The 55,310-nt window shown below is 73.1% G+C and carries 53 protein-coding genes and 2 pseudogenes (1 of these 55 running past the window's edge); 24 read left to right on the top strand and 31 right to left on the bottom strand.

The features are described from left to right. Positions 1-145 precede the first annotated feature (145 nt). The 4 genes from ABD879_RS11210 (at position 146) to ABD879_RS11225 (ending at position 2,772) form a co-directional block, all read left to right on the top strand. Positions 146-502, top strand: coding sequence for a hypothetical protein (locus tag ABD879_RS11210; RefSeq protein WP_345020222.1), 357 nt, complete (start codon positions 146-148; stop codon positions 500-502). 86 nt (positions 503-588) lie between these two features. Then, on the top strand, positions 589-909 hold the full coding sequence (locus tag ABD879_RS11215; RefSeq protein WP_345020224.1) for a hypothetical protein: 321 nt from the start codon (positions 589-591) through the stop codon (positions 907-909). Beyond that, positions 888-1,454: a hypothetical protein gene (locus tag ABD879_RS11220; RefSeq protein ID WP_345020227.1), complete on the top strand. Its 567-nt coding sequence runs from the start codon at positions 888-890 to the stop codon at positions 1,452-1,454. Before ABD879_RS11215 ends, ABD879_RS11220 begins: the two co-directional genes overlap by 22 nt. Before the next feature lie 169 nt (positions 1,455-1,623). Continuing rightward, positions 1,624-2,772, top strand: a complete 1,149-nt coding sequence (locus ABD879_RS11225) for a protein-L-isoaspartate O-methyltransferase family protein (protein WP_345020229.1) — start codon at positions 1,624-1,626, stop codon at positions 2,770-2,772. On the opposite strand, the gene ABD879_RS11230 is transcribed toward ABD879_RS11225, so the two are convergent. The 3 genes from ABD879_RS11230 to ABD879_RS11240 all read right to left on the bottom strand — a co-directional run bounded on the left by ABD879_RS11230 (position 2,766) and on the right by ABD879_RS11240 (position 5,866). Then, on the bottom strand, positions 2,766-3,875 hold the full coding sequence (locus ABD879_RS11230) for a winged helix DNA-binding domain-containing protein (protein WP_345020231.1): 1,110 nt from the start codon (positions 3,873-3,875) through the stop codon (positions 2,766-2,768). The genes ABD879_RS11225 and ABD879_RS11230 overlap by 7 nt on opposite strands. Before the next feature lie 91 nt (positions 3,876-3,966). Next, entirely contained in the window at positions 3,967-4,950 is a 984-nt protein-coding gene (locus tag ABD879_RS11235; RefSeq protein ID WP_345020233.1) for a TIGR04222 domain-containing membrane protein, read from the bottom strand. Between the two features lie 70 nt (positions 4,951-5,020). Continuing rightward, entirely contained in the window at positions 5,021-5,866 is an 846-nt protein-coding gene (locus tag ABD879_RS11240; protein WP_345020236.1) for a helix-turn-helix transcriptional regulator, read from the bottom strand. A 153-nt stretch (positions 5,867-6,019) separates the two neighbouring features. Between ABD879_RS11240 and ABD879_RS11245 the strand changes: the two genes are divergently transcribed. Continuing rightward, positions 6,020-7,036, top strand: a complete 1,017-nt coding sequence (locus ABD879_RS11245; protein ID WP_345020352.1) for an aldo/keto reductase — start codon at positions 6,020-6,022, stop codon at positions 7,034-7,036. On the opposite strand, the gene qcrB is transcribed toward ABD879_RS11245, so the two are convergent. Next, positions 7,033-8,679, bottom strand: a complete 1,647-nt coding sequence (gene qcrB, locus ABD879_RS11250) for a cytochrome bc1 complex cytochrome b subunit (RefSeq protein WP_345020238.1) — start codon at positions 8,677-8,679, stop codon at positions 7,033-7,035. The two genes, ABD879_RS11245 and qcrB, sit on opposite strands and share 4 nt — an antisense overlap. Before the next feature lie 332 nt (positions 8,680-9,011). On the opposite strand from qcrB, the gene ABD879_RS11255 reads away from it, so the two are divergent. Then, positions 9,012-10,286: a PucR family transcriptional regulator gene (locus tag ABD879_RS11255; protein WP_345020240.1), complete on the top strand. Its 1,275-nt coding sequence runs from the start codon at positions 9,012-9,014 to the stop codon at positions 10,284-10,286. Between the two features lie 27 nt (positions 10,287-10,313). Here the strand turns inward: ABD879_RS11255 and ABD879_RS11260 are convergent, their stop codons facing one another. From ABD879_RS11260 to ABD879_RS11270, 3 genes are all read right to left on the bottom strand, one after another. Beyond that, entirely contained in the window at positions 10,314-11,387 is a 1,074-nt protein-coding gene (locus ABD879_RS11260; protein WP_345020242.1) for a HAMP domain-containing sensor histidine kinase, read from the bottom strand. Next, complete coding sequence (locus ABD879_RS11265; protein WP_345020244.1) at positions 11,384-12,079, bottom strand: response regulator transcription factor; 696 nt, start codon at positions 12,077-12,079, stop codon at positions 11,384-11,386. The genes ABD879_RS11260 and ABD879_RS11265 overlap by 4 nt, the downstream gene beginning before the upstream one ends. 70 nt (positions 12,080-12,149) lie before the next feature. Then, positions 12,150-13,631 carry a glutamate-cysteine ligase family protein gene (locus ABD879_RS11270; protein WP_345020246.1) on the bottom strand — a complete coding sequence of 494 codons (1,482 nt, stop codon included), beginning with the start codon at positions 13,629-13,631 and terminating at the stop codon, positions 12,150-12,152. Between the two features lie 333 nt (positions 13,632-13,964). On the opposite strand from ABD879_RS11270, the gene ABD879_RS11275 reads away from it, so the two are divergent. Beyond that, a complete protein-coding gene (locus ABD879_RS11275; protein ID WP_345020248.1) occupies positions 13,965-15,359 on the top strand; it encodes a sensor histidine kinase in 1,395 nt (464 codons plus the stop codon). Positions 15,360-15,383: 24 nt separating this feature from the next. On the opposite strand, the gene ABD879_RS11280 is transcribed toward ABD879_RS11275, so the two are convergent. Both ABD879_RS11280 and sigE read right to left on the bottom strand, forming a co-directional pair. Next, the gene (locus tag ABD879_RS11280; protein WP_345020249.1) at positions 15,384-15,935 is read right to left on the bottom strand and encodes a YceI family protein; all 552 of its coding nucleotides are present in this window, start codon (positions 15,933-15,935) and stop codon (positions 15,384-15,386) included. A gap of 197 nt (positions 15,936-16,132) precedes the next feature. Continuing rightward, complete coding sequence (gene sigE / locus ABD879_RS11285) at positions 16,133-16,678, bottom strand: RNA polymerase sigma factor SigE (RefSeq protein ID WP_378272674.1); 546 nt, start codon at positions 16,676-16,678, stop codon at positions 16,133-16,135. A gap of 333 nt (positions 16,679-17,011) precedes the next feature. On the opposite strand from sigE, the gene ABD879_RS11290 reads away from it, so the two are divergent. Further along, on the top strand, positions 17,012-18,595 hold the full coding sequence (locus ABD879_RS11290) for an acyl-CoA synthetase (protein ID WP_345020252.1): 1,584 nt from the start codon (positions 17,012-17,014) through the stop codon (positions 18,593-18,595). A 164-nt stretch (positions 18,596-18,759) separates the two neighbouring features. Further along, positions 18,760-20,304 carry a serine/threonine-protein kinase gene (locus tag ABD879_RS11295; protein WP_345020254.1) on the top strand — a complete coding sequence of 515 codons (1,545 nt, stop codon included), beginning with the start codon at positions 18,760-18,762 and terminating at the stop codon, positions 20,302-20,304. A gap of 10 nt (positions 20,305-20,314) precedes the next feature. Here the strand turns inward: ABD879_RS11295 and rho are convergent, their stop codons facing one another. Further along, a complete protein-coding gene (rho, locus tag ABD879_RS11300) occupies positions 20,315-21,583 on the bottom strand; it encodes a transcription termination factor Rho (RefSeq protein ID WP_378271234.1) in 1,269 nt (422 codons plus the stop codon). Positions 21,584-21,936: 353 nt separating this feature from the next. Between rho and ABD879_RS11305 the strand changes: the two genes are divergently transcribed. Next, positions 21,937-22,698, top strand: coding sequence for an enoyl-CoA hydratase/isomerase family protein (locus ABD879_RS11305; RefSeq protein WP_345020255.1), 762 nt, complete (start codon positions 21,937-21,939; stop codon positions 22,696-22,698). Between the two features lie 28 nt (positions 22,699-22,726). Here the strand turns inward: ABD879_RS11305 and ABD879_RS11310 are convergent, their stop codons facing one another. The 4 genes from ABD879_RS11310 to ABD879_RS11325 form a co-directional block, all read right to left on the bottom strand. Beyond that, positions 22,727-23,617, bottom strand: a complete 891-nt coding sequence (locus tag ABD879_RS11310) for a hypothetical protein (protein ID WP_345020256.1) — start codon at positions 23,615-23,617, stop codon at positions 22,727-22,729. A 140-nt stretch (positions 23,618-23,757) separates the two neighbouring features. Beyond that, positions 23,758-24,405, bottom strand: a complete 648-nt coding sequence (locus tag ABD879_RS11315) for a LuxR C-terminal-related transcriptional regulator (protein ID WP_345020258.1) — start codon at positions 24,403-24,405, stop codon at positions 23,758-23,760. A 13-nt stretch (positions 24,406-24,418) separates the two neighbouring features. Next, complete coding sequence (locus ABD879_RS11320; protein ID WP_345020259.1) at positions 24,419-25,699, bottom strand: sensor histidine kinase; 1,281 nt, start codon at positions 25,697-25,699, stop codon at positions 24,419-24,421. 178 nt (positions 25,700-25,877) lie between these two features. After that, the gene (locus ABD879_RS11325; RefSeq protein ID WP_345020261.1) at positions 25,878-27,158 is read right to left on the bottom strand and encodes an MFS transporter; all 1,281 of its coding nucleotides are present in this window, start codon (positions 27,156-27,158) and stop codon (positions 25,878-25,880) included. Positions 27,159-27,246: 88 nt separating this feature from the next. On the opposite strand from ABD879_RS11325, the gene ABD879_RS11330 reads away from it, so the two are divergent. Beyond that, entirely contained in the window at positions 27,247-27,624 is a 378-nt protein-coding gene (locus tag ABD879_RS11330; protein ID WP_345020263.1) for an ArsR/SmtB family transcription factor, read from the top strand. Between the two features lie 118 nt (positions 27,625-27,742). Here ABD879_RS11330 and ABD879_RS11335 read toward each other — a convergent pair whose 3' ends face one another. Then, entirely contained in the window at positions 27,743-28,417 is a 675-nt protein-coding gene (locus tag ABD879_RS11335) for a polysaccharide deacetylase family protein (RefSeq protein WP_345020265.1), read from the bottom strand. A gap of 279 nt (positions 28,418-28,696) precedes the next feature. Here ABD879_RS11335 and ABD879_RS11340 point away from each other — a divergent pair, with 279 nt between their 5' ends. The 4 genes from ABD879_RS11340 (at position 28,697) to ABD879_RS11355 (ending at position 32,749) form a co-directional block, all read left to right on the top strand. Next, positions 28,697-29,473, top strand: coding sequence for an ABC transporter permease (locus tag ABD879_RS11340; RefSeq protein ID WP_345020267.1), 777 nt, complete (start codon positions 28,697-28,699; stop codon positions 29,471-29,473). Between the two features lie 31 nt (positions 29,474-29,504). Continuing rightward, positions 29,505-30,818 carry an alanine racemase gene (locus tag ABD879_RS11345; RefSeq protein ID WP_345020269.1) on the top strand — a complete coding sequence of 438 codons (1,314 nt, stop codon included), beginning with the start codon at positions 29,505-29,507 and terminating at the stop codon, positions 30,816-30,818. Between the two features lie 141 nt (positions 30,819-30,959). Beyond that, on the top strand, positions 30,960-31,526 hold the full coding sequence (locus ABD879_RS11350) for an RNA polymerase sigma factor (RefSeq protein WP_345020272.1): 567 nt from the start codon (positions 30,960-30,962) through the stop codon (positions 31,524-31,526). A 2-nt stretch (positions 31,527-31,528) separates the two neighbouring features. Further along, positions 31,529-32,749, top strand: coding sequence for a CU044_5270 family protein (locus tag ABD879_RS11355; protein ID WP_345020275.1), 1,221 nt, complete (start codon positions 31,529-31,531; stop codon positions 32,747-32,749). 289 nt (positions 32,750-33,038) lie between these two features. Here ABD879_RS11355 and ABD879_RS11360 read toward each other — a convergent pair whose 3' ends face one another. From ABD879_RS11360 to ABD879_RS11390, 7 genes are all read right to left on the bottom strand, one after another. Next, positions 33,039-33,881 (bottom strand): helix-turn-helix transcriptional regulator, encoded by an 843-nt coding sequence (locus tag ABD879_RS11360; RefSeq protein WP_345020277.1) that lies wholly within the window; start codon positions 33,879-33,881, stop codon positions 33,039-33,041. A 41-nt stretch (positions 33,882-33,922) separates the two neighbouring features. Next, the gene (locus ABD879_RS11365) at positions 33,923-35,581 is read right to left on the bottom strand and encodes an AMP-binding protein (RefSeq protein WP_345020279.1); all 1,659 of its coding nucleotides are present in this window, start codon (positions 35,579-35,581) and stop codon (positions 33,923-33,925) included. After that, entirely contained in the window at positions 35,578-37,263 is a 1,686-nt protein-coding gene (locus ABD879_RS11370; protein ID WP_345020282.1) for an AMP-binding protein, read from the bottom strand. The genes ABD879_RS11365 and ABD879_RS11370 overlap by 4 nt, the downstream gene beginning before the upstream one ends. Positions 37,264-37,370: 107 nt before the next feature. Then, positions 37,371-38,489: a TetR/AcrR family transcriptional regulator gene (locus ABD879_RS11375; RefSeq protein ID WP_345020284.1), complete on the bottom strand. Its 1,119-nt coding sequence runs from the start codon at positions 38,487-38,489 to the stop codon at positions 37,371-37,373. Positions 38,490-38,833: 344 nt separating this feature from the next. After that, positions 38,834-39,400, bottom strand: a complete 567-nt coding sequence (locus tag ABD879_RS11380) for a copper resistance CopC family protein (protein ID WP_345020286.1) — start codon at positions 39,398-39,400, stop codon at positions 38,834-38,836. After that, complete coding sequence (locus tag ABD879_RS11385; protein WP_345020288.1) at positions 39,397-40,107, bottom strand: YcnI family copper-binding membrane protein; 711 nt, start codon at positions 40,105-40,107, stop codon at positions 39,397-39,399. Before ABD879_RS11385 ends, ABD879_RS11380 begins: the two co-directional genes overlap by 4 nt. 115 nt (positions 40,108-40,222) lie before the next feature. Further along, entirely contained in the window at positions 40,223-40,819 is a 597-nt protein-coding gene (locus ABD879_RS11390) for a hypothetical protein (RefSeq protein WP_345020290.1), read from the bottom strand. 320 nt (positions 40,820-41,139) lie between these two features. On the opposite strand from ABD879_RS11390, the gene ABD879_RS11395 reads away from it, so the two are divergent. From ABD879_RS11395 to ABD879_RS11405, 3 genes are all read left to right on the top strand, one after another. After that, on the top strand, positions 41,140-41,286 hold the full coding sequence (locus ABD879_RS11395) for a hypothetical protein (protein WP_345020292.1): 147 nt from the start codon (positions 41,140-41,142) through the stop codon (positions 41,284-41,286). Between the two features lie 113 nt (positions 41,287-41,399). Then, entirely contained in the window at positions 41,400-41,558 is a 159-nt protein-coding gene (locus tag ABD879_RS11400) for a hypothetical protein (protein WP_345020294.1), read from the top strand. Between the two features lie 114 nt (positions 41,559-41,672). After that, positions 41,673-42,089 carry an acyl-CoA thioesterase gene (locus ABD879_RS11405; protein ID WP_345020295.1) on the top strand — a complete coding sequence of 139 codons (417 nt, stop codon included), beginning with the start codon at positions 41,673-41,675 and terminating at the stop codon, positions 42,087-42,089. A gap of 19 nt (positions 42,090-42,108) precedes the next feature. Here ABD879_RS11405 and ABD879_RS11410 read toward each other — a convergent pair whose 3' ends face one another. Both ABD879_RS11410 and ABD879_RS11415 read right to left on the bottom strand, forming a co-directional pair. Continuing rightward, positions 42,109-43,566, bottom strand: a complete 1,458-nt coding sequence (locus tag ABD879_RS11410; RefSeq protein ID WP_345020297.1) for an amino acid permease — start codon at positions 43,564-43,566, stop codon at positions 42,109-42,111. Positions 43,567-43,659: 93 nt separating this feature from the next. Then, positions 43,660-44,451: a PaaX family transcriptional regulator C-terminal domain-containing protein gene (locus ABD879_RS11415; RefSeq protein ID WP_345020299.1), complete on the bottom strand. Its 792-nt coding sequence runs from the start codon at positions 44,449-44,451 to the stop codon at positions 43,660-43,662. Between the two features lie 121 nt (positions 44,452-44,572). On the opposite strand from ABD879_RS11415, the gene ABD879_RS11420 reads away from it, so the two are divergent. Continuing rightward, a complete protein-coding gene (locus tag ABD879_RS11420; RefSeq protein WP_345020301.1) occupies positions 44,573-45,340 on the top strand; it encodes a crotonase/enoyl-CoA hydratase family protein in 768 nt (255 codons plus the stop codon). 63 nt (positions 45,341-45,403) lie between these two features. Continuing rightward, on the top strand, positions 45,404-46,657 hold the full coding sequence (locus ABD879_RS11425) for a cytochrome P450 (protein WP_345020303.1): 1,254 nt from the start codon (positions 45,404-45,406) through the stop codon (positions 46,655-46,657). A 29-nt stretch (positions 46,658-46,686) separates the two neighbouring features. Here ABD879_RS11425 and ABD879_RS11430 read toward each other — a convergent pair whose 3' ends face one another. Together ABD879_RS11430 and ABD879_RS11435 are read right to left on the bottom strand one after the other, a co-directional pair. After that, entirely contained in the window at positions 46,687-47,121 is a 435-nt protein-coding gene (locus ABD879_RS11430) for a type II toxin-antitoxin system VapC family toxin (protein WP_345020304.1), read from the bottom strand. Next, a complete protein-coding gene (locus ABD879_RS11435; RefSeq protein WP_345020306.1) occupies positions 47,103-47,492 on the bottom strand; it encodes a hypothetical protein in 390 nt (129 codons plus the stop codon). The genes ABD879_RS11430 and ABD879_RS11435 overlap by 19 nt, the downstream gene beginning before the upstream one ends. 93 nt (positions 47,493-47,585) lie before the next feature. On the opposite strand from ABD879_RS11435, the gene ABD879_RS11440 reads away from it, so the two are divergent. After that, positions 47,586-48,608 carry a nitronate monooxygenase gene (locus ABD879_RS11440; RefSeq protein WP_345020308.1) on the top strand — a complete coding sequence of 341 codons (1,023 nt, stop codon included), beginning with the start codon at positions 47,586-47,588 and terminating at the stop codon, positions 48,606-48,608. Positions 48,609-48,817: 209 nt separating this feature from the next. Here ABD879_RS11440 and ABD879_RS11445 read toward each other — a convergent pair whose 3' ends face one another. Beyond that, the gene (locus ABD879_RS11445) at positions 48,818-49,882 is read right to left on the bottom strand and encodes a YihY/virulence factor BrkB family protein (protein WP_345020310.1); all 1,065 of its coding nucleotides are present in this window, start codon (positions 49,880-49,882) and stop codon (positions 48,818-48,820) included. A 185-nt stretch (positions 49,883-50,067) separates the two neighbouring features. On the opposite strand from ABD879_RS11445, the gene ABD879_RS11450 reads away from it, so the two are divergent. Beyond that, complete coding sequence (locus tag ABD879_RS11450; protein ID WP_345020312.1) at positions 50,068-52,197, top strand: catalase; 2,130 nt, start codon at positions 50,068-50,070, stop codon at positions 52,195-52,197. 259 nt (positions 52,198-52,456) lie between these two features. On the opposite strand, the gene ABD879_RS11455 is transcribed toward ABD879_RS11450, so the two are convergent. Both ABD879_RS11455 and ABD879_RS11460 read right to left on the bottom strand, forming a co-directional pair. After that, positions 52,457-53,920, bottom strand: a complete 1,464-nt coding sequence (locus tag ABD879_RS11455; RefSeq protein ID WP_345020314.1) for an aminotransferase class I/II-fold pyridoxal phosphate-dependent enzyme — start codon at positions 53,918-53,920, stop codon at positions 52,457-52,459. A gap of 57 nt (positions 53,921-53,977) precedes the next feature. Further along, the gene (locus ABD879_RS11460) at positions 53,978-54,172 is read right to left on the bottom strand and encodes a hypothetical protein (RefSeq protein WP_345020316.1); all 195 of its coding nucleotides are present in this window, start codon (positions 54,170-54,172) and stop codon (positions 53,978-53,980) included. A gap of 237 nt (positions 54,173-54,409) precedes the next feature. Here ABD879_RS11460 and ABD879_RS11465 point away from each other — a divergent pair. Both ABD879_RS11465 and ABD879_RS11470 read left to right on the top strand, forming a co-directional pair. Then, positions 54,410-54,502: pseudogene (locus ABD879_RS11465) on the top strand (hypothetical protein); the annotation flags it as partial. Between the two features lie 79 nt (positions 54,503-54,581). Continuing rightward, a complete protein-coding gene (locus ABD879_RS11470) occupies positions 54,582-54,893 on the top strand; it encodes a hypothetical protein (RefSeq protein WP_345020318.1) in 312 nt (103 codons plus the stop codon). Positions 54,894-54,897: 4 nt separating this feature from the next. On the opposite strand, the pseudogene ABD879_RS11475 reads toward ABD879_RS11470, so the two are convergent. Both ABD879_RS11475 and ABD879_RS11480 read right to left on the bottom strand, forming a co-directional pair. Continuing rightward, positions 54,898-55,152, bottom strand: a pseudogene (locus tag ABD879_RS11475) (hypothetical protein); the annotation flags it as partial. 19 nt (positions 55,153-55,171) lie between these two features. After that, positions 55,172-55,310, bottom strand: the 3' portion of a protein-coding gene (locus ABD879_RS11480) for an arylamine N-acetyltransferase family protein (RefSeq protein WP_345020320.1). Its footprint extends 737 nt past the window's final position; only the last 139 of its 876 coding nucleotides appear in the window; the start codon falls outside the window, past its right edge — the gene reads right to left on this strand; the stop codon is at positions 55,172-55,174.

Below are 55,310 nucleotides of genomic sequence, written 5' to 3' on the forward strand. Positions count from 1 at the left end.
CAGGCGATCCTCACCCTCCACCACCAGGCCCAATGAGGATGGAAACAGTTCAGTGATTCGGGCCCGCAGTAGAAGCGGCAGTCGATCACGTCGGGTCGGCTGTCAGGGCGGGCGGATCAAGCGATCAGAAAGAGGAGGACTGCCGGTGGAGTCTGAGTTCGTCCAGTCGGTTGGACCGGCGATGGCGGAGGAGATACCGCCCCGGCTGGTGGACACGTTCGCCGAGATGCCACAGCTGCCGGGGGTTGTGCACGACGCAGTGGCCCACCTTGAGGAGTTGCGCCACGAGCTGATCAGTCGTGGCTGGAAGGCAGACATCCGCAGGACCGACCGCCGGGTCGCGCTGCGCGTGAGGAACCCGAAGCAACCCCGGCTCAACGACGACGTCGTCTGTGACGGGGAGGTGTTCCGGTGGCCGTGGGGGCAGGGCATCGGGGCGGTGGGTGAGGTGGCGGGGGTCGCGGAGCGTGTCATGTACGTGCTGCGCGAGGTCGGCGAGTGAACGGCGCGGGCTCGCTGCGGCGGGACTTTCCCGGGTGGCTCATCACCCATGACGGCGACGGGTGGTCGGCCGAAAGAGCGGATGGCTTGCGGCTTTCCGCGCTGGCGGTCACGCAGGTGCGGGCGGCGACCTTCGAGGCGCTGCGGGCGGCGCTGGAGATCATCGCCCGTGGTGACGCCGAGATCCTGCTGCGACGTCTGGCGCGGGCGTTGGGCAAGCGGGGACGTCAGACCCGGGTGTGCGGCGGCTGCCTGACGGTGCGTGCGCCCGACGGGCGGGAGAAGGTCGTCACCTGCAACGGTGGCCGGTTCCGATGGGAGGGCGGCTGGGCGGTCGGGTCGGTCACCGACGTGGAGGAGACGGCCGCTCTCATCGACAGGGCGTTGTGGAAGGCCTGCTCGCGATGAGCCGCGACGCGGTGTGCCACGCGCTGGCGGAGGACGTCCAGAGGAGGTTCGCGGGCACCGGCGTGCTCACCTGGTACGGGAACGCCACGGGGAGCTATTGGGCCTATTTGCCGCCGCCGCTGTATCGGCTGCTGGAGGCCGATGACCCGGAGCAGCCCGCCGCCTGGATCGCGCATATCCGGAGAATGGGCGGGCCGTCGATGAATGATCGTCCGCAGGTGCGGAGGGGAGGCGCCGGAAAGGGGCGGCGGGGCGTCACGGGGGCGTGCGGTGGAATCCATGTCCATCCGATGCGCGTGCGGGCCCTGAAAATGCACTGGTACCGGATGTGGGCGCCGGAGCGGGCGCGGGTGCTGGAGTCCACATGCTCGTTGTGCGGCCCGGTGTCGTACGAGCTCGTCACGGTCGGCGGCGCGTACGCGATCAGGCGCATCGAGGCCGGGGCGGGGGAGGCCAGGGTGTGGATGACGCCGCGCGGCGTGCGGCGCAGGACCGTCCTGAAATGGTGGCGTGCGCTGGTGGGCGCAGGAACGCAACGCAGGTAAAAGCCGCCGGGGAGCGGTGGCGGAGAAGTGCGACGGCAAGGAGGATGACGATGGGAAAGCACGAGGACAAGGACCAGAAGGAGAGCCAGGGCGACGGCCAGCAGAAGGGGCGCCCGATTCCACCGGCGGACCCCGGCAAAGGAAGCGGGAAACGAGGTAAGTGATGGACGTGGACGCACGAATCGACGCGTTGGTCGATCAGCTCGTCGCTCGGGGCGATCTGGCGGACGACTCCTGGCGCGCCGTACTCCACGCGGTTCCCCGGCACCTGTTCGCCCCGCCGGTGGCGTGGGCCGCGCCGCTCGGCGGTCCGCGGCACAAGATCGACGTCCGGGAGGACCCCGCGGGCTGGTGGCAGGCGGTGTACGACCCCGGCGCGGCCATCCTCACCCGGTTCGGCGACGACGAGCCGCGCGCTCCCGTCTCGTCGCTGTCGGCGCCGAACATCGTGCTGCCCTTCCTGGAACTGCTGCACCCGATCGGCGGTCAACGGACGCTGGACGTCGGAACGGGCACGGGCTGGACCGCCGCCCTGCTGAGCGAACGGGTCGGCGCCCACAACGTGGTTTCCGTGGAGATCGACGAGCAGGCGGCCCGGCAGGCGGCGGCGAACCTGGAGGCGCTCGGTGTCCGCCCGACCCTGATCACCGGAGACGCCGTCACCTGCCTCCCCGAACAGGAAATGTTCGATCTCGTGCACGTGACGTGCGGCGTCACCGAATTGCCCTACGCGTGGGTGCGGCAGACCCGTCCGGGCGGCGCCCTGGTGTTCCCCTGGATGCCGGACTTCTCCTACGGGTACCGGGTCCGCCTCGACGTGCTTCCCGACGGGGTGGCGACCGGACGTCTCGCCGGGGCGGCCGGGTTCATGATGCTGCGGTCCCAACAGGGCCACCGCACCACCCCCATGGGCGAGTGGGTCGCCGCGGTCAAAGACGCCGCGGCGTCCACCACACGCCTGGACCCCCGGTTGCTCTGGCACACCCCCGGCGGCGGGCTGGAGGCCGCCATGTCCGCCCTCGTCCCGGGCGTGCGCGCCGACCTGGTGTACGACCCCGAACCCACGGGCGAGGCCACCCTGTGGCTGCTGGAGGCCACCGGCCCCGGAGGTTCCTGGGCCTCGGTGGACTACGTCCCCGGCGAGGACGAGTTCGCCGTGGAGCAGGCCGGCGACCGGCGCCTGTGGGACGAGGCCGAGGCCGCCTACTTCCAGTGGATCCGCTGGGGACGCCCCGATCTCGAACGCTTCGGCCTCACGGTGACCCCGGACGGGCAGCAGGTCTGGCTGGACGACCCCGGCAACCCCATCGCTCACTGAGGCGCGGCGATCTCCACGCGGTCGCTGTCGCCGTCGGAGAGGAACGCCGCCAGCTCGCTCCCCTGTTCGGCGACGGCGGCGTGCTCGGCCCGGGTGAGGCGGCGCAGCGGCGTGACGGTCACGGTGTCGGCCGTGACGGTCCAGGTGGCGGAGACGCGGCCGTCGACCAGGACGACGCGGGCCCCGGCGACCGACAGGCCGCGGTGGGCGTCGTCGATGATCCGGCCCCGGTCGTGGTAGCCGAGGATCGCGTTGTCGAACGCGGGCAGGAACCGCACCGGGGCGGGCGTGTCGGGGTCGGGACGCGGCGCGTCGGGCAGATCCAGCAGCTCCCGGCCGCGTTCGTCGCGGAAGGAGACCAGCTCGTCCCGTATCGCCGCCACCGCCGCCGGCAGCCCGGCCAGTCCGCACCAGGCGCGCAGGTCGGCCGTGGCGGCGGGCCCGTACGCGGCCAGGTAGCGCCGCACCAGCGTCTGCCCGACGGGGTCGGTGCCGTCCGGGGCCGGGGGATCGATCTCGCGTCCCAGCCAGGACGACAGCAGCACGCTGCGCACGCCGCCTTTCGCGCGCCACAGCCCGCGCGGCGGCGTCTGCACCGTCGGGAGGAGGGCGGTGACCAGGAGTTCGCCCAGCACCCGCGGCCGCAGCGCGGGCCGGCGGTCGGCGAGCGTCCGCGTGAGCTCGGCCGTCGTGCGGGGCTCGCCGTCGGCCATCACCGCCCGTCCCGCCGCCGCGAGCTCGTCCAGGTCGATCCCGTTGAGTTCGCGGCGGTAGACCCCGAGCACCCGCCGGCGCAGCATGGGGTCGTGCCGGGCCCGCCAGGCGAGCGCGTCGTCGGCGGTGACCAGGTGGACGGTCCGGCGCATGAGGTGGGTGCGCACCACGCGCCGCCCGGTCAGCAGGTCCGACAGCGCCGCCGGGTCGAAGGCGCGCAATCGCGACCACAGCCCGACGAACGGTTCCTGCGGTTCCTGCGCCTGCAGGCCGCACAGGTGCGCGACGGCGTCCGGCACCGGCAGGTCGGCGCGGTCGAGCAGCAGTTGCCGGGCGAGCGTCGCGCGGTTGAGCGCACGGGTGTCGAGGACGGTCGCACCGGCGGGCATGGCGGCTCCTCGGGGGCTCGGTTCACCTCGGCGACCAGAGTCGCAGGAGAAGCGGTCAGAAAATGACCGCTTCTCGCGCGCGGACAGGTTGTCAGCTGCCGCCGCTGCCGCAGGACGATCCGCAGCTGCTGCCGCAGGAGCTGCCGCAGGAACTGCCGCCGCTGCAGCCGCTGGACGAGCAGACCGACGCGGAGGACGAGCACGACGGTCCCGAGTAGCCGATGCCGCCCGACGACGACGCCGCCCCCGCCATCTGCATGAGCCGTCCCAGCCCTGCGGCCTGCGAGAACATCGGGTCGATGCTCATCAGGGCGGCTGTGCCGAACAGGGCCACGCCCATGGCGGCCGCGGGGGTTCCGTAGGTGGACCAGGCGGGGAACACGCGCGGGTCCAGGTGGCCGTGCCGCTGCCGGGTGTCGTTCAGGGCGGCCTTGACGGCGCGGGTCTTCTCGGTGCCACCCTGCACCAGGGCGTACACGACCAGCAGCGCGATGACCAGCGGCACGGCCAAGACCCCGCCGAACGGGACGGAGGGGCCGTCGAACCACTTGTGCTCGGCTATGTACCAGGCCAGGCGGGCCATGCTGACGCCGCACACCAGGAACACCGGCACGGCGGCGAGCCGGGCCAGGCGGCGGCCCCGCTCGTCCATGATCATGCCCTGCCGGACCAGGCCGTCGCGCAGGCCCTTGATCGCCTCCTGGACGGCCTCATGCGCGGTCACCCCCGCCACCGTCCGGGCCTCGCGGCTGCGGATGGCCTCGTGCACGATTTCGTCCAGCGGCGTGTTCGCCGACCGCCGCTCGCCGGTGACGCGCAGGTCGCCGCCGGGGTGGTCGGCCCGGATGGCGCCGTCCAGACGCAGCGAGAGCAGCACCGCCGCGATGGCGTGGCGGCCGCCGCCGGTGAGGTAGGCGACCTCGTACGGGTGCAGCGGCCGCGTCGGCGGGTGGCCGCGCCGCAGTCTGAAGCGCACGACGCCCGCGACCACGACGGACAGCACGCCCAGGATCGCGGCGACCTTCAGGAAGGTGAAGTCGGAGACACCCCACAGGTGGCCTTGTGGCAGCGGCATGGCACCCTCCCGTCAGGCGTTGCGCATCTGGGTAGACGCGACGGCGCGGCCGCCGGTTCTGGCCAAGACGCTAGCCCCTTACCGCGTGCAGGGCACCGGGGCGGTGGGCGAGATGGTCCAGGGCGGCGGAGGTGGCGTCGTCGGCGGGGAGGTGGACGACCAGGCGCTGCCCCTCGGAGTCGAGCGTCTCGTAGGACAGCCGCAGCTCCCCCGCCTCGGGGTGGACGAGGCGTTCGACGCCGGTGCGGCGCGGAGGGGTCGGCGGGGCCTGCAACCGCCGGGTGAAGGGCGCTCCGGCCAGGACGGTCAGCTCGTCGACGAGGTGGGCGAAGTACGGGTCGTTCGGGGAGGAACCGGCCCGCAGGGCGGCGACCCGCTCGTCGGCGACGCGGTCCCAGTCGGGGTAGGCGGCGCGGGCCCGCTGGTCGGTGAACACGAACCGGAGCTGGTTCGGCGGCCCGCCGTCCAGCAGGCCGATGGGCCCGGCGAGGCGCTCGTAGGAGGACGTGTGGGCCAGGATGTCGCCGAGCCGGTTGAGCAGCACCGCCGGGGTGGAGTCCAGCCGGTCCAGCAGCGCCCGCATCGTGGGCCGCACCCGCCGTTCGGGCGGCACGGACCCGGGGCACAGGGCGTCGACGCCGGAGGCCGCCTTGGCCAGGTCGCGGAGCTGCACGCGCTCGTCGACGGACAACCGCAGCGCGTCGGCGAGCGCGGCCAGGATCTGCGGCGACGGGTGCCGGTCGCGGCCCTGTTCCAGCCGCGTCAGGTAATCGACGCTCACCCCGGAGAGGGTGGCCAGCTCGGCGCGCCGGAGTCCGGACGTGCGGCGGCGCGGCCCGGCGGGCAGCCCCACCTCGCCCGGGGTGACGGCCTCCCGGCGGCTGCGCAGGAACGCGCCCAGCTCGTTGTCGCTCACGGCGCCGAGTGTACGGACCGCGCCGCCGCATCCTGGCCCTGCCGGGGCCAGCCTCGGCCCGGCCTCCCCGCGCCCGGCCCGCCCGCGCACAGTGGACGCATGACCTCCACCGCCGACGAGATCGACACGGGCGCCGCCGGGGGACGCGGCGTGATGCGCGACCGGCTGTTCGGGCCGACCGGGCTGCGCGTCTCGGAGCTGTTCCTGGGCGCCATGGCCTTCGCCGGGCCGGACGAGGCGGACGAGATGATCGGGCTGTACGCGGACGCGGGCGGCAACGTCATCGACACCGCCTCGGCGTACGGCGACAGCGAGGAGGTGCTCGGGCGCCTCCTGGGGCACCGCCGCGACCGGTTCGTGCTGGCCACCAAGTTCACGCTGACCCGCGACGCCCGGGACCCCAACGCGGGCGGCGGCCACCGCAAGAACCTCACCCGGTCCCTCGAGGCGAGCCTGCGGCGGCTGCGCACCGACTACATCGACCTGTTCTGGGTGCACGCCTGGGACGAGCACACCCCGATCGAGGAGACCATGCGCGCGCTGGACGACGCCGTCCGCGCCGGGAAGGTGCTGTACGTCGGCGCGTCCAACCTGCCCGCGTGGCTCGTCTCCCGCGCGAACACCCTCGCCGAATGGCGCGACTGGACCCCGTTCGCGGGCATCCAGGTCCCCTACAGCCTGCTCAAACGCGACATCGAACGGGAACTGCTGCCGATGGCCGAGGCGTACGGCATGAGCGTCGCCACCTACGGCGCGCTGGCCCACGGTGTGCTGTCGGGCAAGTACACCGGACGTGCCCCGTCCGGCGGCAGGCTCGACCCCGCCTCGCTCACCGAACGCGACCACAAGGCCGCACGCGCCGTCCGGCAGGTGGCCGAGGAGCTGGGCGTCACCGCATCGCAGGTCGCGATCGCCTGGGTCCGCACCCGCTCGCCGGCCGTGCACCCCATCATCGGCGCCCGCGACGCCGCGCAGCTCCGCGACGACCTGGGCGCCCTCGGCGTCACCCTGCCGGCGGACGCCGTCGCCCGCCTGGACGCGGCGGTGGAGTTCGACCCGGGCTACCCGACCGACCTCAACACCGGCCCCCGCCCCTGGATCTTCGGCGACCGCGGCCCCCTCCTGGACGGCCGCGCCCATCGGGAGGGCGGGGCGCGCCGAGGCGGCTAGCGCTTCTCGTGTTCCTTGAGGGTGCGGCGCAGGCCGGGGGCGCCCTCCTCGGGCTCGCGGGTCGGGACGGGCGCCAGGTCGCTCCGGAAGCGGCGGTTGAGCGCGATGCGGACCCGGCTCAGGCGCCCGCGGGCCTCGGGCGACACGACGCCGTCGCCTTCCGGGCGGCCGATGGGCAGGGCGGCGGGCGGACGCGGGTCGGTGATGGCGGCGAGGTCCTCGTCGGAGAGCTTCTGCTCGATCTCGGTGTACTTGCCGGTCGTCGAACGGCGGATGATGCCGGTCTCCAAACCGTGTTCGAGGAGGGCGCGGTCGCGGCGCTGCAGGCCGAGGCAGATCCGGTAGGTGATCGAGAACGCCGCGATCGGGCCGAGCAGGAAGGCGAACCGGAAGAACCAGGTCGTCCAGAACAGCGGGATGTCGAAGGTCTTGGCGATGATGTCGTTGGCGCCGGCCAGCCACAGCGAGCCGTAGGCCACCACGCCGGCCATGCCGATGCCGGTGCGCGCCGGGACGTCGCGGGGCCGGTCGAGCAGGTGGTGGATCTGGTGGTCGCCGGTGACCCAGCGTTCCAGCCACGGGTAGACCGCCAGGCCGACGAACAGCAGCCCGGGGATGGCCAGCGCGGGGATCAGCACGCTCATCGGCAGCGTGTGGCCCCATGCGTTGATCTCCCAGGACGGCATGATCCGCAGCGAGCCCTCCAGGAAGCCCATGTACCAGTCGGGCTGCGAGCCGGCGCTGATCGCGCCGGGGTCGTACGGGCCGAACAGCCAGATCGGGTTGATCTGGAAGAACGTGGCCATCAGCGCCGTGATCGCGAACACCCACAGGAAGAACGCGGTGGTCTTGGCGATGAACACCGGGAAGAACGGGCCGCCCTGCACGGTGGTGTTGGTGCTGCCCTTGCCCGGGAACTGGGTGTGGGTCTGCCGCCAGGTCAGCACGACGCCGTGCAGCGGGATGAGCGCCAGCAGGATGCCCGGGATCAGCAGGATGTGGGTGACGTACAGCCGGGGAATGATCTCGGTGCCGGGGAACTCGCCGCCGAACACGAACATCAGCAGGTAGGAGCCGACCAGCGGGATCGCCTCGATCACGCCCTCCAGGATCCGGATCCCGGTGCCCGACAGCAGGTCGTCGGGCAGCGAGTAGCCGAACAGCCCGTTCAGCATGACGAGCATGAACAGGATCACGCCGATGACCCAGTTCAGCTCGCGGGGCTTGCGGAACGCGCCGGTGAAGAAGTTGCGCAGCATGTGGACGACGATCGCGCCGAGGAAGATCAGCGTCGACCAGTGGTGGATCTGCCGCATGAGCAGTCCGCCGCGCACGTCGAAGCTGATGTGCAGGGTGGAGGCGTACGCCTCGCTCATCCGCACGCCGCGCAGCGGTACGTACGAGCCGTTGTACACGGTTTCGGACATGCTGGGCTTGAAGAAGAGGGTCAGGTAGACCCCGGTGATCAGGACGATCGCGAACGAGTACAGCGCGATCTCGCCCAGCAGGAAGCTCCAGTGGTCGGGGAACGCCTTGCGCATCGCCTTGCGGCCGAACCCGGCGCCGCCGAAGCGGTCGTCGACGGCCCGGCCCGTCGCGGCCAGCGCCTTCTCGGTCCCGGTGGGTCTGGGTGGCGTGGGCACGGCCGACCTCCCCGCATCCGGCGGCCCCGGCCGCCTGTCGCGTACGACCGGACGGCGTGCCCTGGTCCGGGTGACACGCCCCGGTTCTGACCAACGTGGCAACTACCCCTGGAGGCGGACGGAACGCCCCCGTTGGGACAGCATGCGCCCACACCCGGTGTCCATGTAACAAACCCATATTTCGCTTGGCCGAAATTGGTCGAACCCTGACCGGTGCTTGGCGGACGGGTGTCCAGCAGGACATGATTTGCACCACACGGGTCGCGTAAGTGAGTAATTGCCCCTCGTGTCCGGAAGGTAACGGAGGGGCGCGGACGACGGGGAGGCACATCGTGGCCGACGACGGGTCCACCGCTGCTCACGGACGCCCCTGGGCCGACCTGCCACGGGAGCTCGCCGAGCACATGCGGCCCCACCTGGACGAGGTCGCCGACGACATGATCGAGGAGATCCGCACCCGGGTGCGCGAGTACGACCGGCCCGGCGACGGGGCCTACTCGGGCACCCTGCGGCTGGCGGTCGAGCGGGTCCTGCACTACTTCGTCGACCGGGTGGCCGACCCCGGGCACGAGGCCGCGCAGGTCACCGACTTCTTCCGCGCCATCGGCCGCGGCGAGGCCGGGGAGGGCCGCAGCCTGGACGCCATGCAGTCCGCGATGCGGGTCGGCGGCGTGGTGGCCTGGCGGCGCCTGGCCGAGGGCGCCGAGCACCTGGGCGTGTCCCCGCGCACACTGGGCGCGGTCGGCGAGGCCGTGATGCTGTTCCAGGACGAGCTGGCCGCGGCCGCCGCCGAAGGCTACGCGCAGGCCCAGGCGGCGGTGGCCGGGGAGATGCAGCGGCGCCGCAAGCGCCTGATCGACCTGATGTTCGCCGACCCGCCCGCCACCCTGGAGGCGATCGCCGACCTGGCCGCCGCCGCGCACTGGCCGGTGCCGCGCACCGTCGCCGCGGTGGCGCTCGGCCGGACCGGTGGGAAGTCGCGGCAGTCGGCGCTGCCGCCCGACATCCTGGCCGACCTGGAGCGGCGCACGCCCAGCCTGATCATCCCCGACCCGGACGGGCCGGGCCGGGCCAAGCTGGTGGACCGGGCGCTCAGCGGCTCGCTGGCCGTGGTGGGCCCGACGGTGCCGGTGACCGAGGCGGCCCGCTCGTTCCACTGGGCCCGCAAGACGCTCAACCTCGTGGAACGCGGCGTGATCGAGGCCGACGGCGTGGTGCGCAGCGTCGAGCACATGTCCACGCTGATCCTGTTCCAGGACGAGGAACTGATCATGTCGCTGGCCCGGCTGCGGCTGGCGCCGCTGGCGCACCTGCGCGCCGGCCAGCAGGACCGGCTGGCCGAGACGCTGCTGGCGTGGCTGCAGTCCGGCCGCAACGCCAACGAGGTCGCGATGCGGCTGCACGTCCACCCGCAGACGGTGCGCTACCGGCTGCGGCAGCTTGAGGAGCTGTTCGGCGACCAGCTGCTCGACCCGGACCTGCGGTTCGACCTGGAGATCGTGCTGCGGGCGCGGGCGCTGCTGGCGGACGGGGCGGGCCGCACGCTGCTCCCGGCGGCCAAGGAGGCGGTCGGCGAGTCCGCCGAGGTCGTCACCTTCCGCCGCTAGCCGCGGCCCCCGCCGGCCGCGCCCCCGCTAGACACGGCCGCTGCCCGCCTCGGCCGCCGCGGCGGGGTCGGCGGGGATCGCCACGCGGATCCGGCAGCCGCGCGCGGTGTCGACGACGTGGATGTCGCCGCCGTGCAGCTCGACCGCCCAGCGGGCGATGGCCAGGCCCAGCCCGGTGCCGCCGTCCCGGGCGCCGACCTGCCCCCCGTAGGAGCCGGCGCCGCGCGAGAAGCGCTCGAAGACGCGGGCGCGCTCGCTGGGCGGGATGCCGGGCCCCTCGTCCGCCACCTCCAGCACCAGCCCGCCGTCGCCGCCCGGCCGCGCGGTGACCGCGACGGGCCGTCCGGGCGGGCCGTGCCGGGCGGCGTTGTCCAGCAGGTTGGCCAGCACCTGGTGCAGCCGGTCCCGGTCGGCCAGCGCCCGCAGGCCGGCCGGCACGTCGGTGTCGACGCGCACGCCCGGGTGGCCCGCCTCCGCCTCGGCCGCCACGTCGGCCACGAACGCGGCGACGTCGAACTCGGCGAGGTCCAGGGCGGCGGCCCCCGCGTCCACCCGCGACAGGTCGAGCAGCTGGGTGACCAGGCGGCCCAGCCGCTCGGTCTGCTCCAGCGCCGACTCCAGCACCTCGGGGGTGGCGGGGGTGACGCCGTCGGCGACGTTCTCCAGCACCGCGTGCAGGGCGCTGATCGGCGTGCGCAGCTCGTGCGAGACGTTGGCGACGAACTCGCGCCGCTGCCGGTCCGCCTCGGCCAGGTCGGCGGCCATCGTGTTGAACGCGGTGGCCAGCTCGCCCACCTCGTCGCGGGACGTGGCCCGCACCCGGCGGCTGTAGTCGCCGCGCGCCATCGCCCGCGCCGCCGCCGTCATCTCGCGCAGCGGGGAGGTCATGCCGTGCGCGATGAGCTGGGTGACGCCCAGCGAGATCAGCATGCCGACCGGCAGGGTGTGCCGGGTGCGGAAGCCCAGCGCGTACCCCCACACCACGATCAGGATGGCGGTGCACGCGGTCACCACCGCCACCACCCCGAACTTGATCTTGATGGAGCGCAGCGGGTCGAGGGGGCGCGGCAGCCGGGCCCGCAGCCCCTCCAGCGCGCTCACGGCCGCCCCTCCGCGGGCGCCTCCAGCGCGTAGCCGACGCCGTGCACCGTGCGGATGAGCCCGGCGCCCAGCTTGCGGCGCAGCGCCTTGACGTGCCCGTCGACGACGCGGGTGCCGCCCGCGCCCGCCCAGTCCCACACCTGCTCCAGCAGGACGGCGCGGGTCAGCACCGTCCGCTCGTTGCGGGCCAGGCACACCAGCAGGTCGAACTCGGTGGGCGTCAGGTGCACCTCGCGGCCGTCCACCCGCACGCGCCGCGACCGCCGGTCCACCTCCAGCGGGCCGACGCGCAGGATGTCGTGCCGCGCCGGGTCGTCCCCCGACCGGCCGACCCGGCGCAGCACGGCCCGGATGCGCGCCACCAGCACCCGCATGCTGAACGGCTTGGTGATGTAGTCGTCGGCGCCCACGCCCAGCCCGACGAGCAGGTCGGTCTCGTCGTCGCGGGCGGTGAGCATGAGCACCGGCACCGGCCGCTCCGCCTGGACGCGGCGGCACACCTCCAGGCCGTCGAAGCCGGGCAGCATCAGGTCCAGGACGATCAGGTCGGGCCGGCCGGTGCGGGCCTGCTCGACCGCCGAGGGGCCGTCCACCGCGATGTCCACGGCGAACCCCTCGGCGGTCAGCCGGTCCGCGACGGCCCGCGCGATCGTCGGCTCGTCCTCCACGACGAGGATCCGCTGTCGGTTCACGCTCCGCACTCTAGGAGCGGACCGGGTGTGCGGTCGCGGGTGAAATGTGTGGATTATGTATGGATTGCGGTCAGGCTGCGACCGGCCAGGTGTGGACGGGCTCGTTGGAGCGCATCGCCTCCACGTAGTCGCGGACCATCGCGCGCAGCGCCTCGGGCCGCGCGGCGCCGTTGCGCTCCTCCAGCGCGCGGACGGTCTCGACCTGCCAGCGCGCGCCGGTGCGCCGGGTCAGGCAGCGCTGCTCGATGATGCCGAGCAGGCGGTCGCGGCGGGCCGGGTCGACGCCCCACCGGTCCAGGCCCTCGTACGCCAGCGGCAGCAGCCGGCGCAGCACCAGGTCGCTCGCGTGGACCTCGCCCATGCCGGGCCAGTACAGGCGGGCGTCCAAGCCGCGGCGGGCGGCGCGGTGCAGGTTCTCCTCGGCCGTGCCGAACGACATGCGCGTCCACACGGGGCGCTCCTCCTCGGCCAGCATCCGCACCAGGCCGTAGTAGAACGCGCCGTTGGCGATCACGTCGGCGACCGTGGGGCCGGCGGGCAGCACCCGGTTCTCCACCCGCAGGTGCGGTCTGCCGTCGACCACCGCGTACACCGGGCGGTTCCAGCGGTAGACCGTCCCGTTGTGCAGCATCAGCTCGCCGAGCTGGGGGATGCCGCCGCGCTCCAGCACGTCGAGGGGGTCCTCCTCGTCGCACAGCGGCAGCAGCGCGGGGAAGTAGCGGGTGTTCTCCTCGAACAGGTCGAACACCGAGGTGATCCAGCGTTCGCCGAACCACACCCGCGGCCGCACGCCCTGCGCCTTCAGCTCCTCCGGCCGGGTGTCGGTGGCCTGCTCGAACAGCGTGATGCGGGTCTCGTCCCACAGCCGGTGCCCGAACAGGAAGGGGGAGTTGGCCGCCAGCGCCACCTGCGGGCCGGCGATGGCCTGCGCCGCGTTCCAGTAGGCGCCGAACTGCTCCGGGCTGACCTGCAGGTGGAACTGCACGCTGGTGCACGCCGCCTCCGGCAGGATGCAGTCGGCGTGCATGCGCAGCGGCTCGGGCCCGTCGATATCGATGCGCATCTCCTCGCCGCGGGCCGCGAAGATCTGGTCGTTGAGCATCTTGTAGCGGTCGTTGGCCGACATCGACTCCTCGCCGATGTCCGAGCGGCGCAGCGTGGGCAGGATGCCGATCATCACCAGCCCGGCGCCGACCTCGTGGGCGCGCGCGTCGGCGTGCTCCAGATGGCCGAGCACCTCGTTCTCCAGCTCGCCGGTGCCGGTGCCGCCCAGCGTCCGCGGCGGGATGTTGATCTCGAGGTTGAACTGGCCCAGCTCGGTGGCCCAGGCCGGGTCGGCGATGGCCTTGAGCACGTCGGCGTTGCGCATCTGCGGATCGCCGCAGCCGTCGATCAGGTTGAGCTCGATCTCCATTCCGATGTGCGGGCGTTCGAACTCGAACTGCGACTCGCCCAGCATGCGCGCCAACACGTCCAGACAGCGCCGCACCTTCTCCCGGTACCGGCGCCGGTCCTCGCCGCTGATCCTGGCCGCTGCCACGTCCCTGCCCATGTGTGTCCGCCCTAGGTGTCGCTCGGCGTGTCCAACATGCGGATGTCCGATATGGCCGCTCGTGAAACCATCTGAACTGGAATAAGGCGTATTGGATGGGGGTGCCCGTTCTGGCGCGCCACTAGCGCCCGGCGGAGCGGTTTTCCGGCTCCTGTGGGTATTGACCCTGGTCAGTGCCCTGGCGTGCGCGCCGGGCCCGGCGGGGCCGCCCGGACCCGCGGCGGTACGTTGGGCGAGTGCCGGACGCGGATCCGGAGGTTCGTGACACTCTGTAGTGGGACGCGTCCGCAAGGAGGACGGGCCGTCCGCGGCGCGGTGATCAAGGGGAGCTTCATGCGGCTGCGGCCCAGGTCGATTCGGGCACGCGACACGCTCGTCGCCGCCGTGCTCGCCGCCATGGCGTTCGGGCTGGTCGCCGTCGGCATGGACCTGGTGCTGCGCGCCTCCACCGAGAACCGGCTGCTGCAGGAGACCCAGCTGGCCGGGCGCCGCATCAGCGCCATGGTGCGCGACGGGACGCTGGTCGGCCAGGTGCCGGACGAGACCGGCGGCCGGGTGCTGATCCAGGTGGTCGCGCCCGGCGGCAACGTCCTGGGCGCCACCAAGGCGGCCGCCCGCTATCCGCGGCTGAGCCAGACCTGGCCGCCGCCCGACCAGCGCGTCCAGGACATGGTGCAGTGCCCGGGCGACCCCCGGCTGCCGCGCTGCATGGTCGTCGAGGCGATCCGGGTGGACACCTCGCCGGAGTCGGTGGTGGTGTACGCGGCCCGGCAGCTGCCCGGCTACCTGGTCAACGGGCTGCTGGAGGCGGGGCTCGCCGCGGCCGTGCTGGCGCTGACCGCGGCGGCCGCCTGGATCACCTGGCGGATCGTCGGCCGCACCCTGCGCCCGGTCGAGCAGATCCGCCTCCAGCTCGCCGAGATCAGCGCCACCGACCTGAGCCGCCGGGTGCCGCAGCCGCCCGGCCAGGACGAGATCGCCGAGCTGGCCCGCACCGCCAACGGCACGCTCGACCGGCTGGAGCGCGCGGTGACCCGGCAGCGCCAGTTCGCCTCCGACGCCTCGCACGAGCTGCGCACTCCGCTCGCCGGCCTGCGGGCCAACCTGGAGGACGCGGCGATGCACCCCGACGACACCGACATGCGGCAGGCGATCCGGTCGGCGCTGCGCGACATCGACCGGCTCCAGACGATCGTCACCGATCTGCTGCTGCTCGCCCGGATCGGCACCGGCGGCGCCGCCCAGGAGACCATCGACCTGGCCGAGCTGGCCGCCGCCGAGCTGGCCCGGCGCTCCTCGCGGCTGGAGGTCACCTCCGACCTGGCGCCGGACGTGCGGGTGCGCGGCGTGCGGATGCAGCTGGAGCGGCTGCTGGGCAACCTGCTGGACAACGCCGAGCGCTACGCCGCGTCCCGCGTGCACGTGGAGGTGGCCCGCAGGGGGACGACGGCGCTGCTGCGGGTCACCGACGACGGCTCGGGCATCCCCGACGTCGACCGCGAACGGATCTTCGAGCGGTTCACCCGGCTGGACAGCGCCCGCAGCCGCGGCGCCGGCGGCACCGGCCTCGGGCTGGCGATCGCCCGCGAGATCGCCCAGGCGCACGGCGGGTCGCTGCGCGTGGAGGACTGGCCGCGCGGCGCCCGCTTCGCCCTGCGCATGCCGCTGGACCCGGGCCGGCCCGCCGAAACGGAGTCAGGGCCGCCCGCGGAGCGCGGACGGCCCTGAGAAGGCCGGCGGTGGCGGTCCGGGTCAGGCGCGGACGGCCTGGACCTCCAGCTGGATGTCCACCTTGTCGCCGAGCAGCGCGCCCTCGCCCTTCAGCGGCACGTTGAACTCGATGCCCCAGTCCTTGCGGTTGATCGTGGTGGTGGCGGAGAAGCCGGCGCGGGTGCCGCCCCAGGGGTCCTCGCCGACGCCGTGGAACTCGACCTTCAGGGTGACGGGACGGGTGACGCCGCGGATGGTCAGGTCGCCGTCGAGCAGGTACTCGCCGTCCTCGGCCCGCACGCCCTTGGTGGCGAACGTCATCGTCGGGTGGTTCTCGACGTCCAGCACGTCGGAGGAGCGCACGTGCGCGTCGCGGTCGGCGTTGCGGGTGTCCAGCGAGGCCACCTTGATCTCGGCGGTGGCGGTGGAGTCGGCCAGCTCCTCGGCGATCTGGATGGCACCGGAGAACTCGGTGAAGCTGCCGCGCACCTTGGTCATCAGGTGCCGGATGCTGAAGGTGACCTCGGAGTGGGCGGGGTCGATGTTCCAGGTCCCGGCGGTCAGGCCGGGGGCGACGGTGGCGATGCTGCCCATGGCGGACTCCCCTAATGCTTGAAGATTCAACGACCGTGGCCGAGATTAGTTGAGCCTTCAAGCGCTGTCAAACGATGCCGGTGCCCTCTGCCGCCATCTCACCCGTGCCCGGCAGGGCGCCCCTGCGTACACCCTCCCGCGGCGTGATGCCCCTCGTGCCCGCCGTGTGCTGACCGCGCGCCCCGGCCGGGAGCGGATCAGGAGGAGGTGACGGCGGGGACGGAGGCGTCGGCGGGACGGCGGTGCTCCAGGGCGGCGCGCAGCTGGGCGCGGCCCCGGTGGATGCGGCTGCGGACGGTGCCGATCTTCACGCCCAGGGTGACGGCGATCTCCTCGTACGTCAGGCCCTCGATGTCGCACAGCACCACGGCGGCGCGGTACTCGGGGGGCAGCGCGTCCAGCGCCTTCTGGATGTCGGCGTCCAGGTGCCGCTCGTCGTAGGACTGGGCGGGGCTGGGCTCGCGGCCCTGCAGCCGCTCGGCCGCGTCGTCGCCGAGCGAGTCGAAGCGGATGCGCTGCCTGCGGCGGGCGCGGTCGAGGAACAGGTTGGTCGTGATGCGGTGCAGCCAGCCCTCGAACGTGCCGGGGGTGTAGGAGGACAGCGACCGGAAGACCCGCACGAACACGTCCTGGGTCAGGTCCTCGGCGTCGTGCCGGTTGCCGGTCAGCCGGTACGCCAGCCGGAACACCCGCGTGGAGTGCTCGTTGACGATCTCCTCCCACGTCGGAGGCGTCCAAGCCATCGCGCCTGCGCTCACCACTACCCCCGTCTGATGCCAAATCGTTACGGTCAAGAATGCCGATGCCCGGATAAGAGCCGCGTAAGGACGCCGGGGGTGGCCGGATGCGGCAGCGCGCGTGCGGGCCTGCTGAGCTGGGGCGTTGACGAGGCGGGATGCGGAACGCCGCGGACGCCGGTGTGACGGATCGTACATCCCGCCCGGAGGCCGATGGCGCGGCGCGGCCTGTGACCGATGTCATTGGACGAGTTGTCAGCAAGTATTGAGCGTCCCGGTGCCGCTGGCGATGATCGAGGCACTGGAGCTCGTCCACCCCCGAGTCCGCGAGGTAGTGCCATGGCGCGCAGCTACAACCTGGCCGATCTGCTCGAAATCCTGGCGCAGGCGGGGCCGGACCGCCCGGCCCTGGTGGCGGGACGCGCCCGCCTCACCTACGGCGAACTGGACGAACGGGCGTCCCGCGTCGGCCGGCACCTGGCGGCGGCGGGGGTGCGGCCCGGCGAGCACGTGGCGATCCTGTCCTACAACCGGGCCGAATGGCTGGAGAGCATGTTCGGCGCCTTCAAGATCAGCGCCGTGCCGATCCCGGTGAACTACCGGTACGTCGCGGGCGAGCTGCGGCACGTGCTCGCCGACTCCCGGTCCGTCGCGCTGATCGGGGAGCGCTCCCTGCTGGCCCGCGTCGAGGAGATCCGCGCCGACCTGCCCGACCTGCGGCACGTGGTGGTGCTGGAGGACGGCTCCGCCGACGAGGTGCCCGGCGCCGTGGAGTACGAGCAGGCCCTGGCGGACGCGCCCGAGATCGACTTCCCCGAACGGTCCAGCGACGACCGCTACATCATGTACACCGGCGGCACCACCGGCCACCCCAAGGGCGTCGAGTGGCGCTGCGAGGACATCTTCTACGGCGCGCTCGGCGGCGGCAACGTCCTGGGCGACCCCGTCGGCAGCCCCGAGGAGCTCGCCGCCAACGCCGAGCAGCCGCCCATGGCCGTGCTGGTCTGCGCGCCCGTCATGCACGGCGCCGGGCAGTGGGTGGCGCTCATGGGGCTGTTCTTCGGCGCCAAGGTCGTGCTCTACACCGACCACGCCTTCGACCCGGAACTGGCGCTGCGGATGCTCGCCGAGGAGCAGGCCAACGTGCTGATGGTCGTCGGCGATGTGATGGCGCGCCCCATCGCGCGGGAACTGGCCACCGGTCGCCATGACACCTCCGCGCTGTTCGCGATCGCCTCCGGCGGCGCGCCGCTGACCGAGGCCGCCCGGCAGGAGCTCACCGCGCACCTGCCGAACATCGTGTTCCTCGACAACTACGGCGCGTCCGAGACCGGCGCGTGCGGGCCGTCGGTGGAGTCCAAGGAGGGCACCGCCCGGTTCCAGATGAAGCCGGGGATCACCGTGCTCGGCGACGACCTGCGGCCCGTGCGGCCGGGCGAGGTCGGCAGGCTGGCGCGCAGCGGCCACATCCCGCTCGGCTACTACAACGACCCGAAGAAGACCGCGGAGACCTTCCACACCGACCCCGACGGCGTGCGCTGGTCGGTGCCGGGCGACTACGCGGTGCTGGAGGAGGACGGCACCATCACGCTGCTCGGCCGCGGCTCGCTCGTCATCAACACCGGCGGCGAGAAGGTGTACCCGGAGGAGGTCGAGGTCGCGCTGAAGGACCACCCCGACGTGTACGACGCGGTGGTGGTGGGGGTGCCGGACGAGCGGTTCGGGCAGCGGGTGGCGGCGGTGGTCGCGCCGCGTCCGGGCGCCGCGCCCACGCTGGAGGAGCTGACCGAGCACTGCCGGGGCCGCCTGGCCGGGTACAAGCTGCCGCGCAGCCTCACGCTGGTGGACGAGGTGCGGCGCACCGCCGTCGGCAAATCGGACTACAAGTGGGCGCGGAGCGTACTCGCCGACAAGGCTTCCTAGCCGTTCGGACCGCCGCCTTGTATGTCGCATTTGCGTGGATCGTCCGTTGTAAGGGACGGCAATGATATCGGCAATGGCGGCGGTTCTCCGGGTAGGACACCGGTCAAAAAATCCTTCCGGCGCGGGGGGAATGCCTTGGTGCGGTTCGCGCGCATAACCACCCCATGGGGGGAGATCGGTGGATTCCGCTCGCGCAGCGGTATCACCTGCTCTCGGTGCTGGGCCGGGGCGGCATGGGCACGGTGTGGCGCGCCTACGACGAGATGCTCGACCGGGACGTGGCCGTCAAGGAGGTGCGGCTGCCCGAGGGGCTGACGCTCGGCGAACGCCGCGTGCTGTGCCGGCGGCTCATCGACGAGGCGCGCGCCACCGCGGCACTGCGCCATCCCGGGGTGGTCGTGGTGCACGACGTCGTCATCGAGGACGGCCGCCCCTGGATCATCATGGAGTACCTGCGGGCCCGGTCGCTGCACCACGTCATCGCCGAGGACGGGCCGCTCAGCCCGCGCCGCGCCGCCGAGGTCGGCTACGCCGTGCTGTCGGTGCTGCGCGCCGCGCACGACGCCGGCATCCTGCACTGCGACGTCAAGCCCAGCAACGTGCTGCTGTGCGACGACGGCCGCATCCTGCTCGCCGACTTCGGCCTGGCCGTCTATCTGCAGGGGGGCCGCGACGCCGACACGCTGGTGTCGGGCATCCAGGGGTCGCCCGCGTACCTGTCGCCCGAGCGGGTGCGGGGGGACCGCGGTACCGAGGCGTCGGACATGTGGTCGCTGGGCGCGACGCTGTACGCGGCGGTCGAAGGGGACTCGCCGTTCCTGCGCTGCCACGCGCTGGCGTCCATGGTGGCGGTCCTGCTGGGCGAGTACGAGCCGCCCCGGCGCGCCGGCCCGCTGACACCCGTCATCGAAGGACTGCTGCGGCAGGACCCGGAGGAGCGCCTCTCCCCGGCGGAGACGGCATGGCTGCTGCGATGCGCGCGCAGCCCGGACGGAGACGCGGTGACGTTGCGCGTGGGAAGGAACCTGTGGGCCGCCCTGCGCAGGACGCTGGCCGCCAGAGGCGCCGCCGCCGTCCTCGGCACCCGGCCGCGCATCGGGCTGGTGACGGCCTGCGCGGTCGCGATGGTGACGCTGGGCGTGCTGGCGACCCGGTGGCACACCGTGGAGAAGACCGACGCCGCCGTGAAGACCGACGCCGCCGTGAAGACCGACGCCGCCGTGATGGCCGGGCACGACACCGCCGCTGCGCCTGTGGCGCCCGTGGCGCCCTTCCGGGGGGCCGCGCCGGTCGAGACCCCGCCGCGCACCGTGCGCTATCACGAGAGCGACGGATACAGCCTCGCGGTGCCCGAGGCATGGAAGCGCCAACGCGACGGGGCCGCCGTGCAATGGTTCGACCCCCACGCCCAACGCGGCCTGACCATCACCCCCGTTACCGGGGAGCCGCTCAGCGGTCTGCGTGCCGCGGAACGTCTGGCCCTTGCGGCGGACGAGTTCCCCGGCTACCGCAGGCTTCGCCTGGGAAAGGCACGTGACGTCGCCGGGCAGGCCGCGGAATGGGAGTTCACCTGGGGGAGGACGGACGCCGTGCACGTGCTGCGCACCCGCACGGCCGGTTTCGAGTTCTCCTTCTTCGCCCCCGCCGCGCATTGGGCGCCGAGCCGGCGCCTCTACGGAGACATCCTCAGAACGTTCCAGACGGAGTGAACGCCCGCGCTCAGGCGGCGGCGTCGCCCTGCCGCATGCGCAGCAGGAGCTCGGCGTTGGACGAGGTGCCCTTCATCCGCTCCATGAGCACCTCGACGGCCTGCTGCCGGTCGAGCCCCTGCAGGGCCCGGCGCAGCCGCCACGACAGCTCCAGCTCCTCGGGGGACATCAGCAGCTCCTCGCGCCGCGTACCGGACGCCTCCACGTCCACGGCGGGGAACACGCGCTTGTCGGCCAGGCCCCGGTCCAGCTTGAGCTCCATGTTGCCGGTGCCCTTGTACTCCTCGAAGAACACCTCGTCCATGCGGGAGCCGGTCTCGACCAGCGCGGTGGCCAGGATCGTCAGGGAGCCGCCGTTCTCGATGTTGCGGGCGGCCCCGAAGAACCTCTTGGGCGGGTACAGGGCGCTCGTCGCCACACCGCCCGCCAGAACGCGCCCGTTGGACGGGGCCAGCAGGTTGTAGGCGCGGCCCAGGCGCGTGATGGAGTCCAGCATCACCACCACGTCCAGGCCCTGCTCGACGAGCCGCTTGGCCCGTTCGACGGCCAGCTCGGCCAGGGCCACGTGCTCCTCGACGGGGCTGTCGAACGTGGAGTGCAGCACCTCCCCGCGGACGGACCGCCGCATGTCGGTGACCTCCTCGGGCCGCTCGTCGATGAGCAGCACCATCAGGTGGCACTCGGGGTTGTTGACGGAGATGGCGTGCGCGAGCGCCTGCAGGATCATCGTCTTGCCGACCTTGGGCGGCGACACGATGAGGCCGCGCTGCCCCTTGCCGATGGGCGCGACCAGGTCGATGACGCGGGTGGCCATGGCGCCGGTGTCCAGGCGCAGCCGCTCGTTCGGGAACAGCGGCGTCAGCTCGGCGAACCTGGGCCGCCGCGCCGCCTCCCGGGCGGGCATGCCGTTGACGGTGTGCACCTCCACCAGGGACGGGTGCTTGTCGCGGCCCTCCTGCCGGGGCGGCCGCGCCGTCCCGGAGACGATGTCGCCGGGGCGCAGGTGGTGGGCCTTGACCTGGGCGAGCTGGACGTGCACGTCGCCGGGGCCGGGCGTGTAGCCGGCGACCCGCACGAACGCGTGCTTGTCGCGCACGTCGAGGACGCCCTGGAACGGGACGGCCGGCTGGTCTTCGGTCTGCCGGGGGACGCGGGTCCGCCTCGCCGTGCGGGGCGCGGGACGCCGTGCGGCGGCGGGCGTGCTCTGGGCGGTGCGGGTTTCTGAAGTGCGGGTTTCTGAAGTGCGGGTTTCTGAAGTGAGGGTTGCGGTTGCGGGCATGAAATTCCCTTCTGGGTGGGTGTCGGCGCACGGGCCGCGTCACCCGGAGACGGCTCCCGTCATCTCGGTTCTACGCATCTGCGGGAGCGGAAGGAGGAACCGACCCGTCAAATCGGGCCGTTCGACAACAACACCGGACTCTCAGATGGCCCGGGCGGAGAAGAACGCTGGGTGCCGCCAGTCGAACATCGGGCGGAAACACAAGTCTCCTTCTCATTAAAGCACACGCGGCCCCGCCGGCATTCCCGCCGAGCGGGCGGGCGGGCCGCCCGCCGGGGGAACGGCTCGTCCCGGAGGCGGCGCCGGGCACCGGGATCCGTACGATTGCCCGGGGCCGACACGGAAGGTGAAGGATGGGACTGCGGCATGCCGTCGACGCCGCCGCGGGCGTCGGGACGATCACCATCGACCGTCCGGACAAGCGCAACGCCATGACGCGCGACATGTGGCTGGAGCTGCCCCGGCTGCTGGACGGGCTGGCCGCCGACCCGGCCGTCCGCGCCGTCGTGGTCACCGGCGCGGGCGGCGACTTCTGCGCGGGCGCCGACATCTCCGAGCTGACCGACGCCCGGCACCGCGGCCACCCCTCCACGGTGGCCGAAACCGCGCTGGCCGCCTTCCCCAAGCCCACGATCGCCGCGATCGAGGGCTTTTGCGTCGGCGGCGGCTGCCAGCTCGCCGCCGCCTGCGACCTGCGCTTCGCCGCCTCGTCCGCCCGGTTCGGCGTCACCCCGGCCCGGCTCGGCCTGGTCTACCCGGCCTCGGCCACCGCCCGCCTGGTCCGCCTGGTCGGCCCGTCCGCCGCCAAGTACCTGCTCTACTCGGCGGACCTGGTCGACGCCGCCCACGCCCTGCGCATCGGGTTCGTCGACGAGGTCGTCGCGGGCGACGTGCACGCCCGCGTGGCCGAGTTCGCCGCGACCCTGGCGTCCCGCTCCCTGCTCACCCAGCACGCCGCCAAGCAGATCGTCGACGCCGCCGCCGTCGGCGAACCCATCGACGAGCTGACGCGGACCTGGCAGGCGGAGGCCGCCGCCTCCGGCGAGGCGGACGAGGGCGTCGCCGCCTTCCTGGAGAACCGCCCTCCTCACTTCACCTGGACCCCCACTCGCTGAGCACATCGGGCCGCGGGCGCGGGGCGCGTCAGGGGACGGGCAGGCGGCAGAACCGGCCCTGCGGGAGTCTCCGCAGCTGGGCGGCCGCCTCGGGAAGGTCGTGCAGCATGTCGACGACCGTGCCGTGACGCAGCTCGGCCAGCGACAGCACACCGCACAGCAGACCGTCCCGGTCCCGCACGACGACCAGCGGCCCGAGCTGCACGCCCCCGGAATCCAGCGAGCCCAGGCAGGCGAGCATCTGCCGGGCGGTCTCCAACAGCGGTCGCAGAGCATGCGGGCCTTCGTCCGCGCCGCGGTCGGTGCCGCGGCGCTGTGCGGTCTCGTCTCGGAGCGTGTTGAGCAGGTCGAAGAAGTCGCGTTCCAGGGCGCGGGGGCTGCGGCCTGACAGGTGGTAGCGGGTGCCGTCGTCCAGCGGAGACCGCAGCTCGACGCCCAGGCCGAGGTGGCGGGCGAAGCGCTCGTAGGTGTCGGCGAGGTCGGGCGGCGACGGGGTGACGGTGCCCGCGACGGTGTCCACCGGGTCGGCGCCGAGGGAGGCGGCCACCGCCTGGTCGAGGCGGGCCACCAGGTGGCCGCGCAGCCGGGCGACCTCGTCCGCGAGCCGGTCGACGGTCTCGCGCTGCTCGGTCAGGCGGGCGGTGACCTCGGGCAGCACCCGTTCGTTGATCTGCGCGACGAGGGAGCGGATGCGCGCGTCGGCGTCCTGCAGCGCTTGGTCGTGCGCGGCGTGGCCGTCGGCGAGCCGGTCCAGGTCGGTGCGCAGGCGCGTCAGGTCGTCGCGGGTGTGCTTGAGCGCCGACAGCCGGGTGCGGATGTCGGCGAGCTCGGGTGCGGACGACGGACGCCTGCGTTCGAAGGCCAGGTACAGTTCGAGGCCGGCGATCGCCAGGCAGAGCAGGACGAGAATCGCGGTCATGGCGGCCCCCCAAAGGGCTTTGCTCGCCTGAAAGATAGTGCACCGTCTGTCGGCCGCGACAGCCCGAAACCACGTCGGGGCCGGTCTGCCTGCCAAAATTTACGGTCCTGGCGCACGGCCGGACGCGCCCGACGGGGGGTTCAGCGGCTGTCGAGGTAGGCGAGGACGGCCAGCACGCGGCGGTTGTCGTCGTCGGACACCGCCAGGCCGAGCTTGCCGAAGATGTTGGCGGTGTGCTTGACGACCGCGCGTTCGGTGATGACGAGCCGCTGGGCGATCGCGGCGTTGGAGCGGCCCTGCGCCATCAGCTCCAGCACCTCCAGCTCGCGGGGGGTGAGCCGGGCCAGCGGGTCGTCGTCGGCGCCGCGGGCGACCAGCCGCGAGATGACCTCCGGGTCCATCGCGGTGCCGCCGGCCGCCACCCGCCGGACCGCGTCGACGAACTGGGCCGCGTCGAACACCCGGTCCTTCAGCAGGTAGCCGATGCCGCCCGTCCCGTCGGCCAGCAGCTCGCGCGCGTACAGCCGCTCCACGTACTGCGACAGGACGAGCACCGGCAGACCGGGGATGTGGCGGCGCGCCTCCAGCACGACCCGCAGCCCCTCGTCGGTGAAGGACGGCGGCAGCCGCACGTCCACCACGGCCACGTCGGGCCGGTGCTCCAGCAGCGCCTTGAGCAGCGACGGGCCGTTGTCGACCGCGGCGGCGATCCGCAGGCCGCCGGCTTCCAGCAGGCTGACCAGGCCCTCCCGCAGCAGGGCCTGGTCTTCGGCGAGTACGACCCGCATCAGCGGGCCGCGGTCACGTCAGCGTGCACGGCAGCTCCATCGTCACGATCGTCGGACCGCCCGCGGGCGAGCTGAGGGCGAGGACGCCGTCGAATGTACCGAGTCGGCGCTCGATGCCGCGCAGTCCCGAGCCGTTCTCCGGGGACGCGCCGCCCCGCCCGTCGTCGGTGATGGTGATGCGCAGCATGCCGTCGTTGTACCGCATGTCCAGCCAGACCCGGCTTGCGCCCGAGTGCTTGACCGCGTTGGCGAGGACCTCCGAGACGGCGAAGTAGGCGGCCGACTCCACCGGCGGTTCGGGCCGCCCGGCCAGCTCGATGTCGGTCTCCACCTTCAGCGGCAGGTCCAGGGCGAGGGCGCGCACCGCGTCGGCCAGGCCCCGGTCGGCCAGCACGGGCGGGTGGATGCCGCGCACCAGGTCGCGCAGCTCGCGCAGCGCCGTCGCCGACGCCTCGCGCGCCTCGGCCAGCAGGACGCGGGCCTTCTCCGGGTCCTTGTCGAGCAGGTGCTCGATCGCGCCGAGGCTCATGCCCATGGCCACGAGCCGGGCCTGCGCGCCGTCGTGCAGGTCGCGTTCGATGCGGCGCAGTTCGGCGGCGGAGGCGTCCACGGCGTCCGACCGGGTCTCGGTGAGGTGCTGGACGCGCAGCTTGAGCCGCGACGCCTCGGTGGGGCCGAGCATCGCCCGCGCCCACCGCCCGTGCACGTCGAGCAGCTTCGGCCCGGTCAGGAAGCCGGCGGCGATGAAGACCGTGCCGAGGACCGCGGTGGCCGGCTCCACGGAGGCGTCGAAGGCGCTCGCGTCGTCGATCCGGACGAAGCCGTACCACTCCTGGCCGCCGTGGGCGGTGATGACCTCGGCCATGCCTCCGGCGAGCAGCCAGCCCCACGCCCCGTACAGGATGAGCAGGGCGGGCAGCGCCGCGGTGACCACCCCCGCGAACGGGGCGACGGTCAGCCACAGCAGGTCGCGCCATGTGGCCGGATCGGACACCAGCCACTTGAGCCGGTGCAGCAGCCCCATGAGGCCGGGCTCCGGTTCGGGCGCGGGCAGGTAGGGGCGCTCGATCCGGGTGTCCGTCCACTTGTTGATCTCTTTGCGGTAGAGGTCGGCCAGCGACCGCGCCCAGACCAGCACGGGCACCATCAGCAGCAGACCGATGCCGACGGGTATCAGCGTCAACGCGCTGTTGAGCGTCGTCAGCAGCAGTAGGCCGGGGAGCCACAGCAGCCATGTCCACAGTCCGCGCCAGGGCGCCATGGCCCACCGGGCCCACCAGGTGCGTTGCCTCACTTCGCCGTCCACCGGAATCCCTCCGCATTCGCCGTATGGCTCAAGTGTCCGGCAGGACGGCCGTCGGCACAGTGTCTCCGAGCCCCGAACCGGGGGTGTACCTAGGTGCACCGCCGCGGTCAACATACGCGAGGGCCGGCCCGCACGGCTTCGTGCCGGTGCCGGGCGGAAAGGGAGGTCAGGGCCTGTCGGCCTTCCTGGAGGGCTGACCGCCGCCCCGCGCGTTCGTCGGTGACGGGTCGGCCGCGGGCGACGCGACCGAACGGCGCAGGAGCACGCAGACCCCGCCGGCGACGGCGAGCGCGGCGAGGACGGCGGCGAAGACGGTCGCGCCGGCCGTCAGCCCCACGGCGTCGCTGAGGTAGCCGGACGCCACCGGCAGCAGCCCGGCGGGCACGTAGCCGCCGACGTTGAACGCCGCGTTAGCCTCGGCCAGGCGGCTCGGCGGGACGCTGGAGTTCAGCAGCGACAGCCCGCCGAGCTGCCCCATGCCCTGGCCCGCCCCCGCCAGCAGCGCGGCGGCGACCAGGGCGGCGACCGATGCGGTGTGCACGGCGACGGCCAGCGACGCCATGCCGAGCGTCGTGCTCGCCGCCCCGGCCGCCAGCACCGCGTGCCTGCGCAGGCCCCGCACCGCGAACTGCACGCCGGTCGCGGCGGCGAACATCACGAACGCGGTCAGCCCGGCGACGATCCGGTTCGCCGTGCCGAGCAGCCCGGCCAGCAGGGACGGTCCGAGTGACAGCACGAACGAGGTCGCGGTGATACCGGGCGCGAACACCGCGACGCCGAGCGCGAGCCGCCACCCGTCACCGCGCGGCACCCTCGGCGCGCGCACCCAGGAGCCGCCGGACGCGGGCGCGGCGGCGCGCGGCAGCGGCATCCGCCACACGACCAGGATCGCCGTCGCCAGCAGCACCGCCTCCACGGCGAACACGGTGACGGTCGGCGCGGGGAGCGTCTCCGACAGCACGCCCGCCAGCAGCGGGCCGAGCCCGGCGCCGGACACCATCGCGCACGAGGCGAGCAGGGCCGCCAGCCGGTCGCGGCCCGGTCCCGCCACGTCGGTCACCGCGGCCATGCCCGCGGACACGACCGCGCCCACCGCGATGCCCGTGCACAGCCGCGCGACGACCAGCGCGGCCACCGACGACGCGGTGGCGAAGACCAGGCAGGCGGTCACCGCGAGGGCGAGCGCGGGCAGCAGCACGGGACGGCGTCCCAACCGGTCGGCGGCCACGCCGGACACCAGCAGCGATCCCAGCAGCCCGGCGATGTAGCAGGCGAAGACCACCGTCAGCGTGCCGCGGGAGAAGCCGATGTCGCGCTGCCACAGCACGTACAGCGGCGTGGCCGCGTTCGACAGCACGAACACCGCCGTCACCGGCCAGGCCGCCAGCCACACCCAGCGCGTGGGTGCCGCTCCGGCGGGTTGCGGGGCGGGCGTCGTTTCAGCCATACGACCTCCTTGTACGAGTTTTCTCGAACTTAGCATGCAGTACGATTGAACTCGTACAAGGGGCGAGTGCGGGCACGAGGAGGAGCGCATGCGGCAGGCCGTGTCACCGGGCCCGTTCGTCGAGGTCCCCGAACCGCCGGACCTGCCGGACCCGCTGCCCGAACCGGACGTCGCCGACCTGCGCCTCGACCGCGTCATGGCGGCGCTCAGCGATCCGCTGCGCCTGGAGATCGTGCGCAGGCTGCTGCTCGAACGCCAGGAGTTCGACCACCCGTGCGGCTGGTTCGGCTTCGACCGCCCCAAGTCCTCGCTCACGCACCACTTCCGGGCGCTGCGCGAGGCGGGGCTGATCCGCCAGCGCCAGTACGGCCTCGAACGCCGCAGCCATGTCCGCGTCGACGACATCGAGGCCCGCTTCCCCGGCCTGCTCGCGCTCGTGGCCGCCTGGACGCCGCCCGACGCCTGACCATCTCCCTTCCGGCGCGACGTTCACGGCGCAGCGGCCGCGCGGCACCCCGAGCCGCGCCGACAGGGCCGCCGCGACGGCCGGAGCGCGTCGCGGCGGGGCTTCGCGGGAGCGGGGGTCAGAGAGCGACGAACGTCAGGCCGCGCTTCTTCAGCGCGGGGATGGCCTTGCGGAGCGCCGCCACGGTCTGGGAGCGGTCGCCGCCGCCGTCATGGCACAGCATGATGTTCCCCGCCTTCGAGGCGACGAGCGTCCTGCGGATGCGCGCCACGCCGGGACGGGTCCAGTCCCGGGGATCGACGGCCCAGTCCACCGGCAGCATGTTGTGTTCGGCGGTCATGTCCAGGACGCGCTTGGACCAGGCGCCGCCGGGGGAGCGGAAGAACGTCGGCACGATGCCGGTCACCTGGGCGATGCTGTCGTGCGCGTCGACGATCTCCTTGCGCAGCCGCTTGGCCGACAGGTTGGTGATCGACAGCGGGTGCGTCATGGTGTGGTTGCACACCTGGTGGCCGGCGTCGGCGATGCGGCGGGCCAGCCGGGGGTACTCCTTGACCTGCTCGCCGATCATGAAGAACGTCGCGGTGACCTGGTGCTCGGCGAGCACATCGAGCACCTGCGGCGTGTACTCGGGGTGCGGGCCGTCGTCGATGGTGAGCGCGATCGTGTTCGGCGGCGGCGCCGGGGACAGGTCGGTCAGCTCGCGGATCGGGGTGTTGACCGCGGTGAGCGGCGACTGCGTCCAGGCGGGCGGACGGGGGGTAGGGGTCGGCGTCGGGGTAGGGGTATGCACGGCCGGTCGCCCCTGGGCGACCTGGTCGGAGGGTGGGGCGGCCGTCCGGGTGGATGCCGCGCCGTGCCGGACGCCGTCGGCGCTGAGGGCCGCGAGACCGGCCGCGCCCAAGAGCCACAGTGCCCTACGCCGAGAAGTCATGTTGAGTTGGATTTGCCCCACAAGCTCCACGTTAGCGGTGACCCCAGGGGTCACGCCGGTGTAATCGGATCACAGCGGTTTCGCCGACAGATGATCCTCTGGTGACGGGAGGGTGGCGGCGCGCGGGAGGTGACAGGGATGAGCGCGGCACCTTCGGTCGGCCCGCTGCTGGGGCTGGTGCTGGTGGCGCTGACGGCCGTCGCGGCGCTGCTGGTGCGGCTCGGCCGCCTCGGGTCGAGCCGGCAGGTCGCGGTCGCCGCGGTGCGCGCGGCGCTGCAGCTGGCCGCCGTGTCGCTGCTGATCGCGGCGGTGCTCGGCAGCGCCGGATGGACGGGCCTGTTCATCGCCGGGATGGTGGTGGTCGCGACGGCCACGGCGGGCCGCCGCATCACCGGGTCGGCGCGCGGCCGCGCCTGGTGGGCGGCGGTGCCGATCGTGGCGGGGGTGGCGCCGGTGCTGGCGCTGCTGCCGGCCTCCGGCGTGCTCCCGCCGCGCCCGGTCGCGGTGCTGCCGATCGCGGGCATCTTCGTCGGCGGCGCGATGACCGCGACCTCGCTGACCGGCCGCCGCGCCCTCGACGAGCTGCACACCAGGCGCGGCGAGTACGAGGCCGGGCTGTCGCTCGGGATGCTGCCCCGGGACGCGGCGCTGGAGGTGTGCCGGCCGGCCGGGGCGCTGGCGCTCGTGCCGGTGCTGGACCAGACCCGGACGGTCGGCCTGGTCACGCTGCCGGGCGCGTTCGTCGGCGTGCTGCTCGGCGGCGCCGACCCGATCGAGGCGGGCGCCACCCAGCTGCTGGTGCTGATCGGCCTGCTGGCGGTCGAGGCGGTCGCCGTGCTCATCACCTTGGAGCTGGTGGCCGCCGGCCGCCTGCGCGACCGCCGCCCCGACAGGCGGCCGGACCGGGTGTACTGACCCTTGGCGTCATGCGATCGAGGAGGTCGGATTGGGAAAGGGCATCGACGAGCGGGCCACCGACGAGCGGGTCATCGACCGGGCCATCGAGCGGGCCATCGACGACCGGGCCGTCGACGCGCTCGGGGCCGAGCGGCTCGACTGGCGGTTCAAGGCGGTCCCGGCCGCGGCGGACGGCGCGACCGTCGAGGAGTACCTGCGCACCCGGCCGACACTGGACGACTTCGGCACGCCGCTGCTGACCCTGGACGCCGGGGCCCTGGACCACAACATCCGCCTGATGGCGTCCTGGACCGCGGAGGCGGGCGTGCACCTGGCCCCGCACGGCAAGACGACCATGGCGCCCGCGCTGTGGCGCCGCCAGCTCGACGCCGGGGCGTGGGGCATCACCCTGGCCAACCTTCCCCAGCTGCGCGTCGGCCGCGCGTTCGGCGTGCGGAACGTGGTGCTGGCCAACACGCTGCTCGACCCCGCCGGGCTGGCGTGGCTGTCGCGCGAACTGGACCGCGACCCCGGCTTCACGTTCCTGTCGTGGGTGGACGCCGTCCGCTCCGTGGAGCTGATGGACCGGGCGCTGCGCGCGGCGGGCGCGTCGCGTCCCGTGGACGTGTGCGTCGAGCTGGGCGGGCCCGGCGGCCGGACGGGACTGCGCGACGACGGCGAGGCGGAGGCCGTCGCCGCGGCCGTGCGCAGGGCGCCGACCCTGCGGCTGGCGGGCGTCGCCGGATACGAGGGCGCCCTCGCCCGCGACGCCTCCGCCGAGGGGCGCGCCGCCGTCGACGCCTACCTGCGCAGGATGGCCGCCCTGCACGGGCGCCTGGCCTACGAGGTGGACGAGCCGGTCGTGTCGGCGGGCGGCAGCGCGTTCTTCGACCAGGTGGTGGACGTGCTCGGCGGGCTCGACGCGCGGGTGGTGCTGCGCTCGGGCGCGTACGTGGTGCACGACGACGGCTTCTACCGGTCCGTCTCGCCGTTCGCGCGCGGCACCGGGCGCGGCGAGCGGCTGCGGTCGGCGATGCACGCGTGGGCGCGCGTGGTGTCGCGCCCCGAGCCCGCCCTGGCGCTGCTGGACGCCGGACGCCGCGACCTGTCGTTCGACCTGGGCCTTCCCGAGCCGCAGCTCGTCCGCGGCGCGGGCACCGCCCCCGTCGCCGGCGCCCGCGTGACCGCCCTCAACGACCAGCACGCCTTCCTCCGCGACGCCGACGTGCGGGTGGGCGACGTGGTGCGGCTCGGGCCGTCGCACCCGTGCACGGTGCTGGACAAGTGGACGCTGATCCCCGTCGTGGACGACGCCGACGCCGACACCCCCGCCGTGGTGGACCTCATCCGGACGTGGTTCTGACAGCCGGGCGGCCGGCCGTGACGATCCGGCCGCCCGGCAGTGTCCTCCGCACCGGCAACCGGGCCGCGGGCATCGGGATAGAGGGGGTGTCAGCACTCCCGACACGCGGAGGACACCCTCGATGAAGAGACACCCCGGCTCATGGCCACGGTGAGTCATGCCCGGGACGAGCGGGACGACGCGGGGATCGTCGCCGCCTCCCTGGAAACCCCCGAGGCGTTCGGCGAGCTGTTCCGCCGCTACGCGCCGCGGCTCCACGCCTACGTCAAACGCCGCCTCGGCGTCGCCCTCGCCGACGACATCGTGGCCGAGACGTTCACCACCGCGTTCCGCAAACGCGGCAGGTACGACGGGCGGGCCGAGTTCGGTGCGTGGCTGTGGGGCATCGCGAGCAACCTGATCGCCAAGCACCACCGGCAGGAGACCCGCATGTACCGGGCGTTCGCCCGGACCGGCGTGGACCCGGCCGAGGACGGCATCGCCGACCTGGCCAGCGACCGCGCGTCCGCCGCGGCGCTGGGCCCGCACCTGGCCCGGGCGCTGGCCGCGCTGAGCGCCCAGGAACGCCACCTCGTGCTGCTGCTCGCCTGGGGCGAGATGTCGTACGCCGAGATCGCGACGACGCTCGACCTGCCCCTCGGCACCGTCAAAGCCAAGATCCACCGGGCCCGGATCAAGCTCCGCAAGGCCCTCCCTCAGGAGAACTGACGATGGATGAACTGGACGCCCTGCGGCGGATGCGCACCTCGCTGGCCGAGGAGGAACCCCCCGAGCGGATCGCCCTGCGCACCGGCTGGCGCCCCGAGGGGGCACCGCGCCGCCGGCGCCGCGGCCTGCGGATCCCGATGATGGGCGCGGTCGCGGCGGCGACCGCCGGCGTGATCGCGGCGACGACGGTCGCCGTCTCGCCGGTCTCCGGCGGGTCCGGCGGGGGCGCGGACTCGGGCGGCGGGGACGGCCGCACCGTGCCGGGCAACGTGCTGCTGGTCGCCGCGTCGAACGCGGAGAAGGCGGCGGCCAACGGCCGCTACTGGCACACCGAGAGCGTCCTCGGGCAGGTCTACGCGGTCGGCAAGAGCGCGGCGGACCACTACAAGGTCGACGTGCGGCAGCGGAGGGTCGTCTGGGTCGCCCCGGACGGCTCGACGAAGTTCGCGCTGGTCGACCTGGGCGGCCGTCCGCTGACGGCCGAGGACGAGCGCAAGTGGCGGCAGGCCGGGTCCCCGTCGCAGATGGAGGTGCCCAACCCCGAGGGACGCGAGCCGGGGGTCGTGTTCATGAAATCGTCCGGCGCGGCCGACCGGCCGTCCCTGCGCACGCTCGAACCGGGCGCCGAGTACTTCGGCATGTCGGCCAAGCAGGTGGCCGCCCTGCCGACCGACCCCCGGGCGCTGGAGAAGGCCCTGCTGAAGCTGAAAGGCCACTGGCGCGCGTACTCCTCCGACACTCGGCAGGAACCCATCGGCGCCCTGCGCGGTGAGGAACGCACCCGCGCGCTGAGCGAGGTCGCCGCGACGCTGCTGTCCACGGCGCCCACGCCGCCGCGCGTGCGGGCGGCGGCGTTCCGGATGCTCGCCGCCCTGCCGGGCGTCAAGGCCGAGGGCACCGCGGCCGACCCGCTGGGCCGCACCGGAGCGGTGATCTCGCTGCCGCTGGAGACGACCGTCCCGCTCGGCATCTACACCGCCCCCAAGCAGCTCGGCACGTACCGGCGTCAGTGGATCGTCGACGCCGTCCGCGGGAGGCTGCTGGCCGTCCGCGACCTCGTCGTCACCCCGCCGAGCGGCAGCCGCCGACTCCCGGCGGGCGACGACGGCAAGTCCCGCGTGTTGACGGCCGAGGACATGCCCGACCGGTTCCACCGCCCGGGAGAGCTGGCCGCCTACGAGGTGTTCGAGGTCGCCGAGTGGACCGGCACGCCGCCGAGGTGACCGGTCGCCGATAGCACACGGCGGCGGATCACGTGATCCGCCGCCGTGTGCGGCCGTCTCGTTTGCGAATTCTTACGAACACTCCTGTCTGTAGAAGTGTTAGCGTCGTGAACGCACGATGGCGGGCGCCATGGGAGCCGCCCATGGCCGCCGCCGAGCGATCGGGGCCCGGCGCGGGCTTGGCGACCGCACGGCCGGCAGCACGCCGCGGGGGCCGAGCTGTTCGGCCGCCGCGGGCGCCGTCACCCCGCAGCGCGTCGCCGGGCCGCTCGATCCTCGGTGCGCCCGATCAGGGGAGCAGGCCGGCGCGGCGGGCCGCGGCGACGGCCTGCATGCGCGTGTGGGCGTCCAGCTTGCGCATGGCCGACCGCAGATAGCTCTTGACGGTCTCGGGCAGCAGCCCGAGGCGCTGCGCCGCCTCGGCGTTGGTGCAGCCGACCGCCACATACGACAGCACGTCCAGCTCGCGCGGCGACAGCATCGGACGCGGCCCGCCGCCGGATTCGCCGGCGCCGGCGGCGGCGAGCCGGGTGGAGGCGGCCAGCAGCCGGTTCCGCAGCGCCGGGTCGGCGACCTGGTCGGCCAGCCCGCGCAGCTCGGCGTGCACCGCGCGGACCTCCTCCCAGCGCGCCGCCGCGCCCTGCGGCTCGTCGGCGGCGGCCTCGCGCCGCACCCGGGCCAGCGCCTCGTCGGCCGCGTCCCGCACCGCCAGTTCCTGCTCCAGGTCGCGGGCCGTCTGCACGGCCGCCGCCACGACCCGGTCGGCCAGGCCGAGCGGCTCGCGCAGCGCCCCGTACAGCACGCCGCGCACCCGCCGCCGCACCACCACCGGGATCGCCAGGACCGTCAGCAGGCCCTCGTGCGTCACCGGCTTGTCGTAGTCGTGGGTGATGGACGGCGCGTGCGGATAGTCGCTGACCCACATCGGCCGTCCCGTGGCCATCGCCTTGCCGCCCAGCCCGGACCCCTGCCGCACGACCAGGCCGGCCAGGGAGTCGGTGGTGTTGCCGACCAGCTCGCTGATGCGCAGCCGTTCCGGGCCGGTCAGCGCGCCGCCGAACACCACCGGCAGCCCCGTCGCCCGGTGCAGCGCCAGAACGGAGGAGCGGAACGCGCCCGCGTCGTCTCCCATGTCCGCCAGCATGCCCTGACCGGCGCGATGACCGCCAGGTTTCAGGCGTGCTCGGTGGCGGCCGCGTCCTGCAGGCCGAGGATCTCGATGGCCTCCTCGCGCATCTGCACCTTGCGGACCTTGCCGGTGACGGTCATCGGGAACTCGTCCACCACGTGCACGTACCGGGGGATCTTGTAGTGCGCCAGGCGGCCGGTGCAGAACTCGCGCAGCGCCTCGGCGGTGAGCGGCTCGGCGCCGGGGCGCAGCCGCACCCAGGCCATCAGCTCCTCCCCGTACTTGGCGTCCGGCACGCCGATGACCTGCGCGTCCACGATGTCGGGATGGGTGTAGAGGAACTCCTCGATCTCGCGCGGGTAGATGTTCTCGCCGCCCCGGATCACCATGTCCTTGATCCGGCCGGTGATGTTGACGTAGCCCTCGGCGTCCATCACCGCCAGGTCGCCGGTGTGCATCCAGCGGGCCGCGTCGATGGCCTCGGCGGTCTGCTCCGGGGCGTTCCAGTAGCCGAGCATCACCGAGTAGCCGCGGGTGCACAGCTCGCCGGGGGTGCCGCGCGGCACGGTCACCCCGGTCTCCGGGTCGACGATCTTGATTTCCAGGTGCGGGTGCACGGTGCCGACCGTGGACACGCGCCGGTCCAGCGAGTCGTCGGCGCGGGTCTGGGTGGAGACGGGCGAGGTCTCGGTCATGCCGTAGCAGATCGCCACCTCGGTCATGCCCATCCGCTCGATGACCTGCTTCATCACCTCGACCGGGCAGGGCGACCCGGCCATGATGCCGGTGCGCAGCGACGACAGGTCGTGGGTGGGGAAGGACGGGTCGTTCAGCTCGGCGATGAACATCGTCGGCACCCCGTACAGGGAGGTGCAGCGCTCGGCGGCGACCGCCTCCAGCGTGGCGCGCGGGTCGAACGACGGCGCCGGGATGACGATGCACGCGCCGTGGCTGGTGGCCGCCAGGTTGCACATCACCATGCCGAAGCAGTGGTAGAACGGCACCGGCACGCAGATGCGGTCCTCCTCGTCGTAGCCGCACAGCTCGCCGACGAAGAAGCCGTTGTTGAGGATGTTGTGGTGCGACAGCGTCGCGCCCTTGGGGAACCCGGTCGTCCCGCTGGTGTACTGGATGTTGATCGGGTCGTCCGCGCCGAGCGTGGCGGCGATCTCGGCCAGCCGCGCCGGGTCGGCGGCGCGTCCCGACTCGGCCAGCGCCCGCCAGTCGTCCCCGCCGAGCAGCAGCACGTCGCGCAGGTCGGGGCAGTTCGGCCGCACCTGCTCGATCATCGCGGCGTAGTCGGAGGTCTTGAACGCGGGCGCGGCGATCAGCGTGCGCACGCCCGCCTGCTTGAGCACGTACTCCAGCTCGTGCACCCGGTAGGCGGGGTTGATGTTGACCAGAATCGCGCCGATCTTGGCGGTGGCGTACTGGACGATCACCCACTCGGCGCAGTTGGGCGCCCAGATGCCGACCCGGTCGCCCTTGCGCACCCCCAGCTCGTCCAGGCCGAGCGCGACGGTGTCCACCTCGGCGGCCAGCTGCTCGTAGGTCCAGCGGCGCCAGGTCGGGCGGTCGATCAGCGCGTCCCGGTCGGGGAAGCGCGCCACGGTGCGGTCGAAGTTCGCGCCGATCGTGTCGCCCAGCAGCGGCTTGGCCGAGGGGCCGGACGCGTACGAAAGCTCGGTCGTCCGCGTGGTCATCGCAGGTCCTCCTCCCGGAACTCGCCGGCCGGGCGGGCGTCGGCGTCGGGGTGCTTGGCCAGTTCGTCGCCCCGCAGCTGCACGCGGCGGATCTTGCCGGAGATGGTCTTGGGCAGGTCGTCGGTGAACTCCAGCAGCCGGATGCGCTTGTACGGCGACAGCTGCGCCCGGCTGTGCGCGAAGATCGCGGCGGCGGTCTCGGCGGTCGGCTCCCAGCCCGCCGCCAGCGTCACGTACGCCTTGGGCACCGCCAGCCGCACCGGGTCGGGCGACGGCACGACGGCGGCCTCGGCGACGGCCTCGTGCTCGATCAGCACGCTCTCCAGCTCGAACGGGGAGATCTTGTAGTCGGACGCCTTGAACACGTCGTCGGCGCGGCCCACGTAGGTGATGTAGCCGTCGGCGTCGCGGGCGCCGATGTCGCCGGTGTGGTAGCGGCCTGCGGCCATCGCCTCGTCGGTGCGCTCGGCGTCGCCGTGGTAGCCGACCATCAGGCCGAGCGGCCGTTCGTCCAGGTCCAGGCAGATCTCGCCCTCGTCGGCGGGTTCGCCGGTCACCGGATCGACCAGGGTGACGCGGTAGCCGGGCACCGGGCGGCCCATCGACCCGGGCCGCACCTGCTGGCCGGGGGTGTTGGCGATCTGGACGGTGGTCTCGGTCTGCCCGAACCCGTCCCGGATCGTCACGCCCCACGCCTCGCGGACCCGTTCGATCACCTCGGGGTTGAGCGGCTCGCCCGCGGCGACCACCTCGCGCGGCGGGGACTGGAGCCTGCCCAGGTCGGCCTGGATCAGCATGCGCCACACGGTGGGCGGGGCGCAGAAGCTCGTCACGCCGCAGCGGTCCATCTCGCGCAGCAGCCGTTCGGCGTCGAAGCGCGTGTAGTTGAAGATGAACACGCACGCCTCGGCGTTCCACGGCGCGAACACGTTGCTCCAGGCGTGCTTGGCCCAGCCCGGCGAGGAGATGTTGAGGTGGACGTCGCCGGGCTGCAGCCCGATCCAGTACATCGTCGACAGGTGACCGGCCGGGTAGGAGGCGTGGGTGTGCTCCACCAGCTTGGGCTGGGCGGTCGTGCCGGAGGTGAAGTACAGCAGCAGCGTGTCGCTCGCGCGGGTGGCGCCGTAGGGGGTGAAGACGTCGTCGGCCTCGTAGGCGGTGGCGTACCGCAGCCAGCCGTCGACCGGCTCGCCGACCGCGATGCGCGTGTAGTCGCCCTCGATGCCGTCGAACTTGCCGGTGTCGGCCGAGCGCACGACGACGTGCCGGGCCTTGCCGCGCGCCAGCCGGTCGCGCAGGTCGGCGGGGCTGAGCAGCGGCGTCGCCGGGATGATCACCGCGCCCAGCTTGATGGCGGCCAGCAGCGTCTCCCACAGCTCCACCTGGTTGCCGAGCATGACGATGATCCGGTCGCCGCGCCGCACCCCGGCCGCGCGCAGCCGGTTGGCCACCTGGTTGGAGCGCCGCGACAGCTCGGCGAAGGAGTACTTGGCCTCCGAGCCGTCCTCCTCGACGATCCACAGGGCGGGCCGGTCGTTGTCCTTGGCGATCTCGTCGAACCAGTCCAAGGCCCAGTTGAAGGCCGTCAACACCGGCCAGCGGAACTTCTCGTACGCCGTCGCGTAGTCGTCACGATGGGCGAGCAAGAAGTCGCGAGCCGCGCGGAACTCCACCGCCGCCATGCAAATCCTCCTCGGTACCCGGGCCGTCGCACCCTGGTTAGGAGGATGGTTGGGCAAGACTGTGATGCGCGCCACCCCCGAACGGGGGTAGTCGCTTCGGGTGGTCGTCAGCGTGCGACGAACGTCGAACGCAGGACGCGGGACATGTGCTCGCCGACCTGCTCGGTGCTCCAGCCGCGCTCGTCCAGCAGCGTGTGCGTGACCCCGTTGGAGATGAGGGCGAGCAGCATGTCGGTGGCGGTGTCCACCGTCCACCCGGGGGCCAGGACGCCCTCGTCGTACAGCCGCCGCATGAGCGCCTTGTTGATCTCGTAGCGCCAAAGCAGCGTCGTCTCCCAGTGCCGGGCCGCGTCGGGGTCGGTGTGCGCGACGCGTTCGACGGCCCGCGAGACCGGCAGGACGCGCGCCATGAACTCGGCGTGCGCCCGCGCGAACCGGTCCAGCGCGGTCACCGCGTCCGGCGCGTCGCCGATCGCGGCGAACCGGCCGGTCAGGTCCTCGGTCTCGTTGATGTGCCCGAACAGCTCGGTGATCAGCTCGCCGCGGGAGCGGAAGTGCAGGTAGACGGCGCGGCGGGTGACGCCCGCGCGTTCCGCGACCGCGGCCATGGTGACCGCCTCGACGCCCTGATCCTCGATCAGCTCGCGCGCGGCGCGCAGCAGGGCGGCCCGGGACCGGCGGCTGCGCGCGTTCCGGGGGGCCTCGATCTCCCGAGCCATGGCGGACATGCTCCCAGGTCTGCCGGTCTCGGCAGAACTATGCGGTATATGTACTTTTTTGCTGTCTTGTCGGCTTCTGTGGGGGGGCGGGTGCTGGCTCGGCCGGTACGTCGCCGCCATCGACGCGATCACGGCCACCAGGAGCACCGTGCTCAGGAAACCGCCGATCCAGACCATCGTCAGCCGGTCGGGCCTGATCTCGGCGTCGGGGTTCTGCTGCTGGGCCACGTAGTGCCGGACGATCCGGCCGCGGACGGGGTAGAGGGCGAACGGGAGGGCGGCGAAGACGACGCTGTACAGGAACAGGATTTCCGGTGTCGGCTGGGGCCGCAGCAGGTTCACCAGCAGGACGACGGCCGAGAACAGCGGCGTGACGATGTACAGCGCCCACCGCCCCTGCCTGGTCTGCTCCTCGACCTTGCTGCGCAGTTCCTCCGGAAGATCGAGGCCGGAGGCCAGCCGCCCCATGGTGACCATGAAGAACACCGTCACCCCGACGACGATCACCCACCACCCGGACTCGGGTATCGAAACAGCATCGACCCTCGACTTCCGCCGCTCCAGCCCGTGCACCCTATCGGTCATCCGCACCGGCCGGGCTCGGCTTGGCGGACGCCGGAGAGCAGGCCGCTCGTGAAGGCGCGGAAGGCGTGCGCCGTGCCCGGCGTGCTGCGGACGGGCGGCGGGGTGCGCGACGCCCGGGGCAGGGGATCTCTACGAGCACATGGAGTCCTGGGGTTACGCGCGGCCATGCGGGTCTCCAGGCGGCGCTCCTGGGACCGGGGCCGAACAGGCGACGCCCGCCCTGCCGTGGGCGGCGGGGCGGGCGTCCGCGTCGGCTCGCGGCCGGATCAGTTCTGGCGGGGGCGGCGGGCCCAGGCCACGCCGCCCGCCACGGCGGCGACGGCCACCGCGGCCAGGCCGATCCACAGCCAGCCGGACGACCCGCCCTCCTCCGACTCGCCGCTCGCGCCCTGCGTCGACGGAGCCGCCGGGGCGGGGGCCGACGAGACGGACACGTCCGCCCCGGCGGGCGAGGGGGACCCGGCGGACGCCGGAGAGCCCTTGACCGTGAACTTGTAGCTGCCCTTGATCGGGTGGCCGTCGCTGGAGACCACCCGCCACGCCACGGTGTACTCGCCGTCGGGCAGCGTCCCGTTCAGCGCCTGGGTGACCTTGTTGTCGGACGCCTCGGGCGCCCCCGACTGCACCGCCGTGCCCTTGTCGTCCGTCACCACCACCTGCGGCAGCCGCACGGTGTTGGTGTAGGTCAAGACGATCTCCGACGGCGGCTCGACCGTGTCGCCGGACGCCGGCTTGGCCTCCTTCAGCGCGTCGTGCGCGGACGCCGGCGGCGCCGCCACCCCGACGGCCAACACCGCGACCAGTCCCGCCAGCAGGACCCGCAGCCCCCTCATGACCGGCTCCTTCCTCGTGCCAGGCCGAACCCGCCGACACCGGCCCCGATCACACCCGCGGCCAGCCCCAGGCCGCCGAGCAGCCGCGCCGTCCCGTCGGACGCCGACCCGTCGTCGTCGGCGGCCTTGGCGGTGACCGCGCCGGCGGTCTGCGTGGCGGCCGCCTTCGGGGTCAGCTTAAGTTCGGGCGCCGGATGCTCCGGCTCGTCGGCGCCGGTGCCCGGGTCCTGGTCCCACGTGACGACCTCGCCGTTGGAGTACTTCTGCTCGGCCTTGAACAGCACCCGGTCGACACCGGTGGGCAGCGGCCCGAGCGAGACGTCGAACTCCTCGAACTGACCGGGATCGATCTTGCCGCCGGTCCAGGTGATCCGGGAGACCGCCTCCGACAGCTCACCGCCCTCGATCTTCACCGGCGTGCTCAGCTTGGTCTTGTCGACGGTGACCTTCCACCCGGGGGCGGGCCGGACGGACACGTGCGCGATCGGGTGGTCGGTGGGCAGATCGACGCGCACCTCGGTGGTCGAGGCGTTGTCGCGCTCGTTCGGCACGCGGAACGACACCTTGGTGTACGACCCCTGCTCGGCCGACCGGGGGTTGGCGGTGACATGCGCGGACGCGGCGGCGGCCAGGGCGGCGACCGAGACGGCGGCCAGCCCGCCCACCGCGGCGGCCCTGCGGGCATGCCGCAACGCGCGTACGGACATCGAAAGGGACATCGGAAAGAACTCCGTTCGAGACGTGCGGGAACGCACCGGGGACGCCGTACGGACGGCTCCCGGTGTGCAACGGCTCGTACGGCGCCCGGCCAAGCTCCGGCGGTCAGCCGGTGGCGAGCGCCCTCGAACGGAGAGGAGGCCCCCGGCGCACCACCGGGAACCGCGGCACCCGGTCGGTGGGCGGCGACTCGTCGTCCACCGGCGCCGGACGCGTCCGGACGGGCGGTGCGGCGGGCTCGACGTGCAGCAGGGCCAGCAGCAGCCGCACCGGACGGTCGGCCGCCGCCCGCAGCCGCCGGGCCAGGGACCACGCCGCGCGCTCGCCGCGCCGCAGCCACCAGGCCGACACGACGGCGGCGATCACGTGCGCGAGCGTCATGCCCGCGCCCGACCCGTGCGCGGCGTCCTGCGGCATCACGGCCGGGTGGTGCTCCATGGGCGCCGTGGCGCCCACGTACAGGCAGTGCAGCGCGAACTGCCCGCCCAGCAGTCCGCCGAGGATCGTGGCGAGGGAGCGTTCGTGCCCCGCCAGCGCCAGCGTCACCGCCAGCACGCCGCCGAAGCCGGTGAGCACCGCCCACAGGGGGATCACCAACTGTGACGTCGCCGCGTGCCCGAGCGCCGACAGCGACACGCACACGGTGGCGAACACCACCGCGCGCGAGACGCGGAAGAACGGGCTCGGCGGGTGCGCGGTCATTGCGGGGCTATCGTCCCATCCCCGCGTCGGCATCTCCAAGAGGGCCCTGGTGAACGGAAAACTCCGCGACATGCCCAACATCTGGTGCCAGTGCGTTGATCTGCATCAACATGTAGGGTGAGTGTCCCGTGCTGGTAACGCCCCCGCCCGCCCCGGCGGGGGCGTCGCGCGAGCGCGGGCAGGCACCTGCCCGCGCCGCCGCCGCTCCGTGGGACGCCGCCCGAGGCCGCGCACACCGCCGTCACTCTGCGCAGCGGAACCGCCCGCGCCCGCGGCCCGTTGGACGAGGTGAGACGCCCGCCCGGCGGCAGGAGGAAACCGTGGCCTCGCTCAGCGACCGGCTCAAGAAGCTCGCCGACAGCCCGCAGGGCCGCAAGGCCCGAGAGAAGGCCGAACAGCTGGCCCGCGACCCCAAGACCCAGGAGAAGGTACGCGGACTTCTCAAGAAGGTGAACAAGAAGCATTGACCGGGATACGGCGGGCAGACCCCGAACGGTTCGGGCGGCGCCCGCCGTGCCCCACCCGCCGCCCCCGGCGGCGACCGGGCGGCGACCTCCCGGACCCGACCCGAGGAGGAGACATGCCCACGCTCATCGACCGGATCAGGCGGTACGCCACCGGCCCGCAGGGACGGCGGATGCGCGCCAAGGCCGAGCGCTACGCGCGCGATCCCCGCACCCAGGCGAAGGTGCGCCGGCTGATGGCCCGCCTCCGCGGCGGCGGCCACCACCGCCACTGAACACCCCCGTCGCGCAGTCCCCGCCGCACGGGGACGCGGACGGCCTGTGCCGCACCGGGCCGCTGCATGGGCCCGTCACGGGGCGGGCTTCGGGCCGCTCCTACACTTGCCGCCGTGAACCGGGATGAGTACGCGCACTGGGAGACCGTCCCCACGCGGTGGAAGGACAACGACCTCTACGGGCACGTCAACAACGTCGTCCACTACTCGCTGATGGACACCGTCATCAACGAGTGGATGATCAAGGCGGCCGGTTTCGACCCCGCGACCAGCCCGGCGATCGCGCTGTGCGTGGAGTCGCACTGCGTCTACAAGGCCGAGGTGTCGTTCCCCGACACCATCAGCGTGGGCGCGCGCATCGGCAAGCTCGGCCGGTCGAGCGTGCGCTGGGAGATCGGCATGTACCGGTCGGACGGCACCCTGGTCGCCGAGGGGCACTTCGTGCACGTGTTCGTCGACCGGGACGCCCGCCGTCCGGTGGAGATCCCCGAGGCGGTCCGCGCCGAGATGGGCCGGCTCGTCGCCGCCTGACCGCCCCGGGGAACGGCGGCTACTCGCCGGCGGCCTTCTCAGCCGGGGCGTCGCCGCGGGCCAGCAGCGAGTGGCGGCGGCCGTAGGCGAAGTAGATCACGCAGCCGAGCACGAACCACGCGGCGAACCGCAGCCAGGTCTCGTGCTTGAGGAAGGTGATCAGCCACAGCGAGAACACCACCCCGACGACCGGCACCACCGGCATGCCCGGGGTGCGGAACTGCCGGGGCAGCTCGGGCCGCCGGTAGCGCAGCACGATCACCGCGACGCACACCACGATGAACGCCAGCAGGATGCCGATGTTGGTCAGCTCCGCGGCCTCCCCGATGGGCAGGAACCCGGCGATCAGCGCCGAGCCCGCGCCGAGGAGCCAGGTGATGCGGGTCGGCACCTTGCGGGTGGGGTGGGTGCGGGCGAACCAGCCCGGCAGCAGCCCGTCGCGGCTCATCGAGAACCACACCCGGGCCGCCCCCATCATGAACGTGAACAGCACGGTCAGGATGCCGAGGATCGCGCCGACCGCGATGACGAACCCGACCGTCTCCAGGCCCGCGTCGTCGAACGCCGAGGAGAACGCGGCGTTGGGGTCGATGCTGCGGTAGTCCACCATGCCGGTGAGCACCAGGCAGGCCAGCACGTACAGCACCATCGAGATCGCCAGCGAGTAGACGATCGCCTTGGGCATGTGCCGCCGGGCGTCGTGCGACTCCTCCGCGGCGGTCGACATCGCGTCGTAGCCGAAGACGGCGAAGAAGACCGTGGCGGCCCCGGTGAACGCGCCGTCCAGCCCGTACGGCAGGAACGGCGAGTAGTTCCCCGTCTTGATCTTGAATGCGCCGACCACGATGACCAGCAGCACGATGCCGACCTTCAGGTACACCAGCGCGGTCTCGAACCGGGCGGCGCTCTTCATGCCCAGGTTGAGCACGTAGGCGATGAGCAGGCACAGCAGCACCGCGAACAGGTTGACCTTGTAGCTGCCGCCCGCCACGCCCTCGGGCTCGGTGCCGGGCGCGCCCATCATCCACAGCGGCAGGTCGATGTCCAGGAAGCCGAGCAGGTCGTTGAAGTAGCCGGATATGCCGATGGCCACCACCGCCACGATCGCGGTGTACTCCAGCAGCAGGTCCCAGCCGATGGCCCAGCCCGCGAACTCGCCGAGCACCGCGTACCCGTAGGTGTAGGCCGATCCGGCGCGGGGGATCAGCCCGGCGAACTCGGCGTAGGAGAACGCGGCGGCGGCGCTGGCCACCCCCGCGATCAGGAATGAGATCAGCACCCCGGGTCCGGCGGTCTCGTTGGCGACGGCGCCGGCCAGCGAGAAGATGCCCGCGCCGATGATGCCGCCCACGCCGATCGCGGTGAGCTGCCAGAGTCCGAGAGTGCGCCGCAGGCCGCTCGTCGCGGCCTCGTCGTCGATCTGCTCGATCGGTTTGCGGCGGAGCATCGCGCCCAGGGCCTTGTGGGCCACGGCCATGTCTACCTCCTTCGCGTGACCTGCTCGTTTTCGGCGGTCACGGTCACGGGAGGAGGGTGACGCCGAGATCGGCCCAAGGCAATGCCGGAAAGATCACGATTTGGCAAGCTGCTCGCCGGCCGCCTCTCCGGCCGTCTCTCCGGTCGGCACGCATTCGGCGAGCAGCCGTTCGAGCCGCGCCTCGCACCGGGCGTACCGGGCGCGCAGCTCGGGCCCCGGCCAGTCGGCGGGCAGCAGCTCGTCCGGCAGCAGGGGATCGCGCAGCAGGTGGCCCAGCACCGCCGCGGACACGGTGAACCGGTCGGCCAGGGACGTGGCGCGGTCGAGCGCGTCGAGCAGGACGGCGGCGTCGGCGGCCCAGGCGGCCAGGTCCCACAGCGTCGCGGTCAGCCCCGCCGGGTCGCACTCGGGACGGCCGCGCAGGTACGTGCACTGCCGCAGCACCACGTCGGGCCGGGGCCGGGCCAGGTTGGCGGGCCGCAGCCAGGTGCCCTCGCGCAGCTCCGCCATCCGCAGCGCCTGCATGGCCTGGCGCAGCGCGGCCCGGTCGGCGGCGGGGCGCCGTTCGGCGGTGACGAGGGCGATCTCCCAGGTGCCGTCCCACGGCAGGGTGCGCGGGGAGCGGGCCTCGTCCAGCCGGGCCTGGCGGCGCAGCAGCCGTTCGGTCAGCTCGTACGCGCCGTCGACGTGCACCAGGTCGCCCGCGGCCACCATGCGCGACAGTGCGACCCGCACGGTGCCCTCGGCGATGCCGAACAGCGCCCCGACGCGCACCAGGTGCCGGGCGCGCAGCCGAGGCGGATGCAGGCCCAGCAGGGTGCTCAGGACGACCGAGCGGGCGGTCAGCGGTCGCAGACTCACCGCCTTGGCGAGGGTGTTCGTCATGTCGGCGAGACATTACCCCCCGTGACCGTGTCATGACGGCCGCTTGACCACCCGGGTCAGGCAGATCTCACCGTCCGGAAACTCCTCCTCCCCGGACCCGCGGCCCGTAGTGTCGGTCGTCATGACGGCTGTGCGGGTGGAGCGGGACGGGCCGGTCACCACGGTGATCCTGTCCCGTCCGGAGGTGCGCAACGCGGTGGACGGCCCGACCGCGGCCGAGCTCGCCGACGCGTTCCGCGAGTTCGACGCCGACCCCGACGCGTCGGTCGCCGTGCTGTGGGGCGAGGGCGGCACGTTCTGCGCGGGCGCCGACCTCAAGGCGGTCGGCACGCCGCGCGGCAACCGCGTCGAGGCGGACGGCGACGGGCCCATGGGCCCCACCCGGATGCGGCTGGGCAAGCCCGTCATCGCGGCGGTCGCCGGGTATGCCGTCGCGGGCGGCCTGGAGCTGGCGCTGTGGTGCGACCTGCGGGTGGCGGAGTCCGATGCGGTGTTCGGGGTGTTCTGCCGCCGGTGGGGCGTGCCGCTGATCGACGGCGGCACGTTCCGGCTGTCGCGGCTGATCGGCCGCAGCCGGGCGATGGACCTCATCCTGACCGGGCGGCCGGTGCCCGCGAAGGAGGCGTACGACATCGGGCTGGCCAACCGGCTCGTCCCGCCGGGCACGTCCCGGCGGGCCGCCGAGGACCTGGCCGCCGAGATCGCCCGCTTCCCGCAGACCTGCCTGCGCGGCGACCGCCTGGCGGCGCTGGAGACCGAGGGCCTGGCCGAGGAGCAGGCGCTGGCGGTGGAGTACGGGCACGGCGTGCGTTCGCTGGCGGACGCCGCCGAGGGGGTCGCCCGGTTCACCGCCGGACACGGCCGCCACGGCACGTTCACCGACCTTTGACCGAATGACATTCGGCGGTGCTGGCGTCCTTGACGGGCGGCTGCACGGACACGAAGGGGAGTCATGACTCCGAGCGTTGAAGAGGCGGGCCTGGCCCTCGCCGACCCCACCGCGTACGCCGACGACGACCGGTTGCACGCCGCGCTGGCCGTGCTGCGCCGCGAGGCCCCGGTGCACCGGGTGGAGGCGCCGGGCTACAACCCGTTCTGGGCCGTCACCCGGCATGCCGACATCATGGAGATCGAGCGCGACCACCGCCTCTTCCTGAACGCGCCCCGCCCGCTGCTGGCCACCGCCGAGATGGACGAACTCAACCGGCAGCGCGCGGAACAGGGCATCGGGCTGCGCACCCTCGTCCACATCGACGACCCCGACCACCGCGTGCTGCGCGCCATCGGCGCCGACTGGTTCCGGCCCCGCGCCATGCGCGCCCTGGAGCCCCGCGTCAAGGAGCTGGCCCGCCGCTACGTCGACCGCATGCTCGAACTGGGCGGGGAGTGCGACTTCGTCCAGCAGGTCGCGGTGCACTACCCGCTGTATGTGATCCTGTCGCTGCTCGGGCTGCCCGAATCCGACTTCGACCGCATGCTCAAGCTCACCCAGGAGCTGTTCGGCAACGCCGACCCCGACCTGCAGCGCGGCGACAGCCCGGTGGAGGGCCTGGAGGTCCTGCTGGACTTCTTCGCCTACTTCAACGAGCTCACCGCGTCCCGCCGCGCGCACCCCACCGACGACCTGGCCTCGGCGATCGCAAACGCCCGCGTCGACGGCGAACCGCTCAGCGACCTCGACACCGCCTCCTACTACGTGCTCATCGCGACCGCCGGGCACGACACCACCAGCTCCACGATCTCCGGCGGGCTGCGCGCCCTGATCGAGCACCCCGACCAGCTGGACCGGCTGCGCGCGGACCGCGACCTGATGCCGTCGGCGGTGGAGGAGATGATCCGCTGGGTCACCCCGGTCAAGGAGTTCATGCGCACCGCCGCCGAGGACTGCGAGGTGGGCGGCGTCCCCATCCGCGCGGGCGAGGCGCTGCTGCTGTCCTACCCCTCGGCCAACCGCGACGAGGACGTCTTCGACGACCCGTTCCGCTTCGACGTCGGCCGCGACCCCAACAAGCACCTGGCGTTCGGCTTCGGCGTCCACTACTGCCTGGGCGCCGCCCTGGCCCGCATGGAGGCACGCGCCTTCTTCGAGGAGCTGATCCCCCGCCTGACCTCCATCGAACTGGCGGGCGAACCCGAGAACGTCGCCACCACCTTCGTGGGCGGCCCCAAGTACCTCCCCATCCGCTACAAGCTCACGCCCGCCTGACCCGTGCGCACGTGTGCCCCTCCCGAGGGTCACACGTGCACGATGACGACGCGCTGATCCTTGGGGCGGTCGGGCTCTTCCACGAGCCGCGACAGGTCATCCGGGTCGCTGGTGAGCAGCACGACCGGGCGGGGCATGCTGAGCGCGGTCACGGCCACCAGCGCGTCGATGGCGCACCGGTGACCCGATAGCCCGGTGGCTCCGAGCAGCTCCCCGGCCCGGCGGGCGAGTTCCGGGGTCACCGGCAACGCGATCAGCCGGGACAGCACCCGGTGCACGCGTGCGCCACGTGCCCCGCCCCGCAGCACCTCGGTCAGGGTGACGGCGTTCACCACGACCTGGGCCCGGCGCATCCGCGCCGTCTCCAGATGGGCCCGTGCGCGGGGATGGCCGGCCGCCAGCTTGGACAGCCCCTCGCTGTCGAGGACGAGCGTTCCGCCCGTGGCTAGTCGTGGTCCGGCCATGCGTCCCGTGCCTCGGCCAGGAACTCCTCCGGAATGGGACCGTGTTCGGCCTCCAGTTCGGCGGCGAGTTCGGCCAGCAGGTCGGACTCCAGCTGGCGAGCCACGGCCGCCGCCACATACCGGCTGAACTCGCCCTTGCCGACACGCTGGCGCACAGCCTCGGTCAACCCCTCGGGCAGCGACACACTGACCTTCCGCGCCGGCCCGAGAGAACGCGGATCACCTCCCGAGGCGGCCGCCAGGCGGAACATGGCCTCGTCGTGCTGGGAACTGCCGTACAGGATCAGCAGCCTCTCAAGTGCATGAATGCGATCCTGCGCGGAGGCGGATAGCGCCAGTGGCGCGTCGTGTTCGGAAGGCAGTGCTGCCATATCACCATGCTACCGCCGGTGGTAAACATGGCGAGGGGCTCTGAGCCGTCCCCGGAAACCTTTGCCGTCGAGAGCGCAGGTTAAGTTGCGGGTGTGGTGAGTGTGCGTGGGGGCGGGGCCTGGTGGGTGCCCGAGACGGGGGTCGTGCAGGCGCCGATGGCGGGCGGGGCCGCGCGGCCGGAACTGGTGGCGGCGGTGGCCGAGGCGGGCGCGCTGGGGTTCCTCGCCGCCGGGTACAAGACCGCGGCCGCCATGCGGGACGAGATCGAGCGGACGCGCGCGGCGACGTCGCGGCCGTTCGGGGTGAACGTCTTCATGCCGTCCCACGACGCCGTGGACGAGACGGCCCTCGACGCGTACGCGGCGCGGCTGGCGCCCGAAGCGGCGCGGCTCGGCGCGGGCCTGGGCGCGCCGGGGGACCGGACCGACGGCTGGGACGCCAAGATCGAGGATCTGCTGGCCGACCCGCCCGCGGTCGTGAGCTTCACCTTCGGCCGCCCCGGCGAGGCGCTGATCCGCGAGTTCCAGCGGCGGGGCGCCGTGGTGATCGTGACGGTGACGTCCGTGGCCGAGGCCCGCGCCGCCGGTGCCGCCGACGGATTGTGCGTGCAGGGCGTGGAGGCGGGCGGTCACCAGGGGTCGTGGACCAACACCGACGGCGGGACACCGCTGCGCGAACTGCTGCCCGCCGTGCGGGAGGTCACCGCGCAGCCGCTGATCGCAGCCGGGGGACTGGGGACGGCCGCGGACGTCGCCGAGGTGCTCGCGCTCGGGGCGGACGCGGCGCAGCTCGGCACCGCCTTCCTGCGCTGCCCGGAGAGCGGCGCCAGCGCCGTGCACAAGGCGGCACTGGCCGATCTCCGCTTCACCCAGACCGCCCTGACCCGGGCGTTCAGCGGACGTCCCGCCCGTGGGCTGGTCAACCGGTTCCTGACCGAGCACTCGGCGCACGCGCCCGCCGCGTACCCGGAGGTGCACTACCTGACGTCGCCGCTGCGCAAGGCGGCCGCCGCCCAGGGCGACGCAGACGCGCTGCACCTGTGGGCAGGCGTCTCCTACCGCCTGGCATCCGCCGCCCCCGCCTCCGAGATCGTCGCCACCCTGGCAGCCGGTTAGGGCGCGCGCCGCGGGGCGTCCGTTGCGGGGGCCGCGAGGTGATCACGCAGCCGCCTGCCGCGATCGTTGCCGCGCTGGTGGGTGGTCAGCGTGCGGACGTGTGGTGTACCTGCTGCGGGCTGCCCGTCACGGGGGTGCGTCCTCGGGAAGCGCGGCGCGGGGCCGCCTGTCGCGTCTGTGGCGGGGAGCGTTGCCACGGTGGCGGGCGGTTATGGGGCGGGTTTGCCGGTGGTGTGCGTGCTGTGGGGCCGCTTATCACGCGGGTGCGTGTCCTCGGGGCGTCCGTTGCGGGAGTGTTCGGCGTACTCTTTGCGGTCTGCGGGGGAGAATTTGCGGGTGTCGCGGGGTTCGGCGACGGGCTCGACCGTCTCGGGGGCGCCTGCGGCGATCTTCCGGGCGCGGGACAGTTCGGCGTCCAGTTCGGCGCCGAGCAGGACGGCCAGGTTGGAGATCCACAGCCAGACCAGGAAGATCACGGCGCCGGCCAGCGCGCCGTAGGTGGCGTTGTAGGAGCCGAAGTTCGCCACATAGACCGCGAACCCGCCGGACGCGACGATCCACAGCGCGATCGCCAGCGCGCTGCCGGGGGTGACCCACCGCCAGCCCCGGCGGACGTTGGGCGCGGCCCAGTACAGGGTCGCCACCGCGATGACCACCACCAGCAGGATCACCGGCCACTTGGCGTAGTTCCAGCCGGTGACGAACGCCGAGCCCAGGCCCAGCATCCGGCCGGCCTGCTCGGCGAGGCGTCCGGTGAACGTCACCGCGAGCGCGCTGGCGCCCAGCAGGACGACCATCAGCAGGGTCAGCCCCACCCGCAGCGGCGCCAGCTTCCACAGGGGGCGGCCTTCGGGGACGTCGTACACCGCGTTGACGGCGCGGATGAACGCCGCCACGTACTTGGACGCCGACCACAGCGCCACCAGCAGGCCCGCGGCGGCCAGCACGCCGGCGGTGGGCGCGGTGTCGCTCAGCCCCTCCACGACGCTGATCAGCACGTCGCGCGGCTGGCCCGACGGGAGCTGCCGGATGTTGTCGGTCAGCGTCTGCGTGCCGGACTGGCCCGACAGGCCCACCAGCGACACCACCACGATCAGCGCGGGGAAGATCGACAACACGCCGTAGTAGGTGAGCGCGGCGGCCCAGTCGACCAGGTTGTCGTCGCGGAACTCGCGGACGGTGCGTTTGGCGACGCCCCACCAGGCGTCCCGGCCGAGCCGGGCGGGACGGTCCGGCGCCTTCCGCGAGGGGCCGTCGCCGGTCTTGTTCGCCATGTCGTCATCCTTCTCGGACGGGGCGGTGTCGGGGTGTGGGGGTCCTCCTACCCGGCGAGGTGGGGGCGATGCGCCAGGCGATGCGGGCATTCATGTGATTGATCGCGTCTGTCGGTATATCGGGCGTTTTGTCGGGTACGGCGCGCGACAACCGACCGACATCCGACGAGCTGAGGACAACGATCATGGCGAGCTCCGGTGACCGCGCCGACAAACAGCGGCAACTCGACGAATTCCGGGTGGATCCGCGCGACTCCGCGCTGACCACCGACCTGGGCGTCCGGGTCGACGACACCGACAACTCGCTCAGCGTGGGGGAACGCGGCCCCACGATCATGGACGACTTCCACTTCCGCGAGAAGATCACCCACTTCGACCACGAGCGCATCCCGGAACGGGTGGTGCACGCGCGCGGCGCCGGTGCCTACGGGCACTTCCGCGTGTACGACGACTCGCTCGCCGAGTACACCGTCGCGGAGTTCCTGCGCGACCCCTCCGTGGAGACCGAGGTGTTCGTCCGGTTCTCCACCGTCGCCGGGTCCCGCGGGTCGGCCGACACCGTACGCGACGTGCGCGGCTTCGCCACCAAGTTCTACACGCGGCAGGGCAACTTCGACCTGGTCGGCAACAACATGCCGGTGTTCTTCATCCAGGACGGCATCAAGTTCCCCGACTTCGTGCACGCGGTCAAGCCCGAGCCGCACAACGAGATCCCGCAGGCCTCGTCCGCCCACGACACCCTGTGGGACTTCGTGCAGCTGCAGCCCGAGACCATGCACATGATGATGTGGCTGATGTCCGACCGGGCGCTGCCCCGCAGCTTCGCCATGATGCAGGGCTTCGGCGTGCACACCTTCCGGCTCGTCAACGCCGAGGGCCGGGGCACGTTCGTGAAGTTCCACTGGAAGCCCGAGCTCGGCACCCACTCCCTGGACTGGGACGAGACCCAGAAGATCGCCGGGAAGGACCCCGACTTCAACCGGCGCGACCTGTGGGAGTCCATCGAGGCGGGCAACTACCCCGAGTACGAGCTGGGCGTGCAGCTGGTGCCCGAGGCCGACGAGCACCGGTTCGACTTCGACCTGCTCGACGCCACCAAGATCATCCCGGAGGAGGAGGTGCCGGTGCGCCCGGTCGGCCGGCTGGTGCTGGACCGCAACCCGGAGAACTTCTTCGCCGAGACCGAGCAGGTGGCCTTCTGCCTGGGCAACGTCGTCCCCGGCATCGACTTCACCAACGACCCGCTGCTGCAGGCGCGGCTGTTCTCCTACCTGGACACCCAGCTGATCCGGCTGGGCGGGCCCAACTTCACGCAGCTGCCGGTGAACCGCGCGGTGGCCCCGGTGCGCAACCACCACCGCGACGCCTACCACCAGACGCAGATCCACCAGGGCCGGGCCGCCTACCACAAGAACTCGCTGTCGGGCGGCTGCCCGGCGATCGGCGCGGGCGTCGACGGCGACGGGGTGTACCGGCACTACCAGGAGCGGGTGGACGGCACCAAGATCCGCAAGCGCAGCGAGAGCTTCGCCGACCACTACAGCCAGGCCACGCTGTTCTGGAACAGCATGTGCGACTGGGAGAAGGAGCACATCGTCTCGGCGTTCCGCTTCGAGCTGGGCAAGGTCGAGCACCGGCACATCCGGGAGGGCGTCGTGGAGCAGCTCAACCACGTCGACCACGACCTGGCCACGCGGGTCGCCGAGGGCATCGGCGTGGAGCCGCCCAAGGCCCCGGTCGCGGCCAACCACGGCCGCAGCTCGCCCGCGCTCAGCCAGGCCAACTCCCCGGCCGACACGATCAAGGCGCGCAAGGTCGCGATGCTGGTGGCCGACGGGGTGGAGGCGGCCGATGTCAACGCCGTCCGCGAGGCGCTCACCGAGGAGGGCGCGGTCTGCGAGGTGCTCGCCGCCCACGACGGCGCCGTGCGCAGCGCCGACGGCGACCAGGTGGAGGTGACCCGCGCCCTGCCCACCGTGGCGTCGGTGCTGTACGACGCGGTGGTGATCCCCGGCGGCGAGGAGAGCGTGCGCACCCTGTCCGAGGACGGCGACGCGCTGCACTTCGTCGCCGAGACCTACAAGCACTGCAAGGCGATCGGCGCCCTGGATGCCGGTGTCGAGCTGCTCGGCCGCGCCGGCCTGTCCACCCTGCACATCGCCACCGAGGGCCTGGTCGAGGTGGACCAGGGCGTGGTCACCCGACGCGGTGCGGGCGCCCCCGGCGGACCGGACGACGACTTCAAACGCGAACTGATCAACGCCATCGCCGCACACCGCCACTGGACCCGCGACAAGTCCCACGTCTCCGCCTGACCGACGCCGCCTCCGCCCGCCGGACGCCCGGCCCCGCGCCCACCGCGGGCCCGGTGTCCGGCGCGGGCCCGGTGGCTGATACCGGCTCGGCTCTTCATGCGGGCCCGATGTCCAGCGCAGACGCAGTGTTCGATGCCCGCGCGGGGGCCCGGCACGTGCACGGTGCCCACTGCGGTTCAGCGCCTGATGCGCGAGCGGGTTCGATCCGGGCCGGTGAGCTGGTGCACGGTGTCCAGCGGGGCCCTAGGTTCGGGCGGGGTCAGGGGGTGGTGTGGACGCGGATGGTGGTCAGGGTCGGGTCGGTGGCGTCGGGGACGAGCATTCCGGCGGCCACGCCCGTGCGCAGGTAGTCGATGATCGGGGCGGTGAGCCGCTCGCCCGGCAGTACCGCGGGGACGCCCGGCGGGGACGGGGTGAGCGTCTCGGCGGCGACCCGGCCAGCGGCCTGGTCGGCGGGGACCTGCTCGGCCGGGCCGAAGAACGCCTCGCGTGGCGGGACCGCCTGTTCCAGCCGCAGGTCCGCCGGGGCGGGCACGTAGATCGGCGGGACGTCGCGCAGCGCGGGCGCGTGCCGCGACAGGTCGTGCAGGGCGGTCAGCAGCGCGTCGGCGGTCTCCTTGCCGTCGGCGACGGTGAGCGGGGCGCTGATCCGCCGGTGGTCGGCCAGATGCACGGCGACCCGGTGCGTCTCGCGCAGCCAGTCGGCGGCGCGGTAGCCGCTGACGCCCAGCTCGGCCAGGTCCAGCACGAGGTGCAACGGGTCCAGGTCGTGGGCGCGGCCGGGGCCGACGAGCTCCGGTCCCGCCGCGTGCACCCCGAGGATGTGCACGATCTCCTCGCGCACCTCGGCGGCCAGGTCGATGGCGTGCTGCAGCAGCTCGCGGCCGTGTTCGACCATCTGGCGGCGCCAGCCGTCCAGGCCCGCGTGCACGAGCGCGGACGGGTGAGCGGTGCCCAGCAGGTCCGCGCGGGACTTGAGCGCCGCCGGGTCCACCAGGCCGCCCTGCTGGTGGAGCACCGCCCCTTGCGACGGCCCGCCGCCCATCTTGTGGACGCTGGTGACGCACACGTCGGCGCCCGCGGCCATCCCCCACGTCGGCAGGTCCGGATGGAACGGCAGGTGCGCCCCCCACGCCTCGTCCACGATCAGCGGGCGCCCGTAGCGGTGGCACACGTCGGCGATCGCCTCCAGGTCGGCGCAGGTGCCGTACGGGGTGGGGCTGGTCACCAGGGCGCCGTGCGCGTCGGGGTGCTCGGCGAACAGCCGCGCATACGCCTCGGCCGACGGCGGGTGCGCCAGATGCCGGTCGTGATCCCACTGCGGCTCCGCCCAGACCGGCTCGATCCCGCCGAGGACGAGCCCGGACACCACCGACCTGTGGGCGTCCCGCCCGACCAGCAGCTTCCCACCGGGCCCGGCGACCGACAGCATCGCGCTCCCGATCGCCAGGGAGCCGCCGCAGGTGCAAAAGAACGCGTTCTCGGCGCGCACGGCGTCGGCCATCAGCTCCTGTGCCCTGCGCAGGACGCGGTAAGAGGAGCGGCGGTCGTCCAGGCCGGAGACGGAGGGCACGTCAGAGCGGAACACCGCCTCGCCGAGGACCTCCCGCACCCGCGGATCGGCGCCCCGCCCCGACTTGTGCCCGGGCGGTGTGAAGGGCAGCTCGCGTCGGCGCCGGTAGGCGACGAGCGCGTCGAGCACCGGGGTCTCCGAGTGGTTCATGCGACGGCGTGTTCCCCAGCGACCACACCCCTAACACGGGTCACACGGCAAGCGGATTCACGGTATTTCGGTCTGCGGGCTGTACCCCTCGTCCTCGCCGCCGGGGGTCTCGGCCTCGGCGATCGGGGGTTTGGTGGAGCTGGCGGTGTGCTCGTCGCCGAAGTCGTGGTCCTCTTCCTGCGGGGCTCCGGCCTCGGCCCGCCGGTCCGCAAGGGGCCGGGAATCTTCGGCGGCGTTTCGGCGTTCGGTCATGATGAGCCGGTACCCGGCAGCAGGGATCCAACCCTGCCGGGTGCATGGGACGGGGCCTCGCCGTGGGGGGAGCGGCGAGGCCCCTTAGACTTCCACGCCCCGGGCTGCACTACCGGGCCGTGTGGGAGGACGATAACCCAGCACGCCCGAAGATGGAAGATTCTTCATTTACCGGCGGGTACGCCGTCGGAATTCCGCCATGTCCGCGGAGTCGTTCCGGCTGAGTCATGTGGCGGCATGCTGTACGGGCGGGCGGAGGAGACCGCCGAGGTCGAACGGCTGCTGCGGCGGGCGTGCGACGGCCGCGGCGGCGTCCTGGTCGTCCGCGGGGAGGCCGGAATCGGCAAATCCGCGTTGCTCGACCGCGCGGCGGCGCTCGCCGCGTCCGAGTCCGGCGGATCGGCCCGCCATGCGGGTGCTGCGCGCCACCGGCGTGGAGACCGAGGCCGCGATGCCCTACGCGGCCCTGCACCTGCTCCTCGGACGGCATCTCGACCGCATCGACGCCCTCCCGCCGACCCAGGCGCGAGCACTCGCAGCCGCCCTCGGCCTGACCGCCGGCCCCCGCACCGTGGACCGGTTCCTCGTCGGGCTGGCGGTGCTCACCCTGCTCGCCGACCTGGCCGAGGAGCGGCCGCTGCTGCGCCTGGCCGACGACGCCCACTGGTTCGACCGCGCGTCCGCCGACGCCCTGCGGTTCGCCCGCCTCGACCTCGGCTGAGCCGCTACCGGCCGCCCGCGGGCAGCCAGCGCACGGGCGTCACCTGCTGCGAGTGCCTCACCGCGTCGAACCACGCGCCCAGCCCGGCGCCGGACGAGTGGCGGTCGGCGCCGTCCTCGGGACGGTAGGCCGGCCCGATCGTGCGCACCCTGCCGGGCGTCCCCGGCCAGTTCCGCACCGCCTCCGGCGCCGGGGCGCGCAGGTCCAGCAGGTAGTGCGCGGGCCCGGCGGCGCCCAGCGGCGCGTCGGCGAACGTCTCCGGCGGCGGGCGGCTCCGGTCATCCGGAGAGCGACGCCGTCAGGCGGGCGGCGTCGGCCTCGTCCAGCACGATCCCGAACACGTCCGCCAGCACGTCCGCCACCTCGCCCGGGCTCAGCTCGCGCTTGTCGGCCAAGCCGTCCGGACGGAACGTGGTC

The organism is Actinomadura keratinilytica, from assembly GCF_039539665.1.
In the GTDB taxonomy this organism is placed as follows: Bacteria; Actinomycetota; Actinomycetes; order Streptosporangiales; family Streptosporangiaceae; genus Spirillospora; species Spirillospora keratinilytica.

Coding starts and splice junctions, on each gene's coding strand:
- ABD879_RS11230 (WP_345020231.1), bottom strand. CDS start 3,875: ATGCCCGCCGGTGCGACCGTCCTCGACACCCGTGCGCTCAACCGCGCG.
- ABD879_RS11235 (WP_345020233.1), bottom strand. CDS start 4,950: ATGCCGCTGCCACAAGGCCACCTGTGGGGTGTCTCCGACTTCACCTTC.
- ABD879_RS11245 (WP_345020352.1), top strand. CDS start 6,020: ATGCGCGACCGGCTGTTCGGGCCGACCGGGCTGCGCGTCTCGGAGCTG.
- ABD879_RS11270 (WP_345020246.1), bottom strand. CDS start 13,631: ATGGGCAGGGACGTGGCAGCGGCCAGGATCAGCGGCGAGGACCGGCGC.
- ABD879_RS11275 (WP_345020248.1), top strand. CDS start 13,965: ATGCGGCTGCGGCCCAGGTCGATTCGGGCACGCGACACGCTCGTCGCC.
- ABD879_RS11280 (WP_345020249.1), bottom strand. CDS start 15,935: ATGGGCAGCATCGCCACCGTCGCCCCCGGCCTGACCGCCGGGACCTGG.
- sigE (WP_378272674.1), bottom strand. CDS start 16,678: ATGGCTTGGACGCCTCCGACGTGGGAGGAGATCGTCAACGAGCACTCC.
- ABD879_RS11290 (WP_345020252.1), top strand. CDS start 17,012: ATGGCGCGCAGCTACAACCTGGCCGATCTGCTCGAAATCCTGGCGCAG.
- ABD879_RS11295 (WP_345020254.1), top strand. CDS start 18,760: ATGGGGGGAGATCGGTGGATTCCGCTCGCGCAGCGGTATCACCTGCTC.
- rho (WP_378271234.1), bottom strand. CDS start 21,583: ATGCCCGCAACCGCAACCCTCACTTCAGAAACCCGCACTTCAGAAACC.
- ABD879_RS11305 (WP_345020255.1), top strand. CDS start 21,937: ATGGGACTGCGGCATGCCGTCGACGCCGCCGCGGGCGTCGGGACGATC.
- ABD879_RS11310 (WP_345020256.1), bottom strand. CDS start 23,617: ATGACCGCGATTCTCGTCCTGCTCTGCCTGGCGATCGCCGGCCTCGAA.
- ABD879_RS11315 (WP_345020258.1), bottom strand. CDS start 24,405: ATGCGGGTCGTACTCGCCGAAGACCAGGCCCTGCTGCGGGAGGGCCTG.
- ABD879_RS11325 (WP_345020261.1), bottom strand. CDS start 27,158: ATGGCTGAAACGACGCCCGCCCCGCAACCCGCCGGAGCGGCACCCACG.
- ABD879_RS11330 (WP_345020263.1), top strand. CDS start 27,247: ATGCGGCAGGCCGTGTCACCGGGCCCGTTCGTCGAGGTCCCCGAACCG.
- ABD879_RS11340 (WP_345020267.1), top strand. CDS start 28,697: ATGAGCGCGGCACCTTCGGTCGGCCCGCTGCTGGGGCTGGTGCTGGTG.
- ABD879_RS11350 (WP_345020272.1), top strand. CDS start 30,960: ATGGCCACGGTGAGTCATGCCCGGGACGAGCGGGACGACGCGGGGATC.
- ABD879_RS11355 (WP_345020275.1), top strand. CDS start 31,529: ATGGATGAACTGGACGCCCTGCGGCGGATGCGCACCTCGCTGGCCGAG.
- ABD879_RS11360 (WP_345020277.1), bottom strand. CDS start 33,881: ATGGGAGACGACGCGGGCGCGTTCCGCTCCTCCGTTCTGGCGCTGCAC.
- ABD879_RS11365 (WP_345020279.1), bottom strand. CDS start 35,581: ATGACCACGCGGACGACCGAGCTTTCGTACGCGTCCGGCCCCTCGGCC.
- ABD879_RS11370 (WP_345020282.1), bottom strand. CDS start 37,263: ATGGCGGCGGTGGAGTTCCGCGCGGCTCGCGACTTCTTGCTCGCCCAT.
- ABD879_RS11380 (WP_345020286.1), bottom strand. CDS start 39,400: ATGAGGGGGCTGCGGGTCCTGCTGGCGGGACTGGTCGCGGTGTTGGCC.
- ABD879_RS11385 (WP_345020288.1), bottom strand. CDS start 40,107: ATGTCCGTACGCGCGTTGCGGCATGCCCGCAGGGCCGCCGCGGTGGGC.
- ABD879_RS11390 (WP_345020290.1), bottom strand. CDS start 40,819: ATGACCGCGCACCCGCCGAGCCCGTTCTTCCGCGTCTCGCGCGCGGTG.
- ABD879_RS11400 (WP_345020294.1), top strand. CDS start 41,400: ATGCCCACGCTCATCGACCGGATCAGGCGGTACGCCACCGGCCCGCAG.
- ABD879_RS11410 (WP_345020297.1), bottom strand. CDS start 43,566: ATGGCCGTGGCCCACAAGGCCCTGGGCGCGATGCTCCGCCGCAAACCG.
- ABD879_RS11415 (WP_345020299.1), bottom strand. CDS start 44,451: ATGACGAACACCCTCGCCAAGGCGGTGAGTCTGCGACCGCTGACCGCC.
- ABD879_RS11420 (WP_345020301.1), top strand. CDS start 44,573: ATGACGGCTGTGCGGGTGGAGCGGGACGGGCCGGTCACCACGGTGATC.
- ABD879_RS11425 (WP_345020303.1), top strand. CDS start 45,404: ATGACTCCGAGCGTTGAAGAGGCGGGCCTGGCCCTCGCCGACCCCACC.
- ABD879_RS11430 (WP_345020304.1), bottom strand. CDS start 47,121: ATGGCCGGACCACGACTAGCCACGGGCGGAACGCTCGTCCTCGACAGC.
- ABD879_RS11435 (WP_345020306.1), bottom strand. CDS start 47,492: ATGGCAGCACTGCCTTCCGAACACGACGCGCCACTGGCGCTATCCGCC.
- ABD879_RS11445 (WP_345020310.1), bottom strand. CDS start 49,882: ATGGCGAACAAGACCGGCGACGGCCCCTCGCGGAAGGCGCCGGACCGT.
- ABD879_RS11450 (WP_345020312.1), top strand. CDS start 50,068: ATGGCGAGCTCCGGTGACCGCGCCGACAAACAGCGGCAACTCGACGAA.
- ABD879_RS11455 (WP_345020314.1), bottom strand. CDS start 53,920: ATGAACCACTCGGAGACCCCGGTGCTCGACGCGCTCGTCGCCTACCGG.
- ABD879_RS11460 (WP_345020316.1), bottom strand. CDS start 54,172: ATGACCGAACGCCGAAACGCCGCCGAAGATTCCCGGCCCCTTGCGGAC.
- ABD879_RS11470 (WP_345020318.1), top strand. CDS start 54,582: ATGCGGGTGCTGCGCGCCACCGGCGTGGAGACCGAGGCCGCGATGCCC.